Below are 51,896 nucleotides of genomic sequence, written 5' to 3'. Positions count from 1 at the left end.
GCCCGGTTACATTCCGAACCCGGAAGCTAAGCCTTTCAGCGCCGATGGTACTGCAGGGGGGACCCTGTGGGAGAGTAGGACGCCGCCGAACAATTTTTAGCCTTAGCCCCCAACACCCAGGTGTTGGGGGCTAAGGCATTTTTGCGTTCACCAGCTATAAGCCTGCTACGGGCCGTATATGCCTGCTACGGGACAGTCCCTAGGCTGGGGTGCATGGACTATGACCTGGTTATCTTCGACAACGATGGCGTGCTCGTCGACAGCGAACCCGTAGCCAACACCATTCTTGCCGGATATCTCACGGAGCTCGGGCATCCCACCTCCTACGAGGACTCATTGCGGGACTACATGGGTTCGGCTGTCCACCGGGTCCATGACCTCGTGCAGGAGAGAACCGGGCAGACTCTTCCCGCTGACTTCGACGAAACGCTCCACAAGCGGGTCTTCGCAGCCTTCGAGCGAGAACTGGTGCCGGTCGAAGGCGTGGTCGAGGTGTTGGCGCAATTGACGACGGACAGCGTTCCCTACTGCGTGGCGTCTTCGGGGAGCCATGAGCGGATCAGAGTGGGCCATCGAAAGACCGGGCTCGATGCGTGGTTCCCCGACGAGATCGTCTTCAGCGCCGACGACGTGGGTCGGGGAAAGCCCGCGCCAGACCTCTTTCTCCATGCCGCGCAACGAATGGGCGTCCCCCCTGCGCGCTGCATCGTCATCGAAGACAGCGTCCTCGGTGTGAGGGCCGCGGTCGCCGCCGGGATGGATTCCTATGGATTCACGGCGATGACGCCAGCCCACAAGCTCATCGGTGCGAAAGGCCACTTCCAGAAGATGACAGAGCTACCTGTGTTGCTGAAGAGCACCAAGCGTTCTGAGTGACACATTTTCGGGGCTGGTTGAGCCGTGCCCGTACGCCCTTACGCGCTCGCAAGGACGGCCGGATACGGTGGCGGTCATGAGTGGCCGCGGATTGCTGATGTGGGACGAGGCACTGACCGGGTACGACTTCGGGGACAGCCACCCCATGGACCCGGTACGGCTCGCACTGACCATGGGTCTGGTACGGGCCTACGGGCTGGACAAGGTGATGGACGTGCGGGCCGCCAAGCCCGCGGGCGACTCCACCCTGCGACTTGTCCACCACGAGGACTATGTGGCAGCGGTCAAGGCCGCGTCGGCGCAGCCGCGCGCTGCCGAGCAGTCCTACGGACTCGGCACGTTGGACGACCCTGCCTTCACGGGGATGCACGAGGCGTCCGCACTGATCGCCGGACAGTCGGTCGGGGCGGCGGAGGCGGTCTGGCGCTCGGACGCGGCGCACGCGGTGAACTTCGCCGGCGGGCTGCACCATGCGATGCCCGGGAGCGCAGCCGGCTTCTGCATCTACAACGACGCCTCCCTCGCCATCGCCCGACTCCTGGAGTTGGGCGCGCAACGCATCGCGTACGTCGACGTCGACGTACACCACGGTGACGGGGTGCAGGCGGCGTTCTGGGACGATCCGCGCGTTCTGACGATCTCGCTCCACGAACATCCCCAGACTCTTTTTCCCGGCACCGGATGGGCTTCGGAGACCGGGGGCGCGGGGCCCGCGGAGGGCACGGCCGTCAATCTGCCCCTGCCCGCGGGTACGGGAGACGAAGGCTGGCTCAGGGCGTTCCACGCGGTGGTGCCGGAGTTGTTGGCCGAGTTCCGTCCCCAGGTGTTGGTCACCCAACACGGCGCGGACACCCACTTCGAGGATCCGCTGGCCCATCTGGCCGTGTCGTTGGACGCGCAGAGGGCCGTGCAGGAGTCCTGCCACGAGCTGGCGCACGAATACGTCGACGGCGGACGCTGGCTCGCCCTGGGCGGCGGCGGGTACGCGGTGGTCGACGTCGTTCCCCGGTCGTGGACACACCTGGTGGGAATCGCCGCCCATGCCCCGGTCGAGCCGGAGTCGTTGATTCCGTCCGAGTGGCGGGACGAGGTGTACGCACGGACCCGACAGCCCGGCCCGCGCAGGATGACGGACGGACGTGATCCGGTCTGGCGTGAGTGGGGCGCTGGGTACGACCCCGCTGACCGGTTGGACCAGGCGGTGCTTGCCACCCGCAAAGCGGTCTTCCCCCTTCGAGGGCTGCTGCCCTGACTCCACGGGCCCTCGGCTCGGGTTGACGGTCGGTGGGCCCGGCCGTGGTGGACCCCAGGGCGGCCCTGACGCGCTCATGACGTACGGGGTGATGGAAACCCTTCGCTGACCCCGTTGCGTGCCCTCACGGCCCGTTTGAGCCACCGGGAAGCGCTCGGCGTTACTCCAACCGTGCGACGCGCGACGGCTTTCGCCCTAGGAACCCCGGTCGGTCCGAGAGCATCGGATGCGTGTCGAGCATCGCAGCGCTACGGGCGCATCTCTTGGCCACCGGTCTGGCCGGGGCCGTGGGAACCCTGCGGGAGGGCAGCCTGCGCAGCTATCGTCTCTTCGCTGCACGCGACCCGCGCGTGACGCTCGGCCTCGCGGCACGGGGTGAGTGGAGCGCGGGTGACGTCATGGCGTTGATGGCGGACCGGTGCGGAGTCTCGGCCGACCCGAACGAGCGCACCGGGCCCGATGTCATCGACCCCGAGCGGACGTTGACGGCGCTCGACGCCTTCGCCGACCAGTTGGCCGAGGTGGCTGCGCGACGAGGAGCCGTACTGCTCGGAACGGGGCATCCGGATCGACTGCTGGGGTTCTACGCCGGGCTGGCAGACGCGTTGTCCGCAACAGGATGCCTAGTTCTCACCCCCGCGCAGGGGCGATGTGTCGACATAACGACCCGGTTCGGGGTACGTACGTACAACCTTGAGTACGTACGGGGAGTCGCGCTGGTGCGGGCACCCGGCGCACGGGGCGCAGGGTGTGAGACCGGCGCGCACACCCATTCGCCCCTCCCTTTGCGTGCTGCGGTGGAGGGTCTCGCCGAGCAGGAAGGCCCCCTTCCGGACCTGGTGATCGGGGACCACGGATGGGTCTGCGGGGCAGGTCAGCTGGGTATGAGGGCCATCGGACTGGCCGATACCGACGACCCTGCACTCTTCGTAGGCGAGGCCGAGGGAAGGGTGTCCGTGGTGGTGCCGCTCGATGACGGCCGGCGGCCCGCTCATTACCGCCCGCTGACGCGCTATGTACTCAAACGAGCCTGTCTGTCACAGTAGGCGGCCGATGGCTGCTCCTCTTCCCCACTCGCACCACCCGCCCCTAGTCTGGGGAGTGAGCGCACAGCGACGAAGAGTCACCGGAGGGGAAGCCGGTGTGCGTCATGTGCGGAAGGTACAGGTGGGTCATGGCTGCTGGCAGCGAGAGGCCTCTTAACGAGGTCAAGTTTCTTACCGTGGCGGAAGTTGCCTCGGTGATGCGGGTGTCGAAGATGACGGTGTACCGATTGGTGCACAGCGGTCATCTGCCGGCGATTCGGGTGGGGAGGTCCTTCCGAGTACCGGAGCAAGCGGTGCACGACTACCTCCGCGAGTCTTTCGTGGGGGTGGAATCCGCATAGCGGGAGTAGAGCGACTGCCCTCGGATTACAACCTCGATGCTCTGCCGGGTAGGCTGGACCGACGTAGGTCGTGTGGGCCCAGACGCCCCGCACCGAGTGAAGAGAAGTGAGCGAGGGTAGTCGTGGGCTCTGTTATTAAGAAGCGGCGCAAGCGGATGGCTAAGAAGAAGCACCGCAAGCTGCTCAAGCGCACCCGCGTTCAGCGTCGTAACAAGAAGTAAGCGACAGCTGTACGTAGCACTGTGGCCCTCCCACCAGTCGGTGGGAGGGCCACAGTGCGTTGACGTGCTCCCGTGTGCCCCCGTCCGTGTTCGGGCGGGAGAAGAGGGGCGAGGCGGCTTCCTGGTGCCTTTGCGCGCGGTGTTCTCGCCCGTGTTGAAGGACGCGCTCCGGAAGTCGGGAGCGTCACGTGTCATCACGTCGCAACGCCGAGGCGCTACGGTGACGCTGAAAGCGGGCCCACGGCATCCGAAGGAAGGAGCAGATCTTGGGAAAGGTCGTGCTCGTCACCGGGGTGGCCCGGCAACTCGGAGGACGTCTCGTACGCCGCATCCTGCGGGATCCCGAGGTCCACCGGGTGATCGGTGTCGACGTCGTGCGGCCCGAGCACCATCTGGGCGGCGCGGAGTTCATCCAGGCCGACATCCGGCAGCCGACGATCGGACGGGTCCTCGCTGAGCACCGCGTCGACACGGTCGTCCACCTCGATGTCACCGGCACGCCGCTGGGCGCCGGCGGCCGGGCCGCGGTCAAGGAGACCAACGTCATCGGGACCATGCAGCTGCTCGGCGCATGCCAGAAGTCTCCCGATGTCAGACGGCTGGTGATCAAGTCGACGACGAGCGTGTACGGCTCGGCCTCCCGTGATCCCGCGGTCTTCACCGAGACCACCTCGCCCAAAGCCCTGCCGAGCGGCGGATTCGCCAAGGACTCGGTCGAGGTCGAGGGGTATGTCCGGGGCTTCGCCAGAAGGCGGCCTGACGTGGCCGTGTGCGTGCTGCGGTTCGCCAACATCCTCGGCCCTTGCGCGGACTCCCCGCTGGCCGAGTTCTTCTCGCTGCCGGTGCTGCCGACGGTGTTCGGCTATGACCCCCGACTTCAGTTCGTGCACGAGGACGATGTGATCGACGTCCTCACCATGGCGCTCCACGAGCCCCGGCGCGGAACGCTCAACAGCGGCACCTTCAACATCGCCGGCGACGGGGTGCTCCTGCTCTCACAGTGCTCGCGGAGGCTGGGGCGTCCGACCGTGCCCGTACTCCTGCCGGCGGTCACCTGGATCGGCTCCGCGCTGCGTACGGTCGGGATCACCGACTTCTCGCCCGAGCAGATCCGGTTGTTGACCCACGGCCGGGTGGTCAGCACCGTGCAGATGCGCGAGACACTGGGGTTCGAGCCGAAGTTCACGACCGCGGAGACGTTCGCCGACTTCGCCCGGAGCCGGGGAGCGGGGCTGCTGCCTCCCCACACCCTGGTACGGGCCGTGGACCAGGTGGCGGAGTCCCTGGGCGCCCTGGTGGCGCGCGGGGACGGCTCACGGGCTCCCAGGGCCCAGGGCGATGCGGGATAAGGCCGGATAAGGAGCGCAGGCACGATGGCGGACGCCAAGGTCATTCCCTTCGACGACGACCGTGCGCGAGGTGGTGCCCAGCGCTCGCGGCGGCGCTCCGCCGGGGCTCTCGGCGGTGCGGCGGGCGGCGAGGGCAAGACCGAGCCCACCGTGGTGCGGCAGACCGTGCGGACCCTGCCCGGGGCCGTCGAGCAGCCGTCCGAGGCCCGGGCGACCGGCGGTGGGGGAGACGTGGTGGAGGACGGCCCGGAGCACGGGTCCGGCGACGGTTGGGAACGGCGTCTCGCGACGGGCCTGGCCTTCCTACGGCGCAGGGTCACCGGTGACTACGAGGTCGATGAGTTCGGCTACGACAAGGAACTGACCGACCAGGTACTGATGTCGCTGGTGCGCCCCCTGTACGAGAAGTACTTCCGGGTCGAGGTCAAGGGCATCGAGAACATCCCCGCCGAGGGCGGTGCGCTGGTCGTCGCGAACCACTCCGGCACCCTGCCGCTCGACGGCTTGATGATGCAGGTGGCCGTCCACGACAACCATCCGGCCGATCGTCACCTACGGTTGCTCGCCGCCGACCTCGTCTTCGTCCTGCCCGTCATCAATGAACTGGCGCGCAAGGCCGGGCACACGCTGGCCTGTGCGGAGGACGCGGAGAGGCTGCTTCAGCGGGGTGAGGTCGTCGGGGTGATGCCCGAGGGCTTCAAGGGCATTGGGAAGCCCTTCAGCGACCGCTACAAGCTCCAGCGCTTCGGGCGGGGCGGGTTCGTCTCGACCGCGCTCAGGGCGGGTGTGCCGATCGTGCCGTGCTCGATCGTCGGCGCCGAGGAGATCTATCCGATGATCGGCAACTCCAAGACGCTGGCCAGACTGCTCGGCATTCCGTATTTCCCGATCACGCCGACCTTCCCTTGGCTGGGGCCGCTGGGAGCGGTGCCGTTGCCGACCAAGTGGACGATTCAGTTCGGGGAGCCGATCGAGACCTCGGGGTATCCGGCCGAGGCCGCCGAGGATCCGATGCTGATGTTCAACCTCACCGACCAGGTGCGGGAGCAGATCCAGCACACCTTGTACAAGTTGCTGGTGCAGCGTCGGTCCGTGTTCTTCTAGCCGTTTCCCAGCCTCGCCGATCGCCGTTGGCCACTGGTGATCGATACCGCTGCGGCCGTCCGAGTACGGCACCGGAAGGGGTGTCAGGACAACTGTCCTGACACCCCTTCCCTATGGGTCTAGCGTCCTTCTTCCGCGTTCAGTCCCAGTCCGGGAAGGATGCCCGGGAGCAGGGGCGGAATGGTGACGTCCGGCTCCGGGGCCGGGGTGTTCTTGCCCGGCGCCGGTGGTGGCGTGTTGTCCGGTGTCGGGTCGAGCAGTCCGCCCACGTCACCGCCGAGCAGCCCGTCTTCCTTCTGGGCCGGTGTGGAACCGCCCGATGGACGGGGATCGCTCTTCTCCGCACCGGTGGACGTGTCCGGTGCCTGGGATGCCGCAGGGGCCTTCTGACCGCCGGGTGCGGGTGATCGGCCGGGTGCCTGAGGCGATGTGCTGCTGGTGCGCGGCGCGTCGCGGCCCCCCTGTTCCGGTGGGCTGGGCAGCAGCGACTGGAGCGGTCCGACCTCTTGGTCTATGGCGTCGAATACGTGGTTCACCTCGTTGCCGACATCGGCGAGCTGCACCGGAAGCCTGTCACGCAGTCCGTTCCACGCGTCGCGGTGGGCGCGGGAGAAGGAGTTCAGCTTCTGGATGGGACGGAGGGAGCCGTCCCGCTCGTAGGCGGCGTGGAGCAGCCGGTGGCCTTCGGTGGCGTCGTGCCGCATGCCGTTGAGAGCACGACGGACCTCGCCGAGGGACTCGTGGTCGAGCTCGCCCGCCCGCCCGCGCTCCATCAGCCGTCGGGCCTCGCTGAGGCGGGTGGACGCCTGGTCGAGATAGACCTCACCGCGGTCGGTCTCGCCATCGGCCATGCCGAGCCGGATGTCCTCCATGCCACGCTTCAGCCCGTACAGAGTGTCACCCGGTAGGGCGTCCGTACTGGCAGCGGCGACCCCGCCGAAGGCGCCCGCAGCGACCGTGACGGTCAGACCGCCGGCCGCGAGCCCCTTCGACCAGCGAGAACGCGGTCGCAATTTCCTCAGCGGGGAGGCGCGATGTGCGCCTCGGCCGGCTCTTCGCTGCTCCGGCACGGTAGGGCCCATGGTGGCGCTCCCGGCAGCCGTGCCCTCCTGGAGCATGGCTTCCATGGCCGCCACGAGCTGTGCCCGCTGCACCACCTTGACCTCGGGGTCCATTTCCGGCCTCGGCAGCTCGCCGAGACCGGTCGCCAGAGCCAACAGCCGACCTTGGTCGGTCGATTCGACCGACTCGTCCGGCTGTTCGGCTACCTGGTCTTCCAGGGCCTGGGCGAAGGCGTTCGCCCGCCGGTGCGCCGATACGTTCGCGATCACTGGCGGCACCTCCTCTCGTCATGACGATCGACTCCCCTGGAGTTTTGGAAGGTTGCACGCCTTGAACGCATCCACACGATCGAGTGAGTGGCTGCGGGCATGGCGTGACCACAGGGAGCCTGCATCCCGCACAACGAGCGTCTCGGCACTTGGGTTACGCGCGAAAGATGATCGGACCAGTGCGTCATGGAGGCGTTACCGATGGTGAGTTGGGGCCGGTCAGCGAGCATCGTCGGGCAGCAGGCGGGCCAGGGTGCGCACGGCACGGTACTGGAGGGTCTTGATGGCACCCTCGTTCTTGCCCATCACCTTGGCCGTCTCCGCGACCGACAGGCCCTGGAGAAAGCGCAGGGTCACGCATTCCTGCTGCTGGGGGTTGAGTTTGCGGACCGCTTCGAGGAGCGCCGCATTGGACAGGGACTCCAGGACGGAGTCCTCCGGAGAGCGCTCGACCTCGTTGGCGTCGAGCATCTCGCCGGTGGTCACTTCCAGCCGGAACCGGCTGGACTTGAAGTGGTCGGCTACGAGGTTGCGGGCGATCGTGACCAGCCAGGCGCCGAAGTCGCGGCCCTGCCAGGTGAAGGTCGAGATGCGGCGCAGGGCGCGGAGGAAGGTCTCACTGGTCAGATCCTCCGCCGTCGCCTTTCCTCCGACGCGGTAGTAGATGTAGCGGTAGACCGTGTCGCTGTACTGGTCGTAGAGCCGGCCGAAGGCGTCGGCTTCGCCCGCTTGCGCGCGCTCGACCAGTTCCATCATGCGGGCGCTGTCGCTGTCGGCGGTGGGCCGACGGACCTTGGCGGGCGTTGCGGTCGTGGAGTTGCCGGACGAGGCAGGGGCGGAGGGGGCCGTCGATGCGCCCCCTCCGGCTCGGCCGGTCCGTCTGACCAACCCACGGCCGGCAGCCGTACGGCCGCGTCGCCCCTCGACGACGGCACCGCGCGTCGACCCCTCCTTGAAGCCATCGGCCAGTGCGTAGCAGGGGGCGGCGGAACCGCTGGTGGCAATACGGGGCATGGCGAGGGCGGGGACGGCGTACGCGGTGGGGACAAAACCGCGCAAGTGGTCGAGGACCGCCGCGCGAAGCGTAGCCAGGCCCGAGGTGTCAACCCCGACGTGTGGGTACACGGGACTCCCAGAGGCAGAGCTTCCATCACGTGCAGTGCGGGACCGTTCACTCGTCGTGGCGACGTGTGGGACCCGTATGCGTTTGAGGAGAATAACGCTTCGTACAGGCAGTGCTACACCCAGTTGCTCAAAACGTCGTTTCCGTCGCTTCTGTTATGTCGGATTGACGGTTCTGGTAGCAGAAAGTGAGCACTTGTTGATCAGATTTGTTCGCCATCTGTCTCTTCGCGGGTGCCGCGCGGAGGGTCGCAGATGTGCCACGGAACTGTGTTCGGGCAGCCGCGATCAGCGGCGACGGCGGTGGATGGCAACGGCAGCCGCCGTACCGCCCGCGATGGCGCCCACACCGGCCGCGGCGGGGATGCCGACCTTGGCCGCCTTGCGCCCGGTGCGGTAGTCGCGCAGGCGCCAGTCGCGTTCGCGGGCGTGCTTGCGCAGCTTGGTGTCCGGATTGATCGCGTATGGATGTCCTACGAGCGACAGCATCGGGATGTCGTTGTGCGAGTCGCTGTACGCGGCGCAGCGGTCGAGGTCGAGCCCTTCGGCCGCTGCCAGCGCGCGGACGGCCTCGGCCTTCGCGGGGCCGTGGAGGGGTTCGCCGACGAGCCTGCCGGTGTAGACGCCGCTCACGGACTCGGCGACCGTGCCCAGTGCGCCCGTCAGGCCGAGGCGTCCGGCGATGATCGTTGCGGTTTCCACCGGAGCGGCCGTGACCAGCCAGACCTTCTGGCCGGCGTCGAGGTGGGCCTGTGCCAGCGCCCGGGTGCCCGGCCAGATCCGCTCCGCCATGTACTCGTCGTAGATCTCCTCGCCGATGCTCATCAGTTCGGCGACGCGATGGCCCTTCACGATCGACAGCGCGGATTCGCGCACGTCCTGCATGTGCTCCGGGTCCTCGACGCCAGCGAGTCGGAACCAGGTCTGCTGCCAGGCGAACCGTGCCAACTCGCGGCGCTGGAAGAAGTTCCGCTTGTACAGGCCGCGGCCGAAGTGGAACAGCGCGGCGCCCTGCATCACGGTGTTGTCCAGGTCGAAGAACGCCGCGGCCCGCACATCGCCCGAGACCGGGAACTCCGGCGTGTCGGCCACCGTGGGCTCGGCCGCCGGCAGCAGTTCCTGCGAGGTCTTGCGGGCTGCTTCGGCGGCGGCCTCGCCTGCGAGGACGCTCCGTGCTGTGGCGGAGCGCCTACGGGGGGTGAGCCATCCCAGTGCGGCCATGGGGCGAGCATAGCCAGTCTGTTCGGAACTTCCCGACACGCCGGAACACCAGGGTGTGAACGGTGGGTGACGCGCCGGTGGGGCGGAGCGCGGCCGGATCCCCGTCGGCGGCTGCACCGGGGGTCGTGCACGGGATTCGGGGGTGTCCTGATGGCCCGGGGTGCGGGGCGGACAATGAGGCCATGAGTCCTGTGTGGCGACGTACGAAGAAGAAGGCCGACGGCGCGGTGGCGGCGGGCGGGAAGACGGTGACGCTGATCGGCAAGCCGGGGTGTCATCTGTGCGACGACGCCCGGGTCGTGGTGGAGCAGGTCTGCGCCGAGACCGGCGCCGTGTGGGAGGAGAAGGACATCACCGAGGACGCGGAGCTCCACCGCGCGTACTGGGAGCAGATCCCGGTGGTGTTGGTCGACGGTGCCCAGCACACGTTCTGGCGGGTCGACCCCGATCGGTTGCGGCGCGCGCTGCAGCAGTAGCGAGGCGGCTGCTCCCCTTCGTGCGCTGCCCCTGCCCTGTCTCCTGCCGCTGCCCCTGCGCCGACCTGCCCGCGGCGCACGCGAAGAGGGCCCGGCGATTCGCTTCAGCGGGAGGGCTGGCGGTGCCATGTGACGACTGTTGCGTACGTGGCGTCTGTGAACCTGGGAGGATGGGGAGAACGCAGAGATCGGTGTGGGCGCTGAGGCGTCGGCGTCATCGTCGAGGCGTCGAACGATTGCCATAGGGAAGCCCGCGCTGCGCGCTGCCGTTGTCATGACTCTTTCGGGAATCCAGGGCGACAGGGCAGAGTAAGCGGTCTCGGGGGCGAATACCTGAGGAGTGTGTGCTGTTTTGCCCCCTTCGCGCCTTGAACGGGCCGACGTGGCTCGTGGTTCCGGGTTTACGCGATCTGAGCGCGTGACCCCGATCACTTTGCTCGGACAAAACGGACACCATCTTTGTGCACGCGTTCACAAAGACATAGCCTGCATTCGACGGGGCGGTCTTGGGACACACGGCCGCCTAGAGCCCCGCTCATCCCGCAGGAGCACCGTGGCAACTGGCCGAAATCACCGACCGGCGACCCGTAGCCGAGGAATCCCCGAGGCCACCGTCGCCCGGCTCCCGCTGTATCTGCGGGCGCTGACCGCTCTGTCCGAGCGGTCCGTGCCCACGGTCTCCTCCGAAGAGCTGGCGGCAGCGGCAGGGGTCAATTCCGCGAAGCTGCGGAAGGACTTCTCGTACCTCGGTTCGTACGGGACGCGAGGCGTCGGCTACGACGTGGAGTACCTCGTCTACCAGATCTCCCGGGAACTGGGTCTGACCCAGGACTGGCCCGTGGTGATCGTCGGCATCGGAAACCTCGGCGCCGCCCTCGCCAACTACGGCGGGTTCGCCTCCCGTGGGTTCCGCGTCGCTGCGCTGATCGACGCCGATCCCGCCATGGCCGGCAAGCCGGTCGCCGGCATGCCCGTACAGCACGCCGATGAGCTGGAGCGGATCATCAGCGACAACGGTGTGTCGATCGGCGTCATCGCCACGCCCGCGGGCGCGGCCCAGCAGGTGTGCGAGCGACTCGTCGCCGCCGGAGTGACCTCCATCTTGAACTTTGCCCCAACGGTGCTCTCCGTGCCCGAGGGCGTGGACGTGCGCAAGGTCGACCTGTCGATCGAGCTCCAGATCCTCGCCTTCCACGAGCAGCGCAAGGCCGGCGAGGAAGCCGACGCCGAGGCAGCGAGCCGGAAGGGACCCGACGGGGAAGTGCCCGCCGTGATGCCGGCATGAGCCTTCTGGTCATCGGACTGAGCCATCGCAGCGCGCCCGTGAGCGTGCTGGAGCGGGCCTCGCTCTCCGCGGACGCCCAGGGCAAGCTCCTCCAGGACACGCTGGCCGCCGAGCCGGCTGCCGAGGCTGCCGTCCTCGCCACCTGTAACCGCATCGAGCTCTACGCGGACGTCGAGAAGTTCCACGCGGGCGTCGCCGAACTGTCCACGCTCCTCGCGCAGCACAGCGGGGTGGGGCTGGAAGAGCTGACCCCCTATCTCTATGTGCACTACGAGGACCGGGCGGTCCACCACCTCTTCTCGGTCGCCTGCGGCCTCGACTCCATGGTCGTCGGCGAGGGGCAGATCCTCGGCCAGATCAAGGACGCACTCGCCCGCGGCCAGGAGTTGCACTCCGCGGGCCGGCTGATCAACGACCTTTTCCAGCAGTCCCTGCGGGTCGGCAAGCGGGCCCACAGCGAGACCGGGATCGACCGGGCCGGCCAGTCGCTGGTGACCTTCGGTCTGGAGCAGTTGGCCGAGGGCTCCGACGTGGAGAGCTGGGCCGCGGGAAAGCGCGTACTGGTGATCGGTGCCGGTTCGATGTCCTCGCTCGCAGCGACGACCCTCGCCCGCCAGGGCGTGGCTGAACTGGTCATCGCCAACCGCACGTTGGATCGGGCCGAGCGGCTGGCAACCATCCTCTCGGATGCGGTGACGGACGACATGATCGTGCGCGCCGTCGCGATGAGCGAGGTCGCCGTCGAACTGACCCGCGCCGACGCGGTGGTGTCCTGCACCGGTGCGACGGGTCTCGTCCTGACCGCCGAGGCTGTCGCCGCCGCGCTGTCCGATCGACTCGACGAATCCGCCGGCACCGAACTCGACGCCGATCGCCGCCACCCCGACCATCTGCGGGCGCCCGAAGGCAGCTTGGTGGCCCGACTCGCGGCCACGGCCGCCCGGGACGGTCGCGTACCGGACCAGGCCGCGCACTTCGCCGTCGACGACGGTGACCGGGGCACGGCCGCCGAGACGGGCGACACCGAGACCAGGGCCCGGGCCGCGGACGTGGTGGGCATCGGCCAGGCCCGTGCGACCGCCACCCATGACTGCGGGGACGACACCGGGGCCTGTCCCGTCGGGCTCGACGTCCAGCACTCGCCCGGGCAGCTCACCCAGCACGGGGTCTGGGCGGCGAACGCCGAGAACACCAGCCCCGCGGGGACCGTCCCCCAGCCCGCACGGCCGCGCGACGCCGCCTCGGACCCGCGGAGAAACGGTCCCGTGCGCCTCGCACTGCTCGACCTCGCCATGCCCCGCGATATCGATCACGCCATCCACCGGCTTCCCGGTGCGCGGTTGGTCGACATCGAGTCGCTCGCCGAGTCGTCCGCCGATGCGCCGATGGCCTCGGACGTGGACCAGGTGCGGCGCATCGTGTCCGACGAGGTCGCCGCGTTCGGAGCCGCGCAGCGCGCCGCCCACATCACGCCGACCGTCGTCGCACTGCGCACGATGGCCGCCGATGTCGTCGCCGGTGAGATCGCCCGGCTCGAAGGCCGGCTCCCGGCGCTCGACGAGAAGGAGCGCGCCGAGATCAACCAGACCGTCCGCCGTGTCGTCGACAAGCTGCTTCACGCGCCCACCGTGCGGGTCAAGCAGCTTGCGAGCGAGCCGGGAGGCGCCGGGTACGCCGACGCCCTGCGGACACTCTTCGACCTCGACCCGGAGACGGTCGCCTCCGTCAGCCGGGCCGATTTGAATGACGCAGACGTCAAGAACCGAGGGCGAGTATGACCGAGAGTGCACTCAGGCTGGGGACCAGGCGAAGCAAACTTGCCATGGCCCAGTCCGGGCAAGTGGCTCGGGCGGTGCGCCAGTTGACCGGGCGTCCCGTCGAGCTCGTCGAGATCACCACGTACGGGGACGTGTCCCGTGAGCATCTCGCGCAGATCGGCGGCACGGGAGTCTTCGTGGCCGCGTTGCGGGAGTCCCTGTTGCGGGGTGAGGTGGACTTCGCCGTTCATTCGCTGAAGGACCTTCCCACCGCCCAGCCCGATGACCTGCTGCTCGCGGCCGTGCCGCTGCGCGAGGACCCGCGGGACGTGTTGGTGGCGCGGGACGGCCTGACCTTCGACCGGCTGCCCTCGGGTGCCCGGGTCGGAACGGGTTCGCCGCGTCGGATGGCGCAGCTGAACGCGTACGCCCGTGCGCACCACACCCAGATACAGACCGTGCCGATCCGCGGCAACATCGACACCCGGATCGGATACGTACGAAGCGGGGAGCTGGACGCGGTGGTACTCGCCGCCGCCGGGCTCAACCGCGTCGGAATGACGGACGAGGTGACCGACTTCCTGTCGGTCGACTTCGTGCTTCCGGCTCCCGGCCAGGGGGCCTTGGCGATCGAGTGCACCGCAGATAACGTGCAACTCGCCGCCGTGCTCTCGCAGCTTGACGACCCGGCTACCCGGGCCGCAGTGACTGCTGAGCGTTCCCTGCTCGCCGCCCTGGAGGCCGGCTGCTCCGCACCTGTGGGTGCGCTGGCCGACCTGTTGGGCGACGGACAGGATCTCACCGAAATGCGCCTGCGCGGCGTCGTCGGCACGATCGACGGCTCGACGCTGGTGCAGCTGTCCACCACCGGTTCCGTACCCACGTCGCACGGCGACGCCATCGCGCTCGGTCGCGAACTCGCGTCCGAGATGCTCGCCAAGGGTGCGGCTGGTCTTATGGGGGAGCGAGCACATTGAGCCCCACCACCAACCCGTCCTCGGCGTACTCGACACACGGGCACGTCACTTTCCTCGGCGCCGGTCCCGGCGATCCCGGACTGTTGACCTTGCGTGCTGTCGAGGCACTCGCGGGAGCCGACGTACTGATCGCCGAGCCCGATGTGCTCGAAGTCGTACGCGGCCATGCGCGGGCGAGCGTCAGCACGCCTGAGCTGACGGTCGTTGACGATGCGTCAACAGCCGCCAGAATCCCGGTACTCAGGGATGCGGTCAATCTTGTCATGGAGGCTGCGCGGGGCGGCAAGCGGGTCGTCCGTGCCGTGATCGGCGATCCCGGCCTCGACGCGGATGCAGGTCAGGAGATGCTGGCGTGCGCCGCGGAGGGGATCACCTTCGAGGTCGTGCCGGGCATCGCGACCGCGGTGGGGGTGCCCGCCTACGCGGGTGTGCCGCTGCGGGACGCCCAAGGCGCGGACGTCCGGTTCGTGGACGCCCGCAGCGCGAGCGAGCGCTGTTGGAACGAGGTCGGTGCCAGCGACTGCACCGTCGTGGTCACCACCACGCTGGACGCGATCTCCGTCGCCGCGAACGAACTGGTGTCCGCCGGTCGCAAGCCCGACACACCGCTCACGGTCACGGTCGCAGGTACGACCACCCGGCAGCGCACCTGGACCGCGACGCTGGGCTCCATCGCCCAGACCCTGAAGCAGGCCAAGGTGCTGCCGTCGCCCGACGGGCACCGGCCGGTCATAGCCGTGGTCGGTGAGCGCAGCTCGGCCGCGCAGCGCGATCAGCTCGCCTGGTTCGAGTCCAAGCCCCTGTTCGGTTGGCGGGTGTTGGTGCCGCGGACCAAGGAGCAGGCGGCGTCACTCTCCGACCAACTGCGCTCCTACGGCGCGGTCCCGCACGAGGTTCCGACGATCGCCGTGGAGCCCCCGCGGACCCCGCAGCAGATGGAGCGGGCCGTCAAGGGGCTGGTGACAGGACGGTACGAGTGGATCGCCTTCACCTCGGTGAACGCGGTCAAGGCGGTCCGGGAGAAGTTCGAGGAGTACGGGCTCGACGCACGTGCCTTCGCCGGTATCAAGGTCGCCGCCGTCGGCGAGCAGACCGCGCGTGCGCTGGTCGAGTTCGGGGTGAAGCCCGATCTGGTGCCGAGCGGCGAGCAGTCGGCCGCGGGTCTGCTGGAGGACTGGCCGCCGTACGACCCGGTCTTCGACCCGATCGACCGGGTGTTCCTGCCGCGGGCGGACATCGCGACGGAGACCCTGGTCGCCGGGTTGATCGAGCTGGGTTGGGAGGTCGACGACGTCACCGCGTACCGCACGGTCCGTGCGTCGCCGCCGCCCGCCGACACCCGTGAGGCGATCAAGGGCGGTGGGTTCGACGCGGTGCTCTTCACCTCGTCGTCCACCGTGCGCAACCTGGTGGGCATCGCGGGCAAGCCGCACAATGTGACGGTCATCGCCTGCATCGGCCCGGCCACCGCGAAGACGGCCGAGGAGCACGGACTGCGGGTGGACGTGCTCTCCCCGGAGCCTTCCGTGCACCGGCTGGCGGAGGCTCTGGCGGAGTTCGGCGCACGGCGTCGTACGGCGGCCGTGGAGGCCGGGGAGCACGTGTTGCGCCCCTCCGAGCGCAGACCTGGCGGTCGGCGCCGGCGCACCACCTGAGAGTGAGCGAGCTGTTCGGGCCCGTGCCCTGGACCCCCCGGTCCGGGCCCGGGCCCGAACGCTTTCCATGGGCCGGAATCCGCCGCGCAAATGCGGTTGCCGGACCGGGAACGCGGCTGGAACCCTTCGTCGATGACCACACCCCGTAGCGAACTGCTCGTACGCCAACTCGACACCGTCTGGGCCCTCTTCGAGTATCACGCCCCCGCCCTGGACGACGCCGCGTGCCGGTGGGAGCCGGCGCCCGGGGCCTGGACGGTACGCGAGGACTCCATGGGGCGCTGGGTCCCCGACTGGCAGGTGCCGGAGCCCGATCCGGTGCCCACCACCTCGATCGCCTGGGTCTCCTGGCACATCGGCTACTGGTGGACGACCACCCTGCGTCACTGCTTCGGTCCGGGAGCCCCGGCCCGTGAGGACATCCACTGGCCGGGGAGCGCGGCGGGCACCGTCCGGTGGCTGACCGGTCTGAAGGACGAGTGGCGGGCCGAGCTGTTGGAGCTCACCGACGCCGATCTTGACTCCACCGCCCGCACCGAAGGTCTCGCCTGGGGCGAGGGGCTGCCCCTGGCCGATGTGGCCGGATGGATCACGGTGGAGCTGACCAAGAACGTCGCCGAGATCGGTCAGCTGCTGCTCCTGCGTCAGGCGCTTGCGGCGCGGGGCGTAGCGTAGACGGCATGAGTGTGTATGGATCGTTTCCGGGAACTCGTCCGCGCCGGCTGCGGACCACTCCGACCCTTCGCCGCATGGTCGCCGAGACCCGGCTGCACCCCGCCGATCTGATCCTTCCCGCGTTCGTGCGGGAGGACATCAGCGAGCCCGTGCCGATCTCGGCCATGCCCGGTGTCGTGCAGCACACCCGGGACAGCCTTCGGAAGGCGGCCGTGGAGGCCCGTGCGGCCGGGGTGTCCGGGATCATGCTGTTCGGGGTGCCGACCGAGGAGAAGAAGGACGCGCTGGGCACCGCGGGCACCGACCCGGACGGCATCCTCCAGCTCGCCATCCGGGATGTGCGTGCCGAGGTCGGCGATGAGTTGGTGATCATGTCGGACCTCTGTCTGGACGAGTACACGGATCACGGCCACTGCGGGGTGCTGGACGCAGAGGGGCGCGTCGACAACGACGCCACGCTGGAGCGCTACGCCGAGATGGCCCAGGTGCAGGCCGATGCCGGGGTCCATGTGGTCGGGCCGAGCGGGATGATGGACGGCCAGATCGGGGTGGTCCGTGACGCACTGGACACCATCGGCAAGGAGGACGTGTCGATCCTCGCGTACACGGTCAAGTACTCCTCCGCCTTCTACGGGCCGTTCCGTGAGGCGGTCGGATCGTCGCTGACCGGCGACCGCAGGACGTACCAGCAGGACCCGGCCAATGTGCGGGAGTCGCTGCGCGAGTTGGCGCTCGACCTCGAAGAGGGCGCGGACATGGTCATGGTGAAGCCCGCCGGCCCCTATCTCGACGTCCTGGCGAAGATCGCGGACGCGGTGGACGTACCGGTCGCCGCCTATCAGATCAGTGGTGAGTACGCGATGGTCGAGGCCGCCGCGGAGCGGGGCTGGATCGACCGTGAGAAGGCGCTCCTGGAGACCCTGACCGGCATCCGTCGTGCCGGTGCGCAGATGATCCTCACCTACTGGGCGACGGAGGCCGCGGGTCTGCTGCGCGCACAGCGCTGAGCGAACCGCTCCCCGGGAGCATGGCGGGCATGCCCGCCATGCTCCGAGAACGTGCTCCGAGAACGTGCCCCGAGAACACCAATGCGGGCCGGGGAAGGCATCCCGGCCCGCAGTCTGGTGGGTGGTGCTCAGCAGGTCAGATTGCTGCCGGTGGGAACTCCGAGGATCTGGGCGAACTGGGTGTACTTGGTCACCCGGCTCTGAACCTGGGCCGGGTTTCCGCCGTTGCACTCCAGGGTGCCGTTGATCGACCGGATGGTCTGACCGAAGCCCGCCTGGTTGACCATGGCGTCATGGCCGGTCATCGTGCCCGGGCCCTTCTGGGTGTTCCAGTACCACAGGCCGGTCTTCCAGGCCACGGCCGGATCCTGCTCGACCTTCCAGGGGTTGTTGAGCAGGTCGATGCCGAGCGCGTCGCCGGCTGCCTTGTAGTTGAAGTTCCAGCTCAGCTGGATCGGTCCGCGCCCGTAGTACGCGGCCTGGCCGGCGGGGCAGCCGTAGGGCTGGTTCCGGTCGCAGTAGTGCGGGTAGTTCGCGGTGTTCTGCTCCACCACGTGGACCAGACCGCCGGTCTCGTGGTTGATGTTGGCGAGGAAGGCCGCGGCCTCCTGCTTCTTGATCGTGTCGCTACCGGTGTTCGCGAATCCCGGGTACGCGGTCAGGGCTTCGGTGAGCCCCGCGTACGTGTAGAAGGGCTTCCGGTTCGGGAACATCTGGTTGAACTGCGTCTCGGTGACCACGAATCCTGTGGGGTTGGGATTCTGGCTCGGACTGGTGCTCGGACTCGGGTTGGGGTTGGGCTCGCCACCGACACAGGTGTACGGGTCCCAGTACCAGGTGCTGACCGTGGGGTTCCAGCCCGGGTTGTCGTGTTCGGCCACATAGTGCTTGCCGTCGCTGTACTTGACGACGTCGCCCGTCCGGTAGTTGGTCCCGAAGGTCCAGTTGGGGGCGTTGGTGCACTTGGCGTCGGCGGCGGGGGCGGCAGTTGCTGTGGGGAGCAAACTTGCCGCGGCCAGTCCGCTGGCGGCGACGATGGCAACGAGCCATGCCTTCATGCCTTTTCGCACGCGCTCTCTCCTTTGCGCGAGGAACGGCCTTGCCCGGAAAGGGAGGTGGGGGCTCCGGACAGGGCCGTGGTGGGGGGTTGTACCACTCACTCAAGCGCTTCGGTCTAGCCCAGTCAAGGTATAGACCAATGTGAGTTCGCGGTCTCTCGGCGGCTTCAGCGTGGCACAACCATGCTGACCACACGCCGAGTTGCGGCAAAGTGCGAGGTCGAGCACATCCGCGGGTCGTTCGACGGGCGGGGGAGAGCGCAGTGCAGTTCTTCGGAGCTATCGGACGAAGAGCGTGGCCAACCGGGAGAGCCCATCGGCCCCATGACCTGCCTTGAGCCCCTGGTCCAGCACCTCCTGGAGCGGCTCCAGGAACATCGGATGCACCCCCTGGTCACGGAAGGCCGACAGGAAGTTGGGAATTGCGGCGTGATTGACCGTGAGGCTGGAGACGTCGGTGAGATGGCGATCCGCGTCGATCGCCTCTGCCTCCTCCGGGATGGACGCGAGCATGGCGCCGATCCAGGGCACCAGGAGTTCGGAGAGTTCGCCTGCGGGGATGTTCTCCGTCCGGGCGAGCGCGAACGCCTGCATCACGCCGACGATCATGCCGTACATCCCGGTGAGCAGCGCGATGTCATAGAGCGCGGCCAGGCCCGGATCGGTGCCCACGTACCGGGTGTCCCCGAGTGCGGCGAGGGTCGGACGGTGGGTCGCGAAGGTCCGCTCGTCACCGCTGTAGAAGACATAGGCGTGCGGGCCGGAGATCATCTGCGGCACCGCCATGATGCCCCCGTCGAGGAAGGTCGCACCGCGCTGTTCGACCTGCGCGGACAGTTCACGGGCGCTGGCGGGGGTGCCGTTGGTCAGATTGACGATCGTGCGGCCCTCGATCCCCGCACCGACGCCGTCCAGGACCTCCTGGACCTGGTCGTTCGTGAGCAGGCACAGGACGATCAGGTCGCTCGCGGCGATCGCCGCGGCGGGGGAGTCGGCGGGCAGTGCTCCCTGGGCGACGAGGGGTCCGGACTTCGCCGCCGTCCGGTTCCAGACGGTGACCCGGTGGCCGGCCCGGAGGAAGGCCGCTGCCAGCGCGGTGCCCATCATGCCGAGACCGAGCACGGACACGGACGCACTCGGGGCGGGGGCTTCGGAGGTAGGGGACGAGGTCGCGGAGGGCACGGGAAAACTCCTGCTGGGAAGGGGTTGGGGGCGCTCTCGATCCTCGTGGCACCCGTGCCCTGCGACAAGTACCGACTTTCTGGTGGGTACGCACCGAAAGGTGTGGGTCGGCCGACCGGGCAGTGGTGATCTCGGGCCAAGGGGCGCACCCTGGAGAGGTACCTGCGGAGGTGATCCACCATGCAGACACTCGTCGGATGGCACATCGAGCTGGAGTTCCAGGAGGAGCACGATCGGACCCGGGCCGCGGCCATGGTGAGACTCGCGGACGGGACCGAGTTCCGTTCGCACGGGCTCGCCCAGCGTCACCCGTCGGACCCGGAGCAATTGCGGGTGGGCGAGGAGATCGCCGGGGCGCGGGCGCTGATGGAGCTCGCCTCACAGCTGCTCCAGAAGGCCCACACCGAGATCGACGAGGCATCGGGGCGTACGTCCCACATGCTCAAGTGACGCCCGCCGGGTGATCGGGACGCGCCGTGCACCCGTATCCGCGGGTGGCGGTCAGCCCCCGGGCGGTGTGTCGCTCGCCCGGGATGGGGTGGGTCGCGGGCCCACCTCGCGTACGACTCGGTAGGTGGGGGCTCCGGTCATCCGGGGCTCGGCCCTGCCGGCGAGCCCTTTGAGGGCCGCACCGATGGCGGCCATCCGGCCCTCGGTGTCGGATGTCTCCACGAAGTCGCGGTAGCTGGACTCGCTCTCCCAGGCGACGATGTTGTAGACGCGGGTGCCGTCGGTGCTGATGTGGAAGCGGGCGGAACGGTAGCCGGGGTAGGGGCTCACCCACTTCTCGATGATCGCTGCGAAGGCGTCCACCAGGGCGGTCTGTGTCTCATGGCCGTCGACGGTGTAGTCGATGATCGAGTAGAAGCCGCGGTCAGTGGTCATGCCGGTTCTCCTGAGGTGGGTGTGGTGTTGGTGGGTCTCCCTGAGGAAGAGTGTGGAACCTCAAGAGAACTTGAGGTCAAGGGGCTTGGGTGAGCGGCTCAGATCCGTTGGCTTCGGACCGCGATAACGGACGGCAACGGGCAGCAACGGGTGGCAAGGGGCACGGATCAACTGATCAACGGCTCAACGGATCACGGGTATGCACGAGGCCGCGGCCCCCGTGGGGGGACCGCGGCCTCGGTGATGGATGGAGCGGGCCGCTACAGCCGCTCGGGCGTACGGATGCCCAGCAGCGCCATGCCCTGGTGCAGCGTCCGAGCGGTCAGATCGATCAGGAACAGCCGGTTCTCGACGACCTCGGGCGGATTGGCGTCGCTGAGCACCTGGCACTGGTCGTAGAACTTCGTCAGGTGCGAGGCCAACTGGTACAGGTACGCGGCGAGCTTGTGCGGCTCGTACGCGGACGCCACCTCGGCGATCGTCTCCCCGAACCGGTCCACGTGGAGCGCCAACGCCCGCTCGGCCGGGGCGAGTTCCAGCTCGGGGTGGGCCACCGGGGCGGTCGCCCCCGCCCGCCGCTTGATCGACTGGATCCGGGCGTACGCGTACTGGAGGTACACGGAGGTGTCGCCGTTCAGCGACACCATCTGGTCCAGGTCGAACCGGTAGTCCCGGGTCGCCGACGTGGACAGGTCGGCGTACTTGATCGCACCGATGCCCACCTGCACACCGCGCTCGGCGATCTCCGCCTCGGTGAGCTCGCCGCGGGTGTCCTTCTCCCGTACGACCTCGGTCGCGTGGTCCACGGCCTCGTCGAGGAGGTCCACCAGCCGGACCGTCTCGCCCTCCCGGGTCTTGAACGGCTTGCCGTCCTTGCCCAGGACCGTGCCGAAGGCCAGTTGGACGGCCTTCACCCTGTCATTGAGCCAGCCCGCCCTGCGGGCCGTCTCGAAGACCATCTTGAAGTGCAGGGCCTGCCGGGCGTCCACCACGTACAGCAGGGTGTCCGCGGAGAGGTTCTGCACCCGGTCCCGGATCGCGGAGAGGTCGGTGGCGGCATAGCCGTAGCCGCCGTTCGACTTCTGCACGATGAGCGGGGTCGGCTTGCCGTCGGGGCCGAGGACGTCGTCGAAGAAGACGCAGAGGGCGCCCTCCGAGCGGACCGCGACGCCCGACTGCTCAAGGAAGCGGCAGGTGTCGTCGAGCATGTCGTTGTAACCGGACTCGCCGACGACGTCCGGGTCGTGGATCTCCATGTCCAGCTTGCCGAAGACCGAGTAGAAGTAGATCTTCGACTCGTCGACGAACCGCTGCCACAGCGCCAGGGTCTGGGCGTCCCCGGCCTGGAGGGCGACCACCCGGTCCCGTGCCCTGGCCTTGAACTCCTCGTCGGCGTCGAAGAGGGCACGCGAAGCCTTGTAGAGCCGGCCGAGCGACGACATGGCCTCCTCGCCGGAGACCTCCTCGCCCTGCTCGTGGTCCAACTCGTGCGGGTGCTCGACCAGATACTGGATCAACATGCCGAACTGGGTGCCCCAGTCGCCGATGTGATGGCGCCGGATCACCTTCTCGCCGGTGAACTCCAGGATCTCCACCATGGCCGCGCCGATCACGGCGGAGCGCAGATGGCCGACGTGCATCTCCTTGGCCACGTTCGGTTGGGCGTAGTCGATGACGGTGGTGCCCGCCTGCTCGTCGTACGGCACTCCGAGCCGGTCGTCGGCCGCCCGGGCGGCCAACGTCTCGACGATCGCCCGGTCGGTGACCGTGATGTTCAAGAAGCCGGGGCCGGAGACCTCGACGTCCCGGAAGAGGTCCCCTGCGGGGAGCGCTTCGACGACCTGGGTGGCCAGCTCCCGCGGATTGCCCTTGAGCTTCTTGGCGAGGGCCAGGATGCCGTTGGCCTGGAAGTCGGCCCGGTCGCTGCGTCGCAGCAGCGGGTCGGCGGGACCGGCCTCCGGCAGGGCTGCCGAGAGGGCGTCCGCGAGGCGCTGCTGCACGGTCGAAGCGAGGGAGGGGACCGAGGCCATGAGCTTCCGTTCCTGGGAGAGTGGGGCATTACCGACTGTCAAGTGTCCCATGGGCACGACGGCGTCCTCCCCCCATTTCGGGTGGCCCTGCCGGGGGTCGGTGGCCGATGATCGGCAGGCACGCCGGACTGCCTCGGAGCCGGTCCTTCCGTCTGGGACAATGGTGTGCGCCGAGTAATCGAGGGGTTTCGAGAAAGAAGGACGTGCCGACCGTGGCTCAGAGCAGCACCGAGACCGACTGGGTCTCCCGTTTCGCGGACGATGTCATTGCGGAATCGGAACGGCGTGCGCCTGGGAAACCTGTCGTCGTCGCCTCCGGCATCTCCCCCTCCGGCCCCATTCACCTGGGAAATCTCCGTGAGGTCATGACCCCGCACCTGGTCGCCGACGAGATCAGGCGGCGGGGCCACGAGGTCCGTCATCTGATCTCGTGGGACGACTACGACCGCTTCCGCAAGGTCCCCGCGGGCGTCGAGGGCGTCGACGAGGGCTGGGCCGACCACATCGGACGCCCGCTGACGTCCGTACCGGCCCCGCAGGGCTCCCCGCACCAGAACTGGGCCGAGCACTTCAAGGCCGTGCTGATCGCCTCCCTGGCCGAGCTGGGCGTCGTCTACGACGGCATCAGCCAGACCGAGCAGTACACCGCGGGCGCCTACCGCGAGCAGGTTCTGCACGCCATGAAGCACCGCGGCGACATCGACGCGATCCTGGCCCAGTACCGGACGAAGAAGGCCCCGGTCAAGAAGTCGCAGAAGCCGCTCGACGAGGCCGAGCTGGAGGCCGCGGAGGGCTCCGGCGCGGCGGGTGAGGACGACGGCAACACCTCGGCCGGCTACTTCCCGTACAAGCCCTACTGCGGCAACTGCGACAAGGACCTGACCACCGTCACCGCGTACGACGACGAGAGCACCGAGCTGGTGTACACGTGTACGGCGTGCGGCTTCTCGGAGACCGTCCGGCTGAGCGAGTTCAACCGCGGAAAGCTGGTGTGGAAGGTCGACTGGCCGATGCGCTGGGCCTACGAGGGGGTCATCTTCGAGCCGAGCGGGGTCGACCACTCGTCGCCCGGCTCGTCCTTCCAGGTCGGCGGCGAGATCGTCGACAGCATCTTCGGTGGTCAGCAGCCGATCGGACCGATGTACGCCTTCGTCGGAATCTCCGGCATGGCGAAGATGTCGTCGTCGCGCGGTGGGGTGCCCACCCCGGCAGATGCGCTGAAGATCATGGAAGCACCGCTGTTGCGCTGGCTGTACGCACGCAGGCGGCCCAACCAGTCGTTCAAGATCGCCTTCGACCAGGAGATCCAGCGGCTGTACGACGAGTGGGACAAGCTCGGCACGAAGGTGGCCGACGGGTCCGCGCTGCCCGCCGACGTGGCCGCTTACACCCGTGCGGTGGGCACCGCTGCCGGCCCGCTGCCGGCCACGCCGAGGCCCCTGCCGTACCGGACGCTGGCCTCCGTCGTGGACATCACCGCCGGCCACGACGAGCAGACCGTGCGCATCCTGCGTGAGCTCGACCCGGACGACCCGCTGACCTCGCTGGACGAGGCGCGGCCCCGGCTGGATCGCGCCGAGAACTGGATCACCAGCCAGGTTCCGGCCGACGCGCGCACCATCGTGCGCTCGGAGCCGGACACCGAGCTGCTGAAGTCGCTCGACGACGACGGTCGCGAGTCGCTGAGGCTGCTGCTGGAGGGCCTCGACTCACACTGGTCCCTGGACGGTCTGACCACCCTCGTCTACGGGGTGCCGAAGGTGATGGCCGGCCTGGAGCCGGATGCCAAGCCGACACCGGAGCTGAAGGCGGCGCAGCGCTCCTTCTTCGCCCTGCTGTACCGGCTGCTGGTGACCCGGGAGACGGGCCCGCGCCTGCCCACGCTGCTGCTTGCGGTGGGTGCGGACCGAGTCCGGACCCTGCTGGGAGCCTGATCTCCGCCCATAGCGGGTGACAGTCGGGGCCGGGTGCTCGTCCTTCGGGAGGAGCACCCGGCCCTTTCCCGTCCCAGTGGCCCGTGCGGTGCGCGGCCGGGACTCGGTGCGAGCGTTCTTGCCCCCCATGTCCACTGCAGCCCATGTCCACTGCATCCTTCGGGCTACCGTCCATTCCCCCGTGCGCATGACGCAACGGGAGCGGGCGCGGAGGACCGTGGAGACATGAAGAACGAAATCCTCCTCACCATCGGCTGGATCGCCGCCATCCAGGGCGTACTCGGAGCGGCGGGCCAGATATTCGGCGAGAACCCGTGGGGCTTCGTCCATCTCTGGTGGGACATCCCCGTCGGCGGGTACCTCGCGCTCTTCCTGGTGGGCGCGGCCATCGCGTTCATGGGGGAGACGGCACGCAAGAAGGAGAAGGGGTGACACGGAGGCCGAGCAGCGGACCGGGTCGGGAGACCGTACGGATTCGTCGACGGCCCTTTCACTCGGAGTGCGATGTCACGGTGACGCGCCCGGAGCGCGACGCCACGGCGACCGGGTGCGCTGCGCAGCCGAAACGAGACCCCTCCTGGTGACGGTCCGTCCGTCGCCGGGAGGGGTAGCTCAGTCGGTGGGTCAGCTCAGCCGGCGCGTTGGTGGGTCGGCCGCTGCGAGCTGGCGGCTCGACCGCCGGTCGCGGGACGGCAATCCGCCGCACATGGTGTGATGCATCGTCATACCGACACTGGTCGCGCGCCTCAGGCGATGTGATCGGCGGCCAACTCGGCGTCCATGCGCTGCCGGAACTCCGGCATGGCCTGCCGCAACAGGGCGGCACCCCGGGGGTGATGGATGCCGTGGGCGTCCGACAGCTGTATGTCGAGTTGCTCGGCGCTCGGGTACTTGCCCAGATCGCGCGAGAGCGAGGCGAAGACCGGATAGGCCGCCTCGTAGAACTCCTGGTCCTCCGCGAGTTGCCGGGCGTTCGGAAGCTCTGCCGGCTCGCTGTCGGCCTCCCGCACCTGGACCTGCTCCTGTTCCTGTTCCACGGCGATCGACTCCATCGGCTGCCCGGGCTGCGGAATGGAGTGGTGGGCGGGCTGCTCGCCCTGGTGGCCGTTCTGCTGCTGGGCGGCGGGTGACGGGAGGAACGGGCCCTGGGGGTCCTGGAACTGGGCCTGCTGCGGCTGGGCATACATCTGCGGGTGCGGCTGCGCGGCGTAGTCCGATGCCTCTTGGGGCTGGGGGTGGCCTTGGGGCTGGACCTGCGCCTGCGGATGGGCCTGTGCTTGAGGGTGCGCTTGAGCCGGGTAGGGCGCCATGCCTTCGGAGCGCTGGCCCGGAATGCCCCCGAGCGGGCGCGTACGGCCGGGGCCCGAAGGGACCCGCACCGGCGTGGGCTCAAGCCCCTCGACGTACGTCGGATTGAATGCCTGCTCCGAGGCGTCCTGAGGCATCTGCATGGCGTTGAACCACGGACTGTCGTGGGCGCCAGGCCCGACGTGCTGCGGCGGGACCTCCTCGTACTGCTGCTGAGGATGCTGCCCGTCGACGGTGTCCTGTGCCCTCGGCAACTCGGGCTGGGCGGGTGCCGCAGGCGGAGCCTCCAGTGTGGCCTGTGCCTTGGGAGCCGGGGGCAGCAGCACCGGATCGATGCCGGCCGCGGCCAGGCCCGCTGCCGCCGTCTCAGCGAGCGGCACACCGTACTTCGCCAGTCGCAACGGCATCAGAGACTCCACCGGTGCCTTGCGCCGCCAGGACCGCCCGAAGCGGGCCTGGAGCCTCGCCTGGTAGATCAGCCGGTCCTGCTCCAGCTTGATCACCTGCTCATAGCTGCGGAGCTCCCAGAGCTTCATCCGCCGCCAGAGCTTGAAGGTGGGGATGGGCGACAGCAGCCAGCGGGTGATCCGGACACCCTCCATATGCTTGTCGGCGGTGATGTCCGCGATCCTGCCGACCGCGTGCCGTGCGGCTTCGACGGTGACGACGAAGAGGATCGGAATCACGGAGTGCATGCCGACGCCCAGCGGGTCCGGCCAGGAGGCCGCGCCGTTGAACGCGATCGTGGCCACCGTGAGCAGCCACGCGGTCTGCCGTAGGAGCGGAAAGGGAATCCGCATCCAGGTGAGCAGCAGGTCGAGCGCGAGAAGCACACAGATGCCCGCGTCGATGCCTATCGGGAAGACGAGCGCGAAATCGCCGAACCCCTTGCGCTCCGCCAGATCCCGCACCGCCGCATACGAGCCGGCGAAACCGATCGCGGCGATGATCACGGCGCCCGCGACCACGACCCCGATGAGTATGCGGTGTGTACGTGTCAGCTGCATTGCGGCCACCGCGACCCCCTCCCCTGTTCGTCACGCGTGCGCATGTGCGGGAAAGGAACAGGTTCTTGGGCGCATGGGTGAGGAACGCGCGCACAGGAACGCATGTTCCTTTCCGGCCAGGGGCAGGCTACTTGTTGGCGGCCGATACGGCAGTAACAGTCTCCTTCGCCGCGGGAACGGCATCCTTGAGCAGATCGGCCACTGCCGGCGGCTTCGCGCCCGCATAGCCGGTGCCGTTGTACGTGAGCGTGATGAGGATGTTGTCCGTACGCGTCACGATCGTGACGTACGAGAAGTCCACGCCGGTCTTGCGGATTTGATAGGTCAGGGTGGTGGCCTCTTCGCCGACTCCCGTGGCGGGCGCGGACTTCATGGCTTTTGCGCCCGCGGTGGTGCGGGTCTTGGCTATCTCCTTGGTGTACGACTCCTGGGCGCGCTGCTTGCCGCTGGTGGCGAGGGCCGCATCCGACTCGTACCGCAGGAAGGACACGTCGAGCCAGCGGTACTGGGAACCCTTGACGCCCTTGTCTTCGAGGCCGTTCCAGGAGCAACTGGCGCGGATCAGGAGGTCGGTCGACCGACCGGCCGTGCCCGCAGGGGACTTGGCGGACGGCACCAGTTCCTTCACGGTCTTCGACGGGATCGACTTGCAGGCGTCCGGCAGCTTGGCGAACTTCACCGGGGCGATCACGGGCTTCTTCTCGGCCTCCGGGGTGGCCAGGGTCGCACCGCCCGAGCTGCCGGTCTTCTCCGTCGTCGAGGACTTCTCGGCCTTGGGCTTGCTGTCCGGGTCCGACGAGCAGCCGGAGGCGACGAGCATCACCGGGACGGCTGCGCAGGCGAGTATGCGGGCGAGTCGCGGGGCTGTTCGGTGCATGGTTCCTTCAGTCGTGGGTCGTACGGTCTTCGGTTGTCCGCCGGGCCGGCCGAAGCGATCCGGCCGGCGATGCCACCGTACGCGGATCGTGCGCATCGGCGGTGAGCCTGTGGACAACACGGACAGTGCCTGTGGACGAGCGGGCTCCTCGTTCCGTTCGTCGCCGCGGCGGTCAGTCGTTGAACTTCTTGACCAGGTTCTTGGCCAGACGCTGGGCCTTTTCCTGGAGTGCGGCGCTGTCAGGGGTGACCGTCAGCTGGCCCGACTGTTCCGTGTACACCACCGTCGCGATGACGTTCGATGTGCGGAACACCACGCTCACGGTGCGCCGCTGTGCGGTCGATCCGGCGCCGGGCGAGGCGAGGTCGTCGTCGAGGTACGCGGCGTCACCGAGTCCGTCGAGGACGCGCGAGCCCAGGACCGTGGCCTGGGAGGTGGGATCGCTGGACGACGGGTTCGTCCCGGGTGTGGAGGCCGCGGTGGCCGCCGATGACACAGATGACAGTGGTGAGGCCGATGAGCCCGATGACGGCGAAGACGCTGAGGGTGCGGGTGGGGCACCGGGGACGGCAGCCGCCAGTTGCTTCTTGGCGAAGAGCTCCTGTGCCCGGTCCTCGTCGCTGACGGCCGGGTCGTAGGACACGACGCGTTCGAAGTCGAGGCTCAGGCTGTGCGAGGCATCGGAGTCATCGGACTTCCAGGCGCAGCTGACCCGTCGATCGGTGTCGAAGGTGCTGCCGGCGGTGCCGCGGAGGACCTCCCGCTGTCGCTCGTCGGGCAGTTCGGCGGCGCCGGGCAGAAGGTCTTTCAGCGCGGATCCGCCCACCGAGCCGCACGGTTCGAAGAGGGTGCGGTACTTGCCGGGCTGGGCGACCGCCTTGGTCCCGCTGCCCGCCTTGGCGTCGGTGGCGGAACCGGAGGCTCCGTTGTCGGAGGTGCAGCCCACCGCGAGTACGGCGAGGAGAGCGGCTTGGAGCGCCGCCGCCCGCCCCGACCGGGACGCCTGCGTCCTGCGGCGCGATACGTACGCCCTTGCCTCCGGGCGGGGTGCGTACGCCTTTCGTTGCACGGTCCCAGGCTCCCTTCGAGCGGAAAAGCTGTTGCCGCGTGACGGCGGCCGATGGACACAATGTCTATCGCACACGCTGCCGTGGATGTCGATTCGCTGGGGTTTTCGCGGGCATTGGCACCGGTTTTGCGTTTCAATGACTTTGAAGGTATTTCGGGGGGTTTGGGGAGACATGTCTTATGTAGAAATGCCGGGTGCGAAGGTTCCCATCCGCATCTGGACCGATCCCGCCACCATCGAAGACGTCGCGATGCAGCAGTTGCGGAACGTGGCGACGCTGCCGTGGATCAAGGGCCTGGCCGTGATGCCGGACGTCCACTACGGCAAGGGCGCCACGGTCGGCTCCGTCATCGCCATGAAGGGTGCGGTCTGCCCCGCCGCGGTCGGTGTCGACATCGGCTGTGGAATGTCGGCCGTGAAGACCTCCCTCACCGCCGATGACCTGCCCGATGACCTCTCCCGACTGCGTTCCAGGATCGAACAGTCGATCCCGGTGGGACGCGCTCTGCACACCGAGCCCGTCGATGTCGATCGGGTGTTCGGCTTCAATGCGCAGGGGTGGGACGACTTCTGGAGTCGCTTCGACTCCGTGGCCGACCCGGTCAAGTTCCGCCGTGAGCGGGCGGCCAAGCAGTTGGGCACGCTCGGGGGCGGCAACCACTTCGTGGAGTTCTGCCTGGACGAGACCGGCGCTGTCTGGCTGATGCTGCACTCCGGCTCCCGCAACATCGGCAACGCGCTCGCCGAGCACCACATCGGCGAGGCGCAGAAGCTGCCGCACAACCAGGGGTTGGTCGACCGTGACCTCGCGGTCTTCATCGCGGAGACCCCGCAGATGGACGCGTACCGGAACGACCTCTTCTGGGCGCAGGAGTACGCGAAGCACAATCGCGCCATCATGATGGGGATCTTCCAGGAGGTCGTCCGCCGTGAGTTCCGCAAGGCGCGCGTCACCTTCGACGAGGTCATCTCCTGCCACCACAACTATGTGTCGGAGGAGCGGTACGACGGGATGGACCTGCTGGTCACCCGGAAGGGCGCGATCCGTGCAGGCAGTGGCGACTACGGCATCATCCCCGGTTCGATGGGCACCGGCTCCTACATCGTCAAGGGCCTCGGGAACGAGAAGTCGTTCAACTCGGCCTCACACGGCGCCGGTCGCAAGATGAGCCGCAACGCCGCGCGGAAGCGGTTCACCACCCGGGATCTGGAGCAGCAGACCCAGGGCGTCGAGTGCCGCAAGGACGCCGGCGTGGTGGACGAGATCCCGGGGGCGTACAAGTCGATCGAGAAGGTCATCGACCAGCAGCGCGACCTGGTGCAGGTCGTGGCGAAGCTCAAGCAGGTCATCTGCGTCAAGGGGTGAGGCGCCGCGCTGATCGAGCACCCCGCCTGGTGCGTCCGGTGCTCAACCAACCGCTGCCCCCGTCGATCGGGGGAGGCCGGGACGACCCATGGCCGTGGAGGTCTCCACGACCGCGGGTCGCCCGGCTGTTCTGTGTCCGAGGGGGCTCGCGGTCGGAGCGGTGGCTCAAAGCTCGCGGTGGACCTTGGAATTCGACGCCTGGGCGCGCGGGCGGACCACCAACAGGTCGATGTTGACGTGTGCCGGGCGGTTGACCGCCCAGCTGACGGTGTCCGCCACGTCATCGGCGGTCAGGGGCTCGGCCACCCCCTCGTACACCTTGGCCGCCTTCTCCGTGTCGCCGCGGAACCGGGTGGTGGCGAACTCCTCGGTCTTCACCATGCCCGGAGCGATCTCGATCACCCGGACCGGGGTGCCGACGATCTCCAGCCGTAGGGTCTCGGCCAGGACGTGGGCGCCGTGCTTGGCGGCGACATAGCCCGCGCCGCCCTCGTAGGTGCCGTGACCCGCGGTGGAGGTGATCACCACGACCGTGCCGTTGCCGCTGGCGGTGAGCGCGGGCAACAGGGCCTGGGTGGCGTTGAGGGTGCCGATCACATTGACCTCGAACATCCGGCGCCAGTCGGCGGGGTCTCCGCTGGCCACCGGGTCGGCCCCCAGCGCTCCGCCGGCATTGTTGACCAGCACGTCGACCCGGGCGATGCCGGCCGCGAAGGCGTCGACGGCCGGTCGGTCGGTGACGTCCAGGGGGTGGGCCGTGGCCTGTCCGCCCGCGGCGACGAGTTCGTTGAGGAGGGCTTCGAGACGGTCCTTGCGACGGGCGGTGAGGACGACGTGGTAGCCCGCCCGGGCGAGTTGCCGCGCGGTGGCCGCCCCGATGCCACTGCTGGCGCCGGTGATGACGGCGACGGGAGTGGAGGGGGTGCTGGCGGTGGTCATGTTCCTGCTCCTCGCGCAAGTGATCGAACCCGACTGCCAGGATAGGCAGCGCCCCGGGCAGGACCCATCGTCGGCGTCCCCGTGGTGATCGTCAGCGTCCCCGTGGTGCGTACATGATCAAAGCCATGCCCGCCAGGCAGATCAGGGCTCCCAGAACGTCCCAGCGATCGGGGCGGTAGCCGTCCGCGACCATTCCCCAGACGATCGAGCCGGCGACGAACACCCCGCCGTAGGCAGCCAGGATGCGGCCGAACTCCCCGTCGGGCTGGAGGGTGGCCACCACTCCGTAGGCGCCCAGCGCGATCACACCGGCGCCGATCCAGATCCACCCGCGATGTTCCCTGATGCCCTGCCAGACGAGCCAGGCCCCGCCGATCTCGAAGAGGGCGGCGACGACGAAGAGGGCGATCGAGCGAGCGACGAGCATGGCCTCAGCCTGTCATGCACAGGGACCGGGACGCGCCGAACTGAGGGACTATCAATACGATAAACCCTCAAAAAGGTATCTTCTTCACCATGTATGCCAAACGTCAGATGCTGCTCACGGTCTCCGCCGTGCTCGCGGCCGGGGTGATGGTCGCCGGTACCGGAGTCCACTCCGCCGGTGCGGAGGACGTGGTCCCCGAGTCGGACCTCGCCCACCACGGCCATGTGTCCCTGACCGACGGCCGACTGAGGATCTCCCTCGTCTCGACGAACCTCGGCCCCCGGGGCGTCGCCGACTCCACCGCACGGCTCGCGCTCTCCACCCCCCTGGCGGGTGCGCAGTCCCTGCCGCACGGATGCCTGAGGTCCGGGGAGCGCGAGGTGCTCTGCACCACCGGGCCGCTCCGGGCGAACGGTGCCGGCTACCGCAGGGTCCTCCACCTGCGCACCGCGGACGAACAGGACGAGGTGATCGTCACCGTCGGCACCCGCTGGAACGGCGGTGTGCCCGACCCTGACACCGGCAACCACGAGCACGACGTCCTGGTGCCGGCCACCGGAGACCCCTACGCGTTCTAAGGGCTACGCCGCCTCGCCCCCGAACTCCCGCACCGCCTCGTCCACGATCGCCACCAGCCTGGAGTGGTGGGCGCCGCGCCAGTAGGCCCTGCCGCATGTGGTGCACTGGGCGAAGACGTCGTAGTTCCGTTGCGTCCCTTGTTGCAGCTGGTCCTGCACGGTGTCCTTGTCCGCCGGCGCCAGCCGGCCGTTACAGGCGGTGCAGCGGGTCCACGGCGCCAGGGCCGGAGCGAACCGTTCCAGTACATCGCGCAGCTGTTCATCGGGTCTGTCGCTGTAGACGTACCCCCCGGCCCACAGCTCCCGACGGCGCAGCAGCCCGCGGTCCCGGGAGAGCATGACCCGCTTCTCCCGCGCGGAGAGCGCGGCCAACGCGGGATCGCCCGTGTCCTCGTTCTCATAGGCCGCATCCACGCCGAGCAGCCGCAATCGGCGGGCCAGCGTGCCGAGATGCACATCGAGCAGGAACCGCAGCGGCGCGCCCGGGACCTGTTGCGGCCGGCTGACCCCCAACACCTCCACGCACTCACCCGCGGTGGGTACGTGCGAGACCGCGGCCTCCACCCCGTCGACCAGGATCCGGCCCGCCTCGGTCAGCGGCACCCCCAGCGACTCGATGACATGACCGAGGGTGGATGAGCCATCGGTGACCAGGGCCGTCTGCCCCTGTCGTCGACCCGAAGGCACAAAGATCCGCAGCTCAGGAGCGACGGTCAGCTGAATTTCCGGTCCGTTCACCCGGGCAGCATGCCATTGCCGAGGCCGCCGTGGCATGTGTGTTATCGAGCGGTCGAAGGGGCCTCGCCCGCGTGGTCCGGCCGTTGGAGGTCGAGCCGCCAGTCGTTCACCTGGAGGGGATGGCCCGGCGGGTACTCCACCTCGCACTCGCCCATCGCCGTGAATCCGACCTTCCGGCACACGGCGTTCGACGCGTCGTTCAGCACGCTGGGAAAGGCGTGGAGATAGCGGTTCCGACGCTCGGCGCGAGCCGCCTCCACCACCGCCAGCGTCGCCGCGGTGGCCACCCCCCGACGCTGGAACCCCGGGAGGACCGTCCAACCCGTCTCATAGACCTGCTCCCCGTGCCACTGCTGCTCCCAGAAGCCGATCGTGCCCATCGGCTCGCCCATCGCCGTGGACACGATCCGATACATCCGGCCCTTGCCGGTGGTGTCCGTGCTCAGTTGGAGATAGCGCAGGTGGCGCGCCACGACCTGGTCATCCGATTCGGGGCCACCCAGATGGCTCATCAACTCCGGTGCGTTCGCAGCGCGGAGCAGATGGAGATCGCCCTCGGCCCATGCCTCGATGTGTACCGCCGCAGTGCTGTTGCCCATGGCCCCACGGTAGAAGCACCCACTGACAGTGCTGAAGAACACCGCCCCCGACAACACCCGGCAAAGCGGATGAAGTGCGTGAAGCGTATGCATCTCGCGTTCAAGGGAGCAGACGGAGGGAGACCGCGGGCACATGCGGTGCTTCAGAGGGAGTACGGCACGCCCGGCCCTACGGCGTTGCGTCGATCGACACTCAGAGGGAGGCGCCGAGGGAGGCACCGAGGGAGGCATGGAGGCGTCGACGAGGTACCGACAGCGGCGGTCAGCAATCGACGCGGTCAGCCAATGGAGCAGCCGCCACGGTCACGACCACCACCGGTCACGGCCACACCAGGCAGTACGGCTGGTGTCCGGCCTCGTGCAGCCTATGGCTGAAGTCCTGCCATTCATGGAGGAGCCGGTACACGGTGAACGCGTCTCGGGGCCCGCCCCGATCCGGCACCGTCGACCAGATGAAGGCCGCCGCGCCCACGGACTCCTCGCCCAGGTCGCGCAGCGGATCCACCACGGTCATCGGGAGCTTGACCACCGCGTAGTCCGGGTGGAGGACCACGAGCTCCAGTGGGGGGACCTTGTTGAGCGGCATGCCCTGGATGCCCATCAGCACCATGGCGGCTATGGTCTCCGGCTTGATCTTGGTGAACAGCCCGCCCATGCCGAGTTCGTCTCCGCCGAGCTCCTCAGGGCGCATCGATATCGGCACCCGGGCAGCCGTGGCCCCATCGGGCGCGCCGAAGTACTTGTAGGTCACCCCCACCCGGCCGCTCCTGCCTCCTGCGGCATCAGCGTCCGCGTCGCCTCGTCGGTGCCTGCCCCGACGGGCAGGGTCAGGGCCCAGGTCGTCAGTCCCCTCGCCCAGTCCGCCACCGCGATACATATCTCCACCCGACCACTCGCAGCCCCCGCCGCGCAACCCGATCATCGTGACAGTGACCTCCCCCACGAGCGTCAGGTGAAACACCTGTCCGTGAGGAACACCGTGGCCTCTGACACCATGGATTCCGTGAGCCTTCCCTGTGTCGTCCCAGTTTCGCAGATACGAGGAGGGTGATGCCCTTTCGTCATACGAGGAGATCGCGCTCCCTGCTCACCCGTGGCCGAGATCATCCGCCCCGGTCACCCGAACCCCCGAATCGTTAGATCAGGACCAACGTGGCGTATTCATACGAAGCTCCAGTTTCGCAGGCGCTCTTCGACCGTGCGTCCCTCGTGACGCCCGGCGGCGTCAACTCTCCCGTGCGGGCCTTTCGAGCCGTGGGCGGTACGCCACGGTTCATGGTGTCCGGCACCGGCCCCTACCTCACTGATGCGGACGGCCGCGAGTACGTCGACCTCGTCTGTTCCTGGGGACCGATGATCCTCGGCCATGCCCATCCGACCGTGATCGAGGCCGTTCACACGGCGGTGGCGCGCGGTACCTCCTTCGGTACGCCCGGTGAGGGCGAGGTCGCGCTCGCCGAGGAGATCGTCGCCCGGGTGGCCCCCGTCGAGCAGGTGCGACTGGTCTCCAGCGGTACGGAGGCGACGATGTCGGCGATCCGGCTCGCCCGTGGCTACACCGGTCGGGCCAAGGTGGTGAAGTTCGCCGGCTGCTACCACGGGCACGTCGACGCACTGCTGGCCGCGGCCGGTTCCGGGGTTGCCACATTCGGGCTGCCTGACACCCCCGGTGTCACGGGTGCCCAGGCCAGCGAGACCGTCGTCCTCCCGTACAACGACCTCGAAGCCGTACGTCAGGCGTTCGCCGCACACCCCGGGGAGATCGCCTGTGTGATCACCGAGGCGTCGCCGGGGAACATGGGCGTGGTGCCGCCGCTGCCCGGCTTCAACCAGGGACTGAAGGACCTCTGCCGCGAGAACGGCGCGCTCTACATCTCCGACGAGGTGATGACCGGATTCCGCACCAGCAGGGCGGGCTGGTACGGCGTGGACGGAGTCGAGCCCGATCTGCTGACCTTCGGCAAGGTCATGGGCGGCGGCTTCCCGGCCGCGGCGTTCGGAGGCCGTGCCGAGGTCATGGCCCACTTGGCTCCCGCCGGTCCCGTGTACCAGGCGGGCACCCTGTCCGGGAACCCGGTGGCGACCGCGGCGGGCCTGGCCCAACTCCGACTGCTGGACGAGGCCGCGTACGAGACGGTCGACGCGGTCTCCGCACAGATCCAGCGACTGGTCGTCGACGCGCTCACGAAGGAGGGCGTCGCGCACCGGCTCCAGAGCGCGAGCAACATGTTCTCCGTCTTCTTCACCGCGGACGAGGTGCGGAATTACGAGGACGCCAAGCGCCAGGAAGCCTTCCGCTTCAATGCCTTCTTCCACTCGATGCTCGCCGACGGCGTCTATCTGCCGCCCTCCGCCTTCGAGTCCTGGTTCGTCTCCACGGCCCATGACGCGCGGGCGATCGAGCGCATCGCCGCCGCCCTGCCCGCCGCCGCCCGGGCCGCCGCCGAGGCCGCGGTATGAGCGGCGTCGACGGCACGGGAGCGGGGCACGGCGGCGCCGGGGGCAAGGCCACCACCGTCGTCCATCTGATGCGTCACGGCGAGGTGCACAATCCGGACGGCATCCTCTACGGACGCCGGACGGGCTACCACCTGTCCTCGCTCGGTCGACAGATGGCCGACCGCGTCGCCGAAGCCCTCGCGGATCGTGACGTCACCCATGTCGTCGCCTCCTCGCTGGAGCGGGCGCAGGAGACCGCGCTGCCGGTCGCCAAGAGCCACGGCCTCGCGGTCGGCACCGACGACCGGCTCATCGAGGCCGGCAACGTCTTCGAGGGCAAGACCTTCGGCGTCGGGGACGGCGCACTGCGCAGACCCGCGAACTGGCGGCACCTGACCAATCCGTTCCGCCCCTCCTGGGGCGAGCCGTACATCGAGCAGGTGGTGCGGATGATGGGTGCCCTCAACGACGCGCGGGACGCCGCCCGCGGCCATGAGGCGGTCCTCGTCAGTCATCAGTTGCCGATCTGGATCGTCCGCAGCTTCGTCGAACGGCGCCGGCTGTGGCACGACCCCCGCCGGCGGCAGTGCACCCTGGCGTCGCTGACCACCTTCACCTACGAGGGCGATCGCATCGTTTCGGTCGGATACTCCGAACCAGCACGTGATCTCGTACCGCCGCACCTACTCGCTGGCGCCAAACCGGTGAAGGGGAAGTCGAAAGCATTCGGTGCGTAGCTCTCCGTTAGTTTCGAGGTCGTTCTCGGGTTTTTCACCGAGGAGTTCCACGTACTCCCTGACGCCTCCTCATAAATGAAGGAGCCGGTTCCTGGAACCGGCTCCTTCTTTGTGTCCTCTCCCTCAGTAGCCGGCATTCGGTCGGTGATCAGTAAATCGGGGGGCCCTCCTTCGGGAGGGCGTGTGGACGGGATCGATATGCGGGACATCAGTCGAAGGAGCGTGCTCGGCGCGGGACTCGGTGCCGCTGCCGTGCTGGGAACAGCAGGTTGTGGCGCCCTGGGCCTCGGTGGGGACGGCGGGGCCACAGGGGACGGCGGGACGGTGGGCAGCGGTAAAGGGCCCAAGGTTCCCCAGGGACGATTGATAGGCGACGGCTCCACATCGGATACCGGAAAGCAACCGAACCAGCCGCCCCCGCCCGTACCGCTGGAGCCCGGTCAGGCCCCGCCGCAATTCGTGATCTTCTCCTGGGACGGTGCGGGAGAGGTCGGCAATGGACTGTTCCCGCGCTTTCTCGATCTCGCCAAGGAGTACGACGCGGGAATGACCTTCTTCCTCTCCGGGATCTATCTGCTTCCGGAGTCCAAGAAGTCGCTCTACCGGCCTCCGAACAATGCGGTCGGTGCGTCGGACATCGGCTATCTCGCCGACGAGAACATCAAGAAGACGCTCGGCCACATAGGTCAGGCGTGGCTCGACGGCCATGAGATAGGCACCCACTTCAACGGGCACTTCTGCGGCGGCTCGGGATCGGTCGCCAACTGGACCCCCGCCGACTGGGAGAACGAGATAGAGCAGGCCGAGTCCTTCGTCACCCGGTGGCGCACCCACAGCGGCTGGGACGACCTCGACCCCCTGCCGTTCGACTACGGCAAGGAGCTCATCGGCGCCCGCACGCCCTGTCTGCTCGGACAGGAGAAGCTGCTCCCCACCGCCAGGAAGCTCGGTTGGCGCTACGACGCCAGCTCGCCCGGCGGTCGACAGGTGTGGCCCACCAAGCGGGAGGGGCTTTGGGACCTGCCGCTCCAGGCGGTCCCGTTCCCCGGGTACTCCTTCGAGGTGCTCTCGATGGACTACAACATCATGGCCAACCAGTCGCAGAACTCGACGAAGGGCCCGCCCGAGCACCATCCGCGGTGGAAGAAGCAGGCGATCGGCTGCTACGTCAACGGCTTCCGCCGGGCCTACGAGTCCAACCGTGCACCGCTGTTCATCGGGAACCACTTCGAGCAGTGGAACGGCGGCATCTACATGGATGCCGTGGAGGAGGCGGTCAAGGCCATGGCCGGCAAGAAGGACGTACGACTGGTCTCCTTCCGGCAGTTCTGCGACTGGCTCGACGTCCAGGACCCCCAGGTGCTCGCCAAGCTCCGCGGCCTCGATGTGGGTCAGGCGCCCGCCGGTGGCTGGAGTGCGTTCCTTAGGGCTGCTTGATAAGGGGTTTTTATGTGCCTTCCGGGCACTAAGGGGGGCGCAGAAGATCGCCCAATGGGCCATGCGAAACTTTTCACATGACCTCTAGCCGTGCCCAGCGCGCCGTCCTGCTGACCGCCCTCACCGCGGTCGGCGCGCTCGCCCTGTCCGCCTGTAGCGGCGGGGACACCGGGAAGTCAGGTGGTGGAGGGGGTACCGGGTTCGTCACCGACACCGGTGGCATCTCCACCGCCGCCGAGGGCCATCGCAAGGCGACTAAGAAGGTCGCGGGCGACACCCTGGAGGGCGAGAAGCTCGATCTCGCCGACTTCAAGGGCAAGGTCGTGGTCGTCAATGTGTGGGGCTCCTGGTGTGCGCCCTGCCGAGCAGAGGCGAAACATTTCGCCAAGGTCTCCACCGAGCTGGAACCCAAGGGCGTGCAGTTCGTCGGCATCAACACCCGCGACACCAGCAAGAGCCCGGCGCTCGCCTTCGAGCGCGAGTACAAGATCCCGTACCCGAGCCTGTACGACCCGATCGGCAAGCTGCTCATCAACGGCTTCCCACGGGGCACGCTGATGCCCCAGGCCATCCCCTCCACGGTCGTCCTCGACCGGGAGGGGAAGATCGCCGCACGGGCCCTGAAGGCGCTGTCGGAGGAAGACCTCCGCAAGCTGATCGACCCCGTGCTCGCGGAGAAGTGATCCTGTGGAGAACGCAGCTGCCGGCGCGGTCCTGGCCGCCTCGACCTTCAACGAGACCGTCTTCAGCGGCGCACTCGCCCTCGCCCTCCCCATCGCCGTACTGGGCGGCCTGGTCTCCTTCTTCTCCCCCTGCGTGCTGCCACTGGTCCCCGGCTACCTCTCCTATGTGACCGGTGTCACCGGAGCGGACCTCGCCGAGGCCAAGCGCGGCCGACTGGTCCTCGGCGCCTCGCTCTTCGTCCTCGGCTTCACCGCCGTCTTCGTCTCCGGCGGCGCGCTCTTCGGCTTCTTCGGTCAGCGGCTGCTGGGCCAGCAGGAGATCATCACCAAGGTCCTCGGCGTGCTGATGGTGCTGATGGGCGCCTTCTTCATGGGCGGGATGCCCTGGCTGACCCGTCGTGAGTTCCGCATCCACAAGCGGCCGGTCTCCGGGCTGGTGGGCGCTCCTTTGCTGGGTGTGCTCTTCGGCGTCGGCTGGACCCCTTGCATCGGCCCCACGCTGGCCGCCGTGCAGATCCTCGCCGCGGAGCAGGGCAGCGCCGGCCGTGGGGCCATACTGACCGTCGCGTACTGCCTCGGCCTGGGCTTGCCCTTCGTCCTTGCCGCCGTCGCCTTCCGGAAGGCTCTGGGGGCGTTCGGCTGGGTCAAGCGGCACTACGTCTGGGTGATGCGGATCGGCGGCGTGATGATGATCGTCACCGGTGTGCTGCTGCTGACGGGCGTCTGGGATCTCATGATCCAGCAGATGCAGACCTGGTCCAACGGCTTCACGGTGGGGATCTGACTCCAATGAGCAAGACTGAGACCTCCGCGACGGACACCGCGGGCGAGAGGGAGCAGCGTCGGGACGACGCCGCCGGTGCACAGCTGTCGACCGCGCCGCAAGAGGAACAGATCATCACCGGCCCCACCCTCGGCATCGTCGGCTGGGCCCGCTGGTACTGGCGGCAGCTGACCTCCATGCGGGTGGCGTTGATCCTCCTGCTGTTGCTGTCGCTCGCCGCCATCCCCGGCTCGCTGATCCCGCAGAACAGCGTCGATGACCTCAAGGTCCAGGACTGGCAGAAGAACAATCCGACCCTGACGCCGATCTTCGACAACCTCCAGCTGTTCGACGTCTACAGCTCGATCTGGTTCTCCGCGATCTACATCCTGTTGTTCGTCTCGCTCATCGGCTGCATCGTCCCGCGCACCTGGCAGTTCATCGGCCAGCTCCGCAGCCGTCCGCCGGGCGCCCCCGGCCGGTTGACCAGGATGCCCGCGTACGCGACCTGGCGCACGGAGGCGGAGCCCGAGCAGGTGCGGGAAGCGGCGCTCAAGCTGCTGAAGGGGCGCCGGTTCCGGTCCCACACCGTGGGGAACGCCGTCGCGGCGGAGAAGGGCTTTCTGCGCGAGGCGGGGAACCTGGTCTTCCATATCTCGCTGATCGTGATGCTCATCGCCTTCGCCTGGGGGCAGCTCTTCAAGTACGAGGGCGGCAAGCTCGTCATCGAGGGCGGCGGCTTCTCCAACACGCTCACGCAGTACGACGACTTCCGTTCCGGCACCCTCTACGGAGTGGATGACCTGGAGCCGTTCAGCTTCACGCTGGACAAGTTCACCGGTACGTACGAGAGGACCGGGCCACAGCGCGGCACGCCCCGTACCTTCGAGGCCGACATCACCTGGTCCCAGCCGGGCGGCAAGGACCGCAAGTCCACCATCGAGGTCAACAAGCCGCTGGTCATCAATGGGACGAAGGTCTATCTGCTGGCCCATGGCTATGCGCCCGTGGTGACCGTGCGGGACCGCAAGGGCGAGGTCATCTTCAAGGACCCGGTGCCGCTGCTGCCCATCGACGCGAACATCACCTCCACCGGTGCCATCAAGGTCCTGGACGGCTACCGCGACAAGAACGGCAAGAAGACCCAGCTCGGTTTTGAGGCGTTCTTCGTGCCGACCTTCGGCGGGGTGGGCAAGGGCACGATGTTCTCCCAGTTCCCCGGGCTGGACTTCCCGGTACTGGCGCTCAACGGCTACATCGGCGATCTGGGCGTCGACTCCGGTCTGCCGCAGAACGTCTACCAACTCGACTCGCGCAGCATGAAGAAGTTCAAGGACAAGAACGGGGACACCCTCCGGGCCCGGTTGCTGGAGGGCGAGACGATGACGCTGCCCGACGGCGCCGGCTCGATCACCTTCGACGGCGAGGTCAAGGAGTGGGCCACCTTCCAGATCTCCCAGCAGCCGGGCAGCGGCTGGGCCCTGGGCGGGGCGATCGCCGCGATCGCGGGGCTGGCGGGTTCGCTCTTCATCCAGCGCCGTAGGGTCTGGGTGCGGGCGGTACGGGGTGCCGACGGCGTGACCGTCGTCGAAATGGCCGGACTCGGCCGTAGCGAGTCGCCGAAATTGCCACAGGAGCTCTCCGACCTGGCAGAGAAGCTCCACGCCCAGGCGCCGACCGCGCCCGAGCCCGGGAGCGATCCCGCAACCGAATCCGCAGTGTCTGCCGAAGGGGCCAAGGAGTGACTCTCGCCGCCGCTACCAACGAGAACCTCGCCGAGATCAGCAACGTCCTGATCTACTCGGCGATGGCCGTGTACACCCTGGCCTTCCTCGCCCACATCACCGAATGGATCTTCGGTAGCCGGAGCAAGGTGGGACGCACGGCCGCCGCGCTCACCAAAACGCCCGCCGTTAAGGTCCAGGTGCGCCAGCAGGGCGGCGGCGGCACCACCGTTCTCGACAAGCCCCAGGTCATCACCCGTACCGCACCCGGTGAGCGCGATGTCCCTGACGGTCCCGGCGCGGCCGGAGGCACCGTCAAGGGCGACCTCTACGGCCGGATCGCGATCTCGCTGACCATGCTGGCCTTCCTGATCCACGCCGGTGGAGTGGTGGCCCGGGCCATGTCGGTGCGGCGGGTGCCGTGGGGCAACATGTACGAGTTCTCGATCACCTTCTCCATGGTGGTCGTGGGTGCGTACCTGGTCTTCCTGCTGGCCAAGAAGAACGTCCGCTGGTTGGGCCTGCCGCTCGTCGGAACCGTCCTGATCGACCTCGGCATCGCCACCACGGCCCTCTACACCGAGAGCGACCAGCTGGTTCCCGCCCTGGACTCCTACTGGCTGATCATCCATGTCTCCACCGCGATCTTCTGCGGCGCGGTGTTCTACCTGGGCGCGGTCGGCACCCTGCTGTACCTGTTCAAGGACTCGTACGAGAAGAAGGTCGCGGCAGGCGAGAAGCCCGGCGCTTTCGCCACGTCGGTGCTGGAGCGGCTGCCCGCCGCCGCCACGCTCGACAAGTTCGCGTACCGCGTCAACGCGGCCGTCTTCCCGCTGTGGACCTTCACGATCATCGCCGGTGCCATCTGGGCCGGTGACGCCTGGGGCCGCTACTGGGGCTGGGACCCCAAGGAGGTCTGGTCCTTCATCACCTGGGTCGCGTACGCCTGCTACCTGCACGCGCGGGCGACCGCCGGTTGGAAGGGCCGCAAGGCGGCCGTGCTGGCGCTGATCGCCTTCGCCTGTTGGCTGTTCAACTACTACGGCGTCAACATCTTCGTGAGCGGCCTGCACTCCTACGCCGGCGTCTGAGCCGCGCGACCGCCGCCACGCCAGAGCCCCCGACCGATGTGGTCGGGGGCTCTGGCACATGCGCTGCCGGCGGGGGCTCTCGCACGTGCGCTGCCGGCGGGGGGCTCATGCCTCCTCGTCGTCCCGGTCCTTCTTCTCGTCCTTCGGTGCGGACTCGTCCTGCGCTACCGGTTCGTCCTTCTTCAGGGACTGGAGGAACTCGGGGTTGTCGTCGGGGGCCACCCACTCGGTGCGGCGACCACCGCCGAAGCCCGTGGTCTTGCGGGGCCGGCCCGCGATGAACCAGGCGACGGGCCCCAGGAGCACCTGCCCGAAGAGGAGCACGATGAAGACCCACGCCAGCTTCGGGAGGTACCTCACGTCCTTCTCAGGAGTCTGGAGGCAATCGATGAAGGCGTAGATCCACAGCGCCAGGACCAGCAGGAAAGGCAGATACCTGAGCATGGCCGTACGGTCCCCCAGTGAGAGGCGGTGGGGCACGGAACGGCCCCCGGTGACGCCGCCAGGGTAACTGGTACCGGATACTGGGGCGCATGGCTTACGACGATCTTCGCTCCCTGCTCAGGGCCTTGGAACGCGAGGGAGACCTCAAGCGCATCAAGGCGGAAGTCGATCCCCACCTAGAGGTCGGGGAGATCGTCGACAGGGTGAACAAAGCGGGCGGACCAGCGCTGCTCTTCGAGAACGTGCGCGGTTCGTCGATGCCGCTCGCGATGAATGTCTTCGGAACCGACCGCCGACTGCTCAAGGCGCTGGGGCTGAAGTCGTACACCGAGATCAGCGACAAGATCGGTGGTCTGCTCAAGCCCGAACTCCCGCACGGTTTCGTCGGGGTGCGCGAGGCGTTCGGCAAGCTCGGCTCGATGGTCCACGTACCACCGAAGAAGGTGAAGGACGCCCCCGTACAGGAGGTGGTCCTGCGCGGGGACGACGTCGACCTCGACCAGTTGCCCGCGCTGTTCACCTGGCCCAAGGACGGCGGTTCCTTCTTCAACCTGGGGCTCACCCACACCAAGGACCCGGAGTCCGGGGTGCGCAACCTCGGCCTCTACCGGCTCCAGCGGCACGACCGCAACACCATCGGGATGCACTGGCAGATCCACAAGGACAGCCGCAACCACTACCAGGTCGCGGCGCGTCGCGGCGAGCGACTGCCGGTCGCGATCGCCTTCGGCGCGCCCCCTGCCGTGACGTACGCCTCCACCGCGCCGCTGCCCGGCGACATCGACGAGTACCTGTTCGCCGGCTTCATCCAGGGCAAGCGGATCGAGATGGTCGACTGCAAGACGGTGCCGCTCCAGGTCCCGGCCCAGGCCGAAGTGGTCCTGGAGGGCTGGTTGGAGCCGGGGGAGATGCTTCCCGAGGGCCCGTTCGGCGACCACACGGGCTTCTACACCCCGCAGGAGCCCTTCCCGGCGCTGAAGATCGACTGCATCACCATGCGGCAGCGCCCGCTGCTCCAGTCGATCGTCGTGGGCCGCCCGCCGACGGAGGACGGTCCGCTGGGCCGTGCCACGGAACGCTTCTTCCTGCCCCTGCTCAAGATCATCGTTCCGGACATCGTGGACTACCACCTCCCCGAGTCCGGCGGCTTCCACAACTGCGCGATCGTCTCGATCGACAAGAAGTACCCGAAGCACGCCCAGAAGGTGATGAGCGCCATCTGGGGCGCCCACATGATGTCGCTGACCAAGCTGATCGTGGTGGTGGACTCGGACTGCGATGTCCACGATCTGCACGAGGTCTCCTGGCGCGCACTCGGGAACACGGACTATGCCCGTGACCTGACCGTCGCCGAAGGACCCGTGGACCATCTGGACCACGCCTCCTACCAGCAGTTCTGGGGCGGCAAGGCGGGCATCGACGCAACGAAGAAGTGGCCTGAGGAGGGATACCTCCGCGACGGTGGCTGGCCCGACATGGTCGAGTCCGACCCGTCGACGGCGGCCCTGGTCGACCGCCGCTGGAAGGAGTACGGGCTGTGACCGCATCGGCGGCTGCGGTCCCGGGCCCGAGCCGGACCAAGGGCTTCCTGCGGTTGGTGATGATCGAGCACTCGGTCTTCGCGCTGCCGTTCGCGTACATCGCCGCGCTGACCGCGATGTTCCTCCAGGACGCCGGCTCCATCGACTGGGTGACCCTGCTGCTCGTCACCGTCGCCATGGTGGGTCTGCGGACCTTCGCCATGGCGTGCAACCGGATCATCGACCGTGAGATCGACGCCCGGAACCCGCGCACGGCAAACCGTGAACTGGTCACGGGAGCGGTGAGCGTGCGGTCCGCGTGGACGGGCGCACTGATCGCGGTCGTGGTCTTCCTCGGGGCGGCGGCCCTGCTCAACCCGCTCTGTCTGGCACTGGCGCCGATCGCGGTCGTCCCGATGGTGATCTATCCGTACGGCAAGCGCTTCACCAACTTCCCGCACGCGATTCTGGGCCTCGCCCAGGCCATGGGGCCCATCGGCGCCTGGCTCGCGGTCACGGGGGAGTGGTCCTGGGACGCGGTGATCCTCGGGCTCGCGGTCGGCATCTGGATCGGCGGCTTCGACCTGATCTTCGCCACCCAGGACGTGGAGTCGGACCGCGAACAGGGGGTGCTGTCCGTCCCCGCCCGCTTCGGCGTCCCGGCCGCGCTGCACGGCGCCCGCGCCTGCCACCTCGTCACCACGGCCCTGCTGGTCTGGTACGCGCTGGCGACGGACGCGGGAGCGTTCTTCTGGGTCGGACTGGTGATCGTGGCGGCGGCGTTCGCGTACGAGCACTCGATCGTGCGCCCGCACGATCTGTCCCGGCTGAACCGGGCGTTCTTCACCGTCAACGGGTTCATCGGGATTGCCCTGTTCGTGTGCGCCCTGCTGGACCTGGTGGTGCGGGGTCTGACGGTGTGACGGTCTGACCACGGGCCCCGGCCGGGCCGGCCGGCGCAGGAGGAGGACGCCGGCACGACCCCCGCACCCCGCCGGATAGGCTCCCCGTGTGGAGCCAGCACAGAACGAACCCCGCCGACCCTGGATCGTCGGTGTCTCCGGCGCGTCCGGGACGCCCTACGCAGCCGCCGTGCTGCGGGGGCTCATCGACGCCGGTGAGAGCGTGGATCTGGTGGTCTCGCGTGCCTCCCGGCTCACCCTGCTCGACGAGACGGGGATCTCCTTCCGGGACGCCCACTGGCGCGACGACCTGCGCGAGTGGCTCGGCCGGGGCGCGGACGGCAAGCCGGACACCTTCCGGGTCGACCTCGACGACGTACGCCACTGGGCCGCGGGTGACCTCGCTGCCGGGCCGTCGTCCGGGTCGTACCCCACCAAGGGGATGCTGATCGTGCCCGCTTCCACGGCCGCCGTCGCCGGGGTCGCCCTCGGCCTCTCCAAGGACCTCCTCCAGCGTTCCGCGAGCGTCGTGCTCAAGGAACGGCGTCCGCTGGTCGTCGCCGTGCGGGAGACCCCCCTCAACGGGCAGACGCTGCGGCACCTGGTGCGCCTGGATGACGCGGGGGCGGTGGTGCTGCCCGCATCGCCCGCCTTCTACGCGGGCGCGACCCACATCCAGGACCTGGTGGACTTCGTCGCCGGGCGGGTGCTGGACGCGGCAGGGGTGGAGCACCGGCTCTACCGCCGTTGGAAGGGTGAGCTGGGCGGCGCTCGTACCGACTGACTCCCCTCCAAAAAGATCACTGCTGGATTCTCGGGACGCTAGGCAGGGCTCTGGGCCCTGCACCCCCTGAAGGTTCTAAGACAAGGGAAGGTCCAGGTACATGGACGCGGTGGACAGGCAGCTCATCCAGGCCCTCCGGGAGAACGGCAGGGCCTCCTACGCAGAGCTGGGACGGCTGGTGGGCCTCTCCGGCCCCAGCGTCACCGACCGGATCAACCGCCTTGAGGCGGCAGGCGTCATCACCGGCTACCGCGCCACCGTCGATGCGGCATCGCTCGGTCTCGGGGTGACCGCGCTGATCGGGATCTCGCTGTCGGACGCCGCCGACCACGAGGACGTGGCCCGAAGACTGCGGGACCTCGCCGAGATCGAGGACTGCTGGTTCATCGCCGGCGACGACTCCTACATGCTCAAGGTGCGCGTCGGCGATGTGGACGGGTTGGAGAAGACCATCCGCAGACTCAGCGGCACCCGGGGCGTCTCCCGCACCCGCACCACCATCGTCCTCTCCACGAAGTGGGAGAACAGGGTGGGTGACCTCCCCGAACAGGAGTGACCACTGCCGCAGGGGGCATCCCCGGCCGGCCGGGTACGGGGGAGTACGGTGGGGGAGCCCGATTTGGTAGACACATGGGAGGCGGGCGCATGGACGCTGGGCTCAAGCGCGAGCTGGAGGAGAAGGTCAGGGCCGGTGAGCGGCTGACCCGCGAAGACGGCATCGCCCTCTACGACTCGGACGACCTGGCGTGGCTCGGCGGTCTGGCCCACGAGGTGCGCACCCGTAAGAACGGCGATGTCGTCCACTTCAACGTCAATCGCCACCTCAACATGACCAATGTGTGCACCGCCTCGTGCGCGTACTGCTCGTTCCAGCGCAAGCCGGGCGAGAAGGACGCGTACACGATGCGCATCGAGGAGGCCGTTCGCCTCGCCAAGGCGATGGAGAACGAGAACCTCACCGAGCTCCACATCGTGAACGGGCTCCATCCCAATCTGCCGTGGCGCTACTACCCGCGCTCGCTCAGCGCACTGAAGGAAGCCCTGCCGAACGTCTCGCTGAAGGCGTTCACCGCCACCGAGATCCACCACTTCGAGACGATCTCGGGCATGTCGGCCTCCGACATCCTCGACGAGTTGATCGAGGCCGGTCTTGAGTCGTTGACGGGTGGTGGCGCGGAGATCTTCGACTGGGAGATCCGTCAGCACATCGTCGACCACAAGACCCACTGGGAGGACTGGTCGCGCATCCACCGCCTCGCGCACAGCAAGGGCCTCAAGACCCCGAGCACCATGCTGTACGGGCACATCGAGGAGCCGCGGCACCGGGTCGACCACGTACTGCGGCTGCGTGAGCTCCAGGACGAGACGGGCGGGTTCCAGGTCTTCATCCCGCTGCGCTACCAGCACGACTTCGTCGACATGAAGGACGGCAAGGTCCGCAACAAGCTCCAGGCGCGCACCACCATGGCGACCGGGGCGGAGGCGCTGAAGACGTTCGCGGTCTCCCGACTGCTGTTCGACAATGTTCCGCACGTCAAGGTCTTCTGGGTGATGCACGGGGTGCAGACCGCTCAACTGGCGCTCCAGCACGGCGCGGACGACATGGACGGCTCGGTCGTCGAGTACAAGATCACGCACGACGCGGACAACTACGGAACGCCGAACAAGCTGACCCGTGACGATCTGCTCGACCTGATCCGGGACGCCGGGTTCCGCCCGGTCGAACGCAACACCCGTTACGAGATCATCCGTGAGTACCCGGGACCGGAGGCCGACCGGCGCGAGTCGCCGCAGCCCATGCGCGTCTGACTCCCGACAGAGCGATCGAGAGCTTCACCGCACCGATGAACGACACACCTCTGACGCACACCAACGACACACCTCTGACGTACACCCTGGACCCGGTGGTCGACCCGGCGCTCCGGGACGGGGTCCTGCGTCTGTGGGCCGATGTGACCAACGCGGGTGGCGCGGTCGGCTTTGTGCCGCCCGTCACCCCCGAGGCGATCCGGCCGGAGCTGCTGAAGTCGCTGGTGTCGGTGGCGGAGGGGCGCACTCGACTGCTGGTGGGTCGCGGCGCGGATGGTGAGGTCTTGGCCACCGCCTTCCTCACGTACAACACGCATCGACTGATGACCCACTGGTTGTGGCTCTACACGGTGATGGTCCACCCGCGGTTGCAGGGCGCGGGCCATGGCCGTGAGCTGATGGCGGCGGTGGCCGACGCGGCCCGCGGTCTCGACGGCATCGAGGCGATACGGCTCGGCTGCCGCGGCGGGATGGGCATCGAACGGTTCTACGCCTCGTGCGGCTACAAGGAAGTGGGCCGGGTGCCGGGAGCGATCCGGGTGGCGCCGGGCGACGACCGCGACGACATCACGATGCTCCTGCCGCTGTACTGATCGAAAACCGAGCGTGCTTCACTGGTTTGGCACGATCTGTCGTAACGAGGAGAGAAGGCCAGCCGTGTCAGCCAAGTCGAGCGCTGCGATCAAGTACACCGGTATGCGCTTCGCCGTCTTCGTCGGTTGCTTTGCGGTGGTCGCGGGCCTGGTCCACTTCGGGGTGCTGCCCAAGGGTCTCGGTGACTCGAACTTCGTCTGGGTCGTTCTGCTGGCCCTGGTGATCTCGGCGCCGTTGAGCTTCGTCCTGCTCCGCAAGCAGCGCGATGCGATGTCCGCGCAGATCGTCGGCAAGGTCGACGAGACGAAGGCCCGCCTGGAAGCCAACCGCACTCGGGAAGACGGCGTGACCCTCTAGTACCGGGTCCATCCGCCTTCCCTCACCAAGGGGCGCGACGACGACCACGGCCATGGGGGCTCACCGCGTCCTTCGGTGCGGTGGTCCCGCAGGCTCGTGGTCCGGCTGTGCCGTGGTCCCGCCCCCTTGAGATTGCCTATGGCATGCATCACACGCCCCGGTGCGCAGCGATCCGCGCCGGGGCTTCGTCGTGCCGCGATCTTCCGTGGCGCGCAGGGGAGTTGGACGATTCCCTTGCATGTATCGGCCATGGAGAGATCCCAAAGAACGTCTTTGAGGTACTCAAAGTTCCGGTGTTAACGTGTTCGGCATGACGACACCAGTGCGCTTCAACGATGCCGCGAGCCCCCCGCTCGTGGCGCGCCTGCATGTCGATCTCTGCCGCTGTATGTCGGCGGTCTGTCGCCGCTCGGTCTGACCCCGGCATCCTGGTGGAGCCCGCCCCTCGCGCACGGGCGCCCCGCACCCCTTTTCGTACGTCCCCTTCCTCTCCCCTGCCACAGGAGTGTGTCCGTGTCCGCGAACACCGCCACGACCACCCCCGGAAAGCCCTCGGGCTCCGGATTCCGCATACCCAAGGTCCCGTTCTGGGCCCAGATCGTCGCCGGTCTGGTCCTGGGCGTCCTGCTCGGCTGGCTCGCCAGGGGCCAGGACATCGGCTGGCTCAAGGACACCCTGGAGCAGGTCGGCGGAATCTTCGTCCGGCTCCTGAAGCTGGCCGTCGCCCCGCTCGTCTTCTTCGCGATCCTGGTGTCGATCACCAATCTGCGGAAGGTCAACAACGCCGCCCGGCTGGCGGGTCAGACCCTCCTCTGGTTCATGATCACTTCATTGATCGCGGTCGCCATCGGCATCGCCATCGGTCTGATCACCAACCCGGGGGCCGGCACCGGGCTCACGCCCAAGGACGGCAAGGCGCCGGAGAACACGGGCAGCTGGATCGACTTCCTCACCGGAATCATCCCGACGGACGTCATCACGCCCTTCACCGAGCTGAACGTCCTCCAGATCGTCTTTATGTCCGCCGTCGCCGGCATCGCCGCGCTGGCGCTCGGGGAGAAGGCCAAGCCGATCCTCACGCTCAGCGAAGCCGTGCTGGAACTGCTCCAGAAGGCCCTGTGGTGGGTCATCCGCCTCGCCCCGCTGGGCACCGTCGGTCTGATCGGTTTCGCCATCGCCGACTACGGCTGGAACCTGATCAGCAAGTACGCGACCTTCACCGCCGACGTCTACATCGGTTGCGCCCTGGTCCTCTTCGGCGTCTACCCGTTGCTGCTGGCGACCGTCGCCAAGGTCAACCCGGTGCACTTCTTCCGGGGCGCCTGGCCCGCGATCCAGCTCGCCTTCGTCTCCCGTTCCTCGGTGGGCACGATGCCCGTCACCCAGCGCGTCACCGAGCGCCTGGGAGTGCCGAAGGAGTACACGTCCTTCGCGGTTCCCTTCGGCGCCACGACCAAGATGGACGGTTGCGCCGCGATCTACCCGGCGCTGGCGGCGATCTTCATCGCGCAGATCTTCGACGTCCAGCTCGGCATCCAGGACTATCTGCTGATCGCGTTCGTCTCGGTCGTCGGTTCGGCCGCGACGGCGGGCCTCACCGGCGCGACGGTCATGCTCACCCTGACCCTCTCCACCTTGGGGCTGCCCCTGGAGGGCGTCGGTCTGCTGCTGGCGATCGACCCGATCCTGGACATGATCCGTACGGCGACCAATGTGGCGGGCCAGGCCCTGGTCCCGGTCATCGTCGCCTCCCGCGAGAAGATCCTCGACCACGACGCGTACACCTCGGCCACCTCGTCGCCGATCGACGAGGACGAGAGCGCTGCATCGGAGCGCAAGGCGGCCGTCCCGGTCCCCGCCTGACCTTGTCACCAGCGTGAAGCGCCCTGCCGCAGTTCTGCGGCAGGGCGCTTTCGCATGTGCCGGGACGGGATCGGCGGCGGTCCTGATGTTCGCCTTTCGGTGATTCTCAGGCCACAAACAGGCAGAAAGGACAGCAACATGTTCGGGTCAAGGCGGTATATGGCCCTCTTTCTGTCGTGTCGGCGGTACGCGTCCGTAAAGAGGGCCTTCGCGTCTTCTGGTGTGCTCCCTGCCACGTAGGCTTACCGCGCAGTGGGGAGCAGGGGGAGGGGAGTTCTCACGATGAGCGCTGTCGAGAGCGTGAAGGGCAAGCGACTGCCGCGGGCCGTGCGCGAAGAACAGATGATGAACGCGGCGGTGCGGACCTTCGCGCGGCGTGGCTACCGGGCGGCATCCATGGATGAGATCGCCCAGTTGGCGGGGGTTTCCAAGCCGCTCGTCTATCTGTATCTGAATTCGAAGGACCAACTGTTCACCGCCTGCATCCGTCGAGAGGCCCAGGCGCTGCTCGCAGCCGTCCAGTCGGCGATCCAGCCGGGACTGCCCGCTGATCGGCAACTGTGGGCAGGGCTCACCGCCTTCTTCGCGTACACCGTCGACCATCCCGACGGCTGGGCGGTGCTGCACCGCCAGGCGCGCACCCACGGTGAGCCGTTCGCTCGGGAGGTCGCCGCGATGCGCGATGAGATCGTCGCCTTCGTGGCCGTACTGATCCAGGCCGCGGCGACCGAGGCCGGTGAGGCCAGGCCCGAACCGGAGCTGGCCGAACGGGACATGGCCGCCCTGGCGCAGGCGCTGGTGGGGGCGGCCGAGTCACTGGCCGGTTGGATGAACGACACCGGGACCATCACGGTCAAGGAGGCGTCGGCGACGCTGATGAACTTCGCCTGGGTGGGGCTGGGGCAGTTGTTGGAGGGGGAGCGCTGGTCGGCACGGGATGCGCAGGGCTCGGCAGCCGTGCCGGTCTGCGGGGCCTGACCTCGTAGCCCGCCGCTTCTTCGGTCCGGCGCTCGCTGGTGCTCGGGTCGTTCTCGGGGCGTCCGGCCGGGTGCCAGGG

The 51,896-nt window shown here is 68.2% G+C and carries 51 protein-coding genes and 1 rRNA gene; 36 read left to right on the top strand and 16 right to left on the bottom strand.

Going from position 1 to position 51,896, the window contains the following annotated elements:
* The 8 genes from rrf to ACFXJL_RS29810 form a co-directional block, all read left to right on the top strand.
* Positions 1-91 (top strand): 5S ribosomal RNA (gene rrf, locus ACFXJL_RS29845); the annotation flags it as partial.
* Positions 92-213: 122 nt separating this feature from the next.
* Positions 214-876: an HAD family hydrolase gene (locus ACFXJL_RS29840; protein ID WP_384697441.1), complete on the top strand. Its 663-nt coding sequence runs from the start codon at positions 214-216 to the stop codon at positions 874-876.
* Positions 877-952: 76 nt separating this feature from the next.
* Positions 953-2,128: an acetoin utilization protein AcuC gene (locus tag ACFXJL_RS29835; protein WP_329021891.1), complete on the top strand. Its 1,176-nt coding sequence runs from the start codon at positions 953-955 to the stop codon at positions 2,126-2,128.
* Between the two features lie 230 nt (positions 2,129-2,358).
* The gene (locus tag ACFXJL_RS29830; RefSeq protein ID WP_384697438.1) at positions 2,359-3,174 is read left to right on the top strand and encodes a phosphatase; all 816 of its coding nucleotides are present in this window, start codon (positions 2,359-2,361) and stop codon (positions 3,172-3,174) included.
* Positions 3,175-3,302: 128 nt separating this feature from the next.
* Positions 3,303-3,515, top strand: coding sequence for a helix-turn-helix domain-containing protein (locus tag ACFXJL_RS29825; RefSeq protein ID WP_003958488.1), 213 nt, complete (start codon positions 3,303-3,305; stop codon positions 3,513-3,515).
* 122 nt (positions 3,516-3,637) lie between these two features.
* Positions 3,638-3,736, top strand: coding sequence for a 30S ribosomal protein bS22 (locus ACFXJL_RS29820; RefSeq protein ID WP_003948845.1), 99 nt, complete (start codon positions 3,638-3,640; stop codon positions 3,734-3,736).
* Positions 3,737-4,002: 266 nt separating this feature from the next.
* Entirely contained in the window at positions 4,003-5,085 is a 1,083-nt protein-coding gene (locus tag ACFXJL_RS29815; RefSeq protein ID WP_384697435.1) for an NAD-dependent epimerase/dehydratase family protein, read from the top strand.
* Between the two features lie 24 nt (positions 5,086-5,109).
* On the top strand, positions 5,110-6,189 hold the full coding sequence (locus tag ACFXJL_RS29810) for a lysophospholipid acyltransferase family protein (protein ID WP_358880234.1): 1,080 nt from the start codon (positions 5,110-5,112) through the stop codon (positions 6,187-6,189).
* Positions 6,190-6,308: 119 nt separating this feature from the next.
* Here ACFXJL_RS29810 and ACFXJL_RS29805 read toward each other — a convergent pair whose 3' ends face one another.
* The 3 genes from ACFXJL_RS29805 to ACFXJL_RS29795 all read right to left on the bottom strand — a co-directional run bounded on the left by ACFXJL_RS29805 (position 6,309) and on the right by ACFXJL_RS29795 (position 9,863).
* On the bottom strand, positions 6,309-7,520 hold the full coding sequence (locus ACFXJL_RS29805) for a DUF5667 domain-containing protein (RefSeq protein WP_358880233.1): 1,212 nt from the start codon (positions 7,518-7,520) through the stop codon (positions 6,309-6,311).
* Between the two features lie 219 nt (positions 7,521-7,739).
* Positions 7,740-8,645 (bottom strand): ECF subfamily RNA polymerase sigma factor, BldN family, encoded by a 906-nt coding sequence (locus tag ACFXJL_RS29800; RefSeq protein WP_358880232.1) that lies wholly within the window; start codon positions 8,643-8,645, stop codon positions 7,740-7,742.
* A 285-nt stretch (positions 8,646-8,930) separates the two neighbouring features.
* Positions 8,931-9,863 (bottom strand): HAD family hydrolase, encoded by a 933-nt coding sequence (locus ACFXJL_RS29795; RefSeq protein WP_384641794.1) that lies wholly within the window; start codon positions 9,861-9,863, stop codon positions 8,931-8,933.
* A 182-nt stretch (positions 9,864-10,045) separates the two neighbouring features.
* Here ACFXJL_RS29795 and ACFXJL_RS29790 point away from each other — a divergent pair, with 182 nt between their 5' ends.
* From ACFXJL_RS29790 to hemB, 7 genes are all read left to right on the top strand, one after another.
* Positions 10,046-10,339 (top strand): glutaredoxin family protein, encoded by a 294-nt coding sequence (locus ACFXJL_RS29790; protein ID WP_384697430.1) that lies wholly within the window; start codon positions 10,046-10,048, stop codon positions 10,337-10,339.
* A 553-nt stretch (positions 10,340-10,892) separates the two neighbouring features.
* A complete protein-coding gene (locus ACFXJL_RS29785) occupies positions 10,893-11,624 on the top strand; it encodes a redox-sensing transcriptional repressor Rex (protein ID WP_358880229.1) in 732 nt (243 codons plus the stop codon).
* Positions 11,621-13,402 (top strand): glutamyl-tRNA reductase, encoded by a 1,782-nt coding sequence (locus tag ACFXJL_RS29780; RefSeq protein WP_384697427.1) that lies wholly within the window; start codon positions 11,621-11,623, stop codon positions 13,400-13,402. Before ACFXJL_RS29785 ends, ACFXJL_RS29780 begins: the two co-directional genes overlap by 4 nt.
* Positions 13,399-14,358 (top strand): hydroxymethylbilane synthase, encoded by a 960-nt coding sequence (gene hemC, locus ACFXJL_RS29775; protein ID WP_358880227.1) that lies wholly within the window; start codon positions 13,399-13,401, stop codon positions 14,356-14,358. The genes ACFXJL_RS29780 and hemC overlap by 4 nt, the downstream gene beginning before the upstream one ends.
* Positions 14,355-16,013 (top strand): bifunctional uroporphyrinogen-III C-methyltransferase/uroporphyrinogen-III synthase, encoded by a 1,659-nt coding sequence (locus ACFXJL_RS29770; RefSeq protein WP_358880226.1) that lies wholly within the window; start codon positions 14,355-14,357, stop codon positions 16,011-16,013. Before hemC ends, ACFXJL_RS29770 begins: the two co-directional genes overlap by 4 nt.
* 132 nt (positions 16,014-16,145) lie before the next feature.
* The gene (locus tag ACFXJL_RS29765) at positions 16,146-16,688 is read left to right on the top strand and encodes a DinB family protein (RefSeq protein WP_384697422.1); all 543 of its coding nucleotides are present in this window, start codon (positions 16,146-16,148) and stop codon (positions 16,686-16,688) included.
* A gap of 5 nt (positions 16,689-16,693) precedes the next feature.
* Positions 16,694-17,695, top strand: coding sequence for a porphobilinogen synthase (hemB, locus tag ACFXJL_RS29760; protein WP_384697420.1), 1,002 nt, complete (start codon positions 16,694-16,696; stop codon positions 17,693-17,695).
* Positions 17,696-17,823: 128 nt separating this feature from the next.
* Here hemB and ACFXJL_RS29755 read toward each other — a convergent pair whose 3' ends face one another.
* Both ACFXJL_RS29755 and ACFXJL_RS29750 read right to left on the bottom strand, forming a co-directional pair.
* Positions 17,824-18,753, bottom strand: a complete 930-nt coding sequence (locus tag ACFXJL_RS29755; RefSeq protein ID WP_329027700.1) for a glycoside hydrolase family 19 protein — start codon at positions 18,751-18,753, stop codon at positions 17,824-17,826.
* A 279-nt stretch (positions 18,754-19,032) separates the two neighbouring features.
* Complete coding sequence (locus ACFXJL_RS29750; protein ID WP_384697417.1) at positions 19,033-19,935, bottom strand: NAD(P)-dependent oxidoreductase; 903 nt, start codon at positions 19,933-19,935, stop codon at positions 19,033-19,035.
* A gap of 180 nt (positions 19,936-20,115) precedes the next feature.
* Between ACFXJL_RS29750 and ACFXJL_RS29745 the strand changes: the two genes are divergently transcribed.
* Positions 20,116-20,385 (top strand): DUF1876 domain-containing protein, encoded by a 270-nt coding sequence (locus ACFXJL_RS29745; RefSeq protein WP_358880222.1) that lies wholly within the window; start codon positions 20,116-20,118, stop codon positions 20,383-20,385.
* Between the two features lie 51 nt (positions 20,386-20,436).
* Here ACFXJL_RS29745 and ACFXJL_RS29740 read toward each other — a convergent pair whose 3' ends face one another.
* The gene (locus ACFXJL_RS29740; protein ID WP_384641814.1) at positions 20,437-20,820 is read right to left on the bottom strand and encodes an antibiotic biosynthesis monooxygenase; all 384 of its coding nucleotides are present in this window, start codon (positions 20,818-20,820) and stop codon (positions 20,437-20,439) included.
* Between the two features lie 260 nt (positions 20,821-21,080).
* Positions 21,081-22,850 carry an arginine--tRNA ligase gene (argS, locus tag ACFXJL_RS29735; protein ID WP_384697414.1) on the bottom strand — a complete coding sequence of 590 codons (1,770 nt, stop codon included), beginning with the start codon at positions 22,848-22,850 and terminating at the stop codon, positions 21,081-21,083.
* Between the two features lie 203 nt (positions 22,851-23,053).
* Between argS and lysS the strand changes: the two genes are divergently transcribed.
* Together lysS and ACFXJL_RS29725 are read left to right on the top strand one after the other, a co-directional pair.
* On the top strand, positions 23,054-24,784 hold the full coding sequence (gene lysS / locus ACFXJL_RS29730; RefSeq protein ID WP_384641818.1) for a lysine--tRNA ligase: 1,731 nt from the start codon (positions 23,054-23,056) through the stop codon (positions 24,782-24,784).
* Positions 24,785-25,009: 225 nt separating this feature from the next.
* Entirely contained in the window at positions 25,010-25,216 is a 207-nt protein-coding gene (locus tag ACFXJL_RS29725; RefSeq protein WP_384697411.1) for a hypothetical protein, read from the top strand.
* Positions 25,217-25,530: 314 nt separating this feature from the next.
* Here ACFXJL_RS29725 and ACFXJL_RS29720 read toward each other — a convergent pair whose 3' ends face one another.
* The 3 genes from ACFXJL_RS29720 to ACFXJL_RS29710 form a co-directional block, all read right to left on the bottom strand.
* Positions 25,531-27,108, bottom strand: a complete 1,578-nt coding sequence (locus tag ACFXJL_RS29720; protein ID WP_384697409.1) for a DUF2637 domain-containing protein — start codon at positions 27,106-27,108, stop codon at positions 25,531-25,533.
* Between the two features lie 118 nt (positions 27,109-27,226).
* Positions 27,227-27,976: a DUF3558 domain-containing protein gene (locus ACFXJL_RS29715; RefSeq protein ID WP_384697406.1), complete on the bottom strand. Its 750-nt coding sequence runs from the start codon at positions 27,974-27,976 to the stop codon at positions 27,227-27,229.
* Between the two features lie 172 nt (positions 27,977-28,148).
* Complete coding sequence (locus tag ACFXJL_RS29710) at positions 28,149-29,045, bottom strand: DUF3558 domain-containing protein (protein ID WP_384697403.1); 897 nt, start codon at positions 29,043-29,045, stop codon at positions 28,149-28,151.
* Between the two features lie 172 nt (positions 29,046-29,217).
* Here ACFXJL_RS29710 and ACFXJL_RS29705 point away from each other — a divergent pair, with 172 nt between their 5' ends.
* The gene (locus ACFXJL_RS29705; protein WP_384641827.1) at positions 29,218-30,411 is read left to right on the top strand and encodes an RtcB family protein; all 1,194 of its coding nucleotides are present in this window, start codon (positions 29,218-29,220) and stop codon (positions 30,409-30,411) included.
* Positions 30,412-30,576: 165 nt separating this feature from the next.
* On the opposite strand, the gene ACFXJL_RS29700 is transcribed toward ACFXJL_RS29705, so the two are convergent.
* Positions 30,577-31,350: an SDR family NAD(P)-dependent oxidoreductase gene (locus ACFXJL_RS29700; RefSeq protein ID WP_384641830.1), complete on the bottom strand. Its 774-nt coding sequence runs from the start codon at positions 31,348-31,350 to the stop codon at positions 30,577-30,579.
* 91 nt (positions 31,351-31,441) lie between these two features.
* Positions 31,442-31,777: a YnfA family protein gene (locus tag ACFXJL_RS29695; protein ID WP_329021946.1), complete on the bottom strand. Its 336-nt coding sequence runs from the start codon at positions 31,775-31,777 to the stop codon at positions 31,442-31,444.
* An 89-nt stretch (positions 31,778-31,866) separates the two neighbouring features.
* On the opposite strand from ACFXJL_RS29695, the gene ACFXJL_RS29690 reads away from it, so the two are divergent.
* On the top strand, positions 31,867-32,355 hold the full coding sequence (locus ACFXJL_RS29690) for a hypothetical protein (RefSeq protein WP_329021948.1): 489 nt from the start codon (positions 31,867-31,869) through the stop codon (positions 32,353-32,355).
* 3 nt (positions 32,356-32,358) lie between these two features.
* Here ACFXJL_RS29690 and ACFXJL_RS29685 read toward each other — a convergent pair whose 3' ends face one another.
* The 3 genes from ACFXJL_RS29685 to ACFXJL_RS29675 all read right to left on the bottom strand — a co-directional run bounded on the left by ACFXJL_RS29685 (position 32,359) and on the right by ACFXJL_RS29675 (position 34,569).
* On the bottom strand, positions 32,359-33,093 hold the full coding sequence (locus tag ACFXJL_RS29685) for a Mut7-C RNAse domain-containing protein (RefSeq protein WP_384697398.1): 735 nt from the start codon (positions 33,091-33,093) through the stop codon (positions 32,359-32,361).
* A 41-nt stretch (positions 33,094-33,134) separates the two neighbouring features.
* On the bottom strand, positions 33,135-33,692 hold the full coding sequence (locus ACFXJL_RS29680) for a GNAT family N-acetyltransferase (RefSeq protein WP_384697395.1): 558 nt from the start codon (positions 33,690-33,692) through the stop codon (positions 33,135-33,137).
* Between the two features lie 319 nt (positions 33,693-34,011).
* Positions 34,012-34,569 carry a hypothetical protein gene (locus tag ACFXJL_RS29675; protein WP_329027701.1) on the bottom strand — a complete coding sequence of 186 codons (558 nt, stop codon included), beginning with the start codon at positions 34,567-34,569 and terminating at the stop codon, positions 34,012-34,014.
* A 275-nt stretch (positions 34,570-34,844) separates the two neighbouring features.
* Here ACFXJL_RS29675 and hemL point away from each other — a divergent pair, with 275 nt between their 5' ends.
* The 7 genes from hemL (at position 34,845) to ccsB (ending at position 42,566) form a co-directional block, all read left to right on the top strand.
* Positions 34,845-36,152: a glutamate-1-semialdehyde 2,1-aminomutase gene (gene hemL / locus ACFXJL_RS29670; protein WP_384697392.1), complete on the top strand. Its 1,308-nt coding sequence runs from the start codon at positions 34,845-34,847 to the stop codon at positions 36,150-36,152.
* A complete protein-coding gene (locus tag ACFXJL_RS29665) occupies positions 36,149-36,868 on the top strand; it encodes a histidine phosphatase family protein (RefSeq protein WP_384697389.1) in 720 nt (239 codons plus the stop codon). The genes hemL and ACFXJL_RS29665 overlap by 4 nt, the downstream gene beginning before the upstream one ends.
* A gap of 198 nt (positions 36,869-37,066) precedes the next feature.
* The gene (locus ACFXJL_RS29660; RefSeq protein WP_358880241.1) at positions 37,067-38,305 is read left to right on the top strand and encodes a hypothetical protein; all 1,239 of its coding nucleotides are present in this window, start codon (positions 37,067-37,069) and stop codon (positions 38,303-38,305) included.
* Positions 38,306-38,382: 77 nt separating this feature from the next.
* Complete coding sequence (locus tag ACFXJL_RS29655; RefSeq protein ID WP_384697386.1) at positions 38,383-38,988, top strand: TlpA family protein disulfide reductase; 606 nt, start codon at positions 38,383-38,385, stop codon at positions 38,986-38,988.
* A 4-nt stretch (positions 38,989-38,992) separates the two neighbouring features.
* The gene (locus tag ACFXJL_RS29650; RefSeq protein WP_358880208.1) at positions 38,993-39,772 is read left to right on the top strand and encodes a cytochrome c biogenesis protein CcdA; all 780 of its coding nucleotides are present in this window, start codon (positions 38,993-38,995) and stop codon (positions 39,770-39,772) included.
* 5 nt (positions 39,773-39,777) lie between these two features.
* Complete coding sequence (locus ACFXJL_RS29645; RefSeq protein ID WP_384697383.1) at positions 39,778-41,496, top strand: cytochrome c biogenesis protein ResB; 1,719 nt, start codon at positions 39,778-39,780, stop codon at positions 41,494-41,496.
* Positions 41,493-42,566 carry a c-type cytochrome biogenesis protein CcsB gene (gene ccsB / locus ACFXJL_RS29640; protein ID WP_384641852.1) on the top strand — a complete coding sequence of 358 codons (1,074 nt, stop codon included), beginning with the start codon at positions 41,493-41,495 and terminating at the stop codon, positions 42,564-42,566. The genes ACFXJL_RS29645 and ccsB overlap by 4 nt, the downstream gene beginning before the upstream one ends.
* A gap of 105 nt (positions 42,567-42,671) precedes the next feature.
* On the opposite strand, the gene ACFXJL_RS29635 is transcribed toward ccsB, so the two are convergent.
* Positions 42,672-43,010, bottom strand: a complete 339-nt coding sequence (locus ACFXJL_RS29635) for a PLD nuclease N-terminal domain-containing protein (protein ID WP_329021968.1) — start codon at positions 43,008-43,010, stop codon at positions 42,672-42,674.
* An 89-nt stretch (positions 43,011-43,099) separates the two neighbouring features.
* Between ACFXJL_RS29635 and ACFXJL_RS29630 the strand changes: the two genes are divergently transcribed.
* The 9 genes from ACFXJL_RS29630 to ACFXJL_RS29590 all read left to right on the top strand — a co-directional run bounded on the left by ACFXJL_RS29630 (position 43,100) and on the right by ACFXJL_RS29590 (position 51,817).
* The gene (locus ACFXJL_RS29630; protein ID WP_384697379.1) at positions 43,100-44,551 is read left to right on the top strand and encodes a menaquinone biosynthesis decarboxylase; all 1,452 of its coding nucleotides are present in this window, start codon (positions 43,100-43,102) and stop codon (positions 44,549-44,551) included.
* The gene (mqnP, locus tag ACFXJL_RS29625) at positions 44,548-45,453 is read left to right on the top strand and encodes a menaquinone biosynthesis prenyltransferase MqnP (RefSeq protein WP_358880204.1); all 906 of its coding nucleotides are present in this window, start codon (positions 44,548-44,550) and stop codon (positions 45,451-45,453) included. Before ACFXJL_RS29630 ends, mqnP begins: the two co-directional genes overlap by 4 nt.
* A gap of 88 nt (positions 45,454-45,541) precedes the next feature.
* Positions 45,542-46,216, top strand: coding sequence for a UbiX family flavin prenyltransferase (locus ACFXJL_RS29620; protein ID WP_329021976.1), 675 nt, complete (start codon positions 45,542-45,544; stop codon positions 46,214-46,216).
* 100 nt (positions 46,217-46,316) lie between these two features.
* The gene (locus tag ACFXJL_RS29615; RefSeq protein ID WP_329021978.1) at positions 46,317-46,772 is read left to right on the top strand and encodes an Lrp/AsnC family transcriptional regulator; all 456 of its coding nucleotides are present in this window, start codon (positions 46,317-46,319) and stop codon (positions 46,770-46,772) included.
* 89 nt (positions 46,773-46,861) lie between these two features.
* Complete coding sequence (gene mqnE, locus ACFXJL_RS29610; RefSeq protein WP_329021980.1) at positions 46,862-48,025, top strand: aminofutalosine synthase MqnE; 1,164 nt, start codon at positions 46,862-46,864, stop codon at positions 48,023-48,025.
* Positions 48,026-48,060: 35 nt separating this feature from the next.
* Positions 48,061-48,618, top strand: a complete 558-nt coding sequence (locus ACFXJL_RS29605; RefSeq protein ID WP_384697372.1) for a GNAT family N-acetyltransferase — start codon at positions 48,061-48,063, stop codon at positions 48,616-48,618.
* Positions 48,619-48,721: 103 nt separating this feature from the next.
* The gene (locus ACFXJL_RS29600) at positions 48,722-48,976 is read left to right on the top strand and encodes a DUF4229 domain-containing protein (protein WP_358880240.1); all 255 of its coding nucleotides are present in this window, start codon (positions 48,722-48,724) and stop codon (positions 48,974-48,976) included.
* Positions 48,977-49,489: 513 nt separating this feature from the next.
* Positions 49,490-50,839, top strand: a complete 1,350-nt coding sequence (locus tag ACFXJL_RS29595; RefSeq protein WP_358880202.1) for a dicarboxylate/amino acid:cation symporter — start codon at positions 49,490-49,492, stop codon at positions 50,837-50,839.
* A 282-nt stretch (positions 50,840-51,121) separates the two neighbouring features.
* Positions 51,122-51,817 (top strand): TetR/AcrR family transcriptional regulator, encoded by a 696-nt coding sequence (locus ACFXJL_RS29590; protein ID WP_358880201.1) that lies wholly within the window; start codon positions 51,122-51,124, stop codon positions 51,815-51,817.
* The last annotated feature ends 79 nt before the right edge of the window (positions 51,818-51,896 follow it).

Source organism: Streptomyces sp. NPDC059256, assembly GCF_042753785.1.
GTDB lineage: Bacteria > Actinomycetota > Actinomycetes > Streptomycetales > Streptomycetaceae > Streptomyces.
The sequence above is the reverse complement of the archived record's forward strand: the minus strand, read 5'-3'. Positions and strand labels throughout refer to the sequence as shown.

Excerpts from the sequence above, each read along its gene's own strand:
- ACFXJL_RS29740 (WP_384641814.1), bottom strand. The coding sequence starts at position 20,820 with ATGACCACTGACCGCGGCTTCTACTCGATCATCGACTACACCGTCGAC.
- ACFXJL_RS29755 (WP_329027700.1), bottom strand. The coding sequence starts at position 18,753 with ATGAAGGCATGGCTCGTTGCCATCGTCGCCGCCAGCGGACTGGCCGCG.
- ACFXJL_RS29630 (WP_384697379.1), top strand. The coding sequence starts at position 43,100 with ATGGCTTACGACGATCTTCGCTCCCTGCTCAGGGCCTTGGAACGCGAG.
- argS (WP_384697414.1), bottom strand. The coding sequence starts at position 22,850 with ATGGCCTCGGTCCCCTCCCTCGCTTCGACCGTGCAGCAGCGCCTCGCG.
- ACFXJL_RS29765 (WP_384697422.1), top strand. The coding sequence starts at position 16,146 with ATGACCACACCCCGTAGCGAACTGCTCGTACGCCAACTCGACACCGTC.
- ACFXJL_RS29690 (WP_329021948.1), top strand. The coding sequence starts at position 31,867 with ATGTATGCCAAACGTCAGATGCTGCTCACGGTCTCCGCCGTGCTCGCG.
- ACFXJL_RS29635 (WP_329021968.1), bottom strand. The coding sequence starts at position 43,010 with ATGCTCAGGTATCTGCCTTTCCTGCTGGTCCTGGCGCTGTGGATCTAC.
- ACFXJL_RS29705 (WP_384641827.1), top strand. The coding sequence starts at position 29,218 with ATGTCTTATGTAGAAATGCCGGGTGCGAAGGTTCCCATCCGCATCTGG.
- ACFXJL_RS29790 (WP_384697430.1), top strand. The coding sequence starts at position 10,046 with ATGAGTCCTGTGTGGCGACGTACGAAGAAGAAGGCCGACGGCGCGGTG.
- ACFXJL_RS29840 (WP_384697441.1), top strand. The coding sequence starts at position 214 with ATGGACTATGACCTGGTTATCTTCGACAACGATGGCGTGCTCGTCGAC.
- ACFXJL_RS29795 (WP_384641794.1), bottom strand. The coding sequence starts at position 9,863 with ATGGCCGCACTGGGATGGCTCACCCCCCGTAGGCGCTCCGCCACAGCA.
- ACFXJL_RS29590 (WP_358880201.1), top strand. The coding sequence starts at position 51,122 with ATGAGCGCTGTCGAGAGCGTGAAGGGCAAGCGACTGCCGCGGGCCGTG.
- ACFXJL_RS29695 (WP_329021946.1), bottom strand. The coding sequence starts at position 31,777 with ATGCTCGTCGCTCGCTCGATCGCCCTCTTCGTCGTCGCCGCCCTCTTC.
- ACFXJL_RS29605 (WP_384697372.1), top strand. The coding sequence starts at position 48,061 with ATGAACGACACACCTCTGACGCACACCAACGACACACCTCTGACGTAC.
- ACFXJL_RS29645 (WP_384697383.1), top strand. The coding sequence starts at position 39,778 with ATGAGCAAGACTGAGACCTCCGCGACGGACACCGCGGGCGAGAGGGAG.
- mqnE (WP_329021980.1), top strand. The coding sequence starts at position 46,862 with ATGGACGCTGGGCTCAAGCGCGAGCTGGAGGAGAAGGTCAGGGCCGGT.
- ACFXJL_RS29655 (WP_384697386.1), top strand. The coding sequence starts at position 38,383 with ATGACCTCTAGCCGTGCCCAGCGCGCCGTCCTGCTGACCGCCCTCACC.
- ACFXJL_RS29675 (WP_329027701.1), bottom strand. The coding sequence starts at position 34,569 with ATGTATCGCGGTGGCGGACTGGGCGAGGGGACTGACGACCTGGGCCCT.
- ACFXJL_RS29835 (WP_329021891.1), top strand. The coding sequence starts at position 953 with ATGAGTGGCCGCGGATTGCTGATGTGGGACGAGGCACTGACCGGGTAC.
- ACFXJL_RS29725 (WP_384697411.1), top strand. The coding sequence starts at position 25,010 with ATGAAGAACGAAATCCTCCTCACCATCGGCTGGATCGCCGCCATCCAG.
- ACFXJL_RS29600 (WP_358880240.1), top strand. The coding sequence starts at position 48,722 with ATGCGCTTCGCCGTCTTCGTCGGTTGCTTTGCGGTGGTCGCGGGCCTG.
- hemC (WP_358880227.1), top strand. The coding sequence starts at position 13,399 with ATGACCGAGAGTGCACTCAGGCTGGGGACCAGGCGAAGCAAACTTGCC.
- ACFXJL_RS29680 (WP_384697395.1), bottom strand. The coding sequence starts at position 33,692 with ATGGGCAACAGCACTGCGGCGGTACACATCGAGGCATGGGCCGAGGGC.
- ACFXJL_RS29660 (WP_358880241.1), top strand. The coding sequence starts at position 37,067 with ATGCGGGACATCAGTCGAAGGAGCGTGCTCGGCGCGGGACTCGGTGCC.
- ACFXJL_RS29780 (WP_384697427.1), top strand. The coding sequence starts at position 11,621 with ATGAGCCTTCTGGTCATCGGACTGAGCCATCGCAGCGCGCCCGTGAGC.
- hemB (WP_384697420.1), top strand. The coding sequence starts at position 16,694 with ATGAGTGTGTATGGATCGTTTCCGGGAACTCGTCCGCGCCGGCTGCGG.
- ACFXJL_RS29715 (WP_384697406.1), bottom strand. The coding sequence starts at position 27,976 with ATGCACCGAACAGCCCCGCGACTCGCCCGCATACTCGCCTGCGCAGCC.
- ACFXJL_RS29665 (WP_384697389.1), top strand. The coding sequence starts at position 36,149 with ATGAGCGGCGTCGACGGCACGGGAGCGGGGCACGGCGGCGCCGGGGGC.
- ACFXJL_RS29700 (WP_384641830.1), bottom strand. The coding sequence starts at position 31,350 with ATGACCACCGCCAGCACCCCCTCCACTCCCGTCGCCGTCATCACCGGC.
- ACFXJL_RS29810 (WP_358880234.1), top strand. The coding sequence starts at position 5,110 with ATGGCGGACGCCAAGGTCATTCCCTTCGACGACGACCGTGCGCGAGGT.
- ACFXJL_RS29825 (WP_003958488.1), top strand. The coding sequence starts at position 3,303 with ATGGCTGCTGGCAGCGAGAGGCCTCTTAACGAGGTCAAGTTTCTTACC.
- ACFXJL_RS29615 (WP_329021978.1), top strand. The coding sequence starts at position 46,317 with ATGGACGCGGTGGACAGGCAGCTCATCCAGGCCCTCCGGGAGAACGGC.
- ACFXJL_RS29745 (WP_358880222.1), top strand. The coding sequence starts at position 20,116 with ATGCAGACACTCGTCGGATGGCACATCGAGCTGGAGTTCCAGGAGGAG.